Source organism: Providencia sp. UF-183 (genome assembly GCF_058246155.1).
Genome location: NZ_JBSICD010000016.1, coordinates 1 through 57,671, shown reverse-complemented (window position 1 = coordinate 57,671; position 57,671 = coordinate 1). Strand labels below are relative to the sequence as shown.

Annotated in this window: 51 protein-coding genes (1 of these 51 running past the window's edge); 16 read left to right on the top strand and 35 right to left on the bottom strand. The window is 42.7% G+C overall.

Going from position 1 to position 57,671, the window contains the following annotated elements; all coding sequences use genetic code 11:
• On the top strand, nt 1-752 hold the end of the coding sequence (locus tag AC4IFT_RS15055; RefSeq protein WP_490751733.1) for a hypothetical protein. The gene continues 835 nt to the left of window position 1, outside the view; the window shows 752 of its 1,587 coding nt (coding positions 836-1,587); the start codon falls outside the window, past its left edge; its stop codon occupies nt 750-752.
• A 41-nt stretch (nt 753-793) separates the two neighbouring features.
• Here AC4IFT_RS15055 and AC4IFT_RS15050 read toward each other — a convergent pair whose 3' ends face one another.
• The 11 genes from AC4IFT_RS15050 to AC4IFT_RS15000 all read right to left on the bottom strand — a co-directional run bounded on the left by AC4IFT_RS15050 (nt 794) and on the right by AC4IFT_RS15000 (nt 13,138).
• Nucleotides 794-1,381, bottom strand: coding sequence for an RBBP9/YdeN family alpha/beta hydrolase (locus AC4IFT_RS15050; protein ID WP_490751732.1), 588 nt, complete (start codon nt 1,379-1,381; stop codon nt 794-796).
• A gap of 59 nt (nt 1,382-1,440) precedes the next feature.
• The gene (locus tag AC4IFT_RS15045; protein ID WP_490751730.1) at nt 1,441-1,728 is read right to left on the bottom strand and encodes a barstar family protein; all 288 of its coding nucleotides are present in this window, start codon (nt 1,726-1,728) and stop codon (nt 1,441-1,443) included.
• 13 nt (nt 1,729-1,741) lie between these two features.
• Nucleotides 1,742-2,227 (bottom strand): ribonuclease domain-containing protein, encoded by a 486-nt coding sequence (locus tag AC4IFT_RS15040; RefSeq protein WP_490733462.1) that lies wholly within the window; start codon nt 2,225-2,227, stop codon nt 1,742-1,744.
• Between the two features lie 86 nt (nt 2,228-2,313).
• On the bottom strand, nt 2,314-3,759 hold the full coding sequence (gene tldD / locus AC4IFT_RS15035) for a metalloprotease TldD (protein ID WP_490733464.1): 1,446 nt from the start codon (nt 3,757-3,759) through the stop codon (nt 2,314-2,316).
• Nucleotides 3,760-3,764: 5 nt separating this feature from the next.
• Entirely contained in the window at nt 3,765-4,619 is an 855-nt protein-coding gene (gene nit1 / locus AC4IFT_RS15030; RefSeq protein ID WP_490733466.1) for a deaminated glutathione amidase, read from the bottom strand.
• Nucleotides 4,619-8,401, bottom strand: coding sequence for an AsmA2 domain-containing protein YhdP (yhdP, locus tag AC4IFT_RS15025; RefSeq protein WP_490751729.1), 3,783 nt, complete (start codon nt 8,399-8,401; stop codon nt 4,619-4,621). The genes nit1 and yhdP overlap by 1 nt, the downstream gene beginning before the upstream one ends.
• 23 nt (nt 8,402-8,424) lie before the next feature.
• On the bottom strand, nt 8,425-9,894 hold the full coding sequence (gene rng, locus AC4IFT_RS15020; protein ID WP_353243674.1) for a ribonuclease G: 1,470 nt from the start codon (nt 9,892-9,894) through the stop codon (nt 8,425-8,427).
• Nucleotides 9,891-10,478: a Maf family protein gene (locus AC4IFT_RS15015; protein ID WP_490733470.1), complete on the bottom strand. Its 588-nt coding sequence runs from the start codon at nt 10,476-10,478 to the stop codon at nt 9,891-9,893. Before AC4IFT_RS15015 ends, rng begins: the two co-directional genes overlap by 4 nt.
• Nucleotides 10,479-10,514: 36 nt before the next feature.
• Nucleotides 10,515-11,003 carry a rod shape-determining protein MreD gene (mreD, locus tag AC4IFT_RS15010; protein ID WP_219244591.1) on the bottom strand — a complete coding sequence of 163 codons (489 nt, stop codon included), beginning with the start codon at nt 11,001-11,003 and terminating at the stop codon, nt 10,515-10,517.
• A gap of 45 nt (nt 11,004-11,048) precedes the next feature.
• On the bottom strand, nt 11,049-12,011 hold the full coding sequence (mreC, locus tag AC4IFT_RS15005) for a rod shape-determining protein MreC (RefSeq protein WP_490733473.1): 963 nt from the start codon (nt 12,009-12,011) through the stop codon (nt 11,049-11,051).
• An 83-nt stretch (nt 12,012-12,094) separates the two neighbouring features.
• Nucleotides 12,095-13,138: a rod shape-determining protein gene (locus AC4IFT_RS15000; RefSeq protein ID WP_047756254.1), complete on the bottom strand. Its 1,044-nt coding sequence runs from the start codon at nt 13,136-13,138 to the stop codon at nt 12,095-12,097.
• Nucleotides 13,139-13,745: 607 nt separating this feature from the next.
• Between AC4IFT_RS15000 and acuI the strand changes: the two genes are divergently transcribed.
• The 9 genes from acuI (at nt 13,746) to fis (ending at nt 21,725) form a co-directional block, all read left to right on the top strand.
• On the top strand, nt 13,746-14,729 hold the full coding sequence (gene acuI, locus AC4IFT_RS14995; RefSeq protein ID WP_490751727.1) for an acrylyl-CoA reductase (NADPH): 984 nt from the start codon (nt 13,746-13,748) through the stop codon (nt 14,727-14,729).
• A gap of 231 nt (nt 14,730-14,960) precedes the next feature.
• Nucleotides 14,961-15,425 carry a type II 3-dehydroquinate dehydratase gene (aroQ, locus tag AC4IFT_RS14990; RefSeq protein ID WP_219244594.1) on the top strand — a complete coding sequence of 155 codons (465 nt, stop codon included), beginning with the start codon at nt 14,961-14,963 and terminating at the stop codon, nt 15,423-15,425.
• 18 nt (nt 15,426-15,443) lie between these two features.
• Complete coding sequence (gene accB / locus AC4IFT_RS14985) at nt 15,444-15,914, top strand: acetyl-CoA carboxylase biotin carboxyl carrier protein (protein ID WP_273802911.1); 471 nt, start codon at nt 15,444-15,446, stop codon at nt 15,912-15,914.
• A 12-nt stretch (nt 15,915-15,926) separates the two neighbouring features.
• A complete protein-coding gene (accC, locus tag AC4IFT_RS14980) occupies nt 15,927-17,273 on the top strand; it encodes an acetyl-CoA carboxylase biotin carboxylase subunit (RefSeq protein WP_490733478.1) in 1,347 nt (448 codons plus the stop codon).
• Nucleotides 17,274-17,448: 175 nt separating this feature from the next.
• Nucleotides 17,449-17,691: a YhdT family protein gene (locus tag AC4IFT_RS14975; RefSeq protein ID WP_225818540.1), complete on the top strand. Its 243-nt coding sequence runs from the start codon at nt 17,449-17,451 to the stop codon at nt 17,689-17,691.
• Entirely contained in the window at nt 17,681-19,120 is a 1,440-nt protein-coding gene (gene panF / locus AC4IFT_RS14970; protein ID WP_490733480.1) for a sodium/pantothenate symporter, read from the top strand. The genes AC4IFT_RS14975 and panF overlap by 11 nt, the downstream gene beginning before the upstream one ends.
• A gap of 116 nt (nt 19,121-19,236) precedes the next feature.
• Nucleotides 19,237-20,121 carry a 50S ribosomal protein L11 methyltransferase gene (prmA, locus tag AC4IFT_RS14965; RefSeq protein ID WP_490751726.1) on the top strand — a complete coding sequence of 295 codons (885 nt, stop codon included), beginning with the start codon at nt 19,237-19,239 and terminating at the stop codon, nt 20,119-20,121.
• A 316-nt stretch (nt 20,122-20,437) separates the two neighbouring features.
• Nucleotides 20,438-21,421, top strand: coding sequence for a tRNA dihydrouridine synthase DusB (dusB, locus tag AC4IFT_RS14960; RefSeq protein WP_490733484.1), 984 nt, complete (start codon nt 20,438-20,440; stop codon nt 21,419-21,421).
• Nucleotides 21,422-21,428: 7 nt separating this feature from the next.
• Nucleotides 21,429-21,725 (top strand): DNA-binding transcriptional regulator Fis, encoded by a 297-nt coding sequence (fis, locus tag AC4IFT_RS14955; protein ID WP_004258438.1) that lies wholly within the window; start codon nt 21,429-21,431, stop codon nt 21,723-21,725.
• Nucleotides 21,726-21,805: 80 nt separating this feature from the next.
• On the opposite strand, the gene AC4IFT_RS14950 is transcribed toward fis, so the two are convergent.
• Complete coding sequence (locus AC4IFT_RS14950; RefSeq protein ID WP_490751724.1) at nt 21,806-23,362, bottom strand: methyl-accepting chemotaxis protein; 1,557 nt, start codon at nt 23,360-23,362, stop codon at nt 21,806-21,808.
• Nucleotides 23,363-23,838: 476 nt separating this feature from the next.
• Here AC4IFT_RS14950 and AC4IFT_RS14945 point away from each other — a divergent pair, with 476 nt between their 5' ends.
• Both AC4IFT_RS14945 and AC4IFT_RS14940 read left to right on the top strand, forming a co-directional pair.
• Nucleotides 23,839-26,004: a TonB-dependent receptor gene (locus AC4IFT_RS14945; RefSeq protein ID WP_490736892.1), complete on the top strand. Its 2,166-nt coding sequence runs from the start codon at nt 23,839-23,841 to the stop codon at nt 26,002-26,004.
• A gap of 20 nt (nt 26,005-26,024) precedes the next feature.
• Nucleotides 26,025-26,975, top strand: a complete 951-nt coding sequence (locus tag AC4IFT_RS14940) for an energy transducer TonB (RefSeq protein WP_272539221.1) — start codon at nt 26,025-26,027, stop codon at nt 26,973-26,975.
• Between the two features lie 76 nt (nt 26,976-27,051).
• Here AC4IFT_RS14940 and AC4IFT_RS14935 read toward each other — a convergent pair whose 3' ends face one another.
• The 5 genes from AC4IFT_RS14935 to AC4IFT_RS14915 form a co-directional block, all read right to left on the bottom strand.
• Complete coding sequence (locus AC4IFT_RS14935) at nt 27,052-28,299, bottom strand: aromatic amino acid transporter (protein ID WP_490736941.1); 1,248 nt, start codon at nt 28,297-28,299, stop codon at nt 27,052-27,054.
• Between the two features lie 67 nt (nt 28,300-28,366).
• Entirely contained in the window at nt 28,367-29,770 is a 1,404-nt protein-coding gene (locus tag AC4IFT_RS14930; RefSeq protein WP_490736896.1) for a tryptophanase, read from the bottom strand.
• Between the two features lie 534 nt (nt 29,771-30,304).
• Entirely contained in the window at nt 30,305-30,961 is a 657-nt protein-coding gene (locus AC4IFT_RS14925) for a DUF799 domain-containing protein (protein ID WP_490736898.1), read from the bottom strand.
• On the bottom strand, nt 30,958-31,314 hold the full coding sequence (locus tag AC4IFT_RS14920) for a DUF4810 domain-containing protein (protein WP_490751722.1): 357 nt from the start codon (nt 31,312-31,314) through the stop codon (nt 30,958-30,960). The genes AC4IFT_RS14925 and AC4IFT_RS14920 overlap by 4 nt, the downstream gene beginning before the upstream one ends.
• Nucleotides 31,315-31,320: 6 nt before the next feature.
• The gene (locus tag AC4IFT_RS14915) at nt 31,321-31,995 is read right to left on the bottom strand and encodes a CsgG/HfaB family protein (RefSeq protein WP_490751721.1); all 675 of its coding nucleotides are present in this window, start codon (nt 31,993-31,995) and stop codon (nt 31,321-31,323) included.
• Nucleotides 31,996-32,699: 704 nt separating this feature from the next.
• Here AC4IFT_RS14915 and AC4IFT_RS14910 point away from each other — a divergent pair.
• Nucleotides 32,700-33,995 (top strand): MFS transporter, encoded by a 1,296-nt coding sequence (locus AC4IFT_RS14910; RefSeq protein ID WP_490751719.1) that lies wholly within the window; start codon nt 32,700-32,702, stop codon nt 33,993-33,995.
• Nucleotides 33,996-34,045: 50 nt separating this feature from the next.
• On the opposite strand, the gene AC4IFT_RS14905 is transcribed toward AC4IFT_RS14910, so the two are convergent.
• Together AC4IFT_RS14905 and AC4IFT_RS14900 are read right to left on the bottom strand one after the other, a co-directional pair.
• A complete protein-coding gene (locus tag AC4IFT_RS14905) occupies nt 34,046-35,176 on the bottom strand; it encodes a hypothetical protein (protein ID WP_490736904.1) in 1,131 nt (376 codons plus the stop codon).
• Nucleotides 35,173-36,426 carry a hypothetical protein gene (locus AC4IFT_RS14900; RefSeq protein WP_490751718.1) on the bottom strand — a complete coding sequence of 418 codons (1,254 nt, stop codon included), beginning with the start codon at nt 36,424-36,426 and terminating at the stop codon, nt 35,173-35,175. Before AC4IFT_RS14900 ends, AC4IFT_RS14905 begins: the two co-directional genes overlap by 4 nt.
• Before the next feature lie 277 nt (nt 36,427-36,703).
• On the opposite strand from AC4IFT_RS14900, the gene hutC reads away from it, so the two are divergent.
• Complete coding sequence (gene hutC, locus AC4IFT_RS14895; RefSeq protein ID WP_490736908.1) at nt 36,704-37,417, top strand: histidine utilization transcriptional repressor HutC; 714 nt, start codon at nt 36,704-36,706, stop codon at nt 37,415-37,417.
• A 92-nt stretch (nt 37,418-37,509) separates the two neighbouring features.
• Here the strand turns inward: hutC and AC4IFT_RS14890 are convergent, their stop codons facing one another.
• The 12 genes from AC4IFT_RS14890 to AC4IFT_RS14835 all read right to left on the bottom strand — a co-directional run bounded on the left by AC4IFT_RS14890 (nt 37,510) and on the right by AC4IFT_RS14835 (nt 52,315).
• Complete coding sequence (locus AC4IFT_RS14890; RefSeq protein ID WP_490736910.1) at nt 37,510-39,192, bottom strand: electron transfer flavoprotein-ubiquinone oxidoreductase; 1,683 nt, start codon at nt 39,190-39,192, stop codon at nt 37,510-37,512.
• Nucleotides 39,193-39,201: 9 nt separating this feature from the next.
• Nucleotides 39,202-40,152 (bottom strand): electron transfer flavoprotein subunit alpha/FixB family protein, encoded by a 951-nt coding sequence (locus tag AC4IFT_RS14885; protein WP_490751717.1) that lies wholly within the window; start codon nt 40,150-40,152, stop codon nt 39,202-39,204.
• 15 nt (nt 40,153-40,167) lie between these two features.
• The gene (locus tag AC4IFT_RS14880; RefSeq protein WP_490736914.1) at nt 40,168-40,923 is read right to left on the bottom strand and encodes an electron transfer flavoprotein subunit beta/FixA family protein; all 756 of its coding nucleotides are present in this window, start codon (nt 40,921-40,923) and stop codon (nt 40,168-40,170) included.
• A 152-nt stretch (nt 40,924-41,075) separates the two neighbouring features.
• A complete protein-coding gene (locus tag AC4IFT_RS14875; RefSeq protein WP_219244611.1) occupies nt 41,076-42,515 on the bottom strand; it encodes a purine-cytosine permease family protein in 1,440 nt (479 codons plus the stop codon).
• Nucleotides 42,516-42,798: 283 nt separating this feature from the next.
• Nucleotides 42,799-43,938, bottom strand: a complete 1,140-nt coding sequence (locus AC4IFT_RS14870) for an acyl-CoA dehydrogenase family protein (RefSeq protein ID WP_225818557.1) — start codon at nt 43,936-43,938, stop codon at nt 42,799-42,801.
• On the bottom strand, nt 43,935-45,119 hold the full coding sequence (locus AC4IFT_RS14865) for a CaiB/BaiF CoA transferase family protein (protein ID WP_490751716.1): 1,185 nt from the start codon (nt 45,117-45,119) through the stop codon (nt 43,935-43,937). Before AC4IFT_RS14865 ends, AC4IFT_RS14870 begins: the two co-directional genes overlap by 4 nt.
• Nucleotides 45,120-45,170: 51 nt before the next feature.
• On the bottom strand, nt 45,171-46,838 hold the full coding sequence (hutU, locus tag AC4IFT_RS14860; RefSeq protein ID WP_490736919.1) for a urocanate hydratase: 1,668 nt from the start codon (nt 46,836-46,838) through the stop codon (nt 45,171-45,173).
• Between the two features lie 593 nt (nt 46,839-47,431).
• On the bottom strand, nt 47,432-48,133 hold the full coding sequence (livF, locus tag AC4IFT_RS14855) for a high-affinity branched-chain amino acid ABC transporter ATP-binding protein LivF (RefSeq protein ID WP_353243709.1): 702 nt from the start codon (nt 48,131-48,133) through the stop codon (nt 47,432-47,434).
• The gene (livG, locus tag AC4IFT_RS14850; protein ID WP_490736923.1) at nt 48,133-48,912 is read right to left on the bottom strand and encodes a high-affinity branched-chain amino acid ABC transporter ATP-binding protein LivG; all 780 of its coding nucleotides are present in this window, start codon (nt 48,910-48,912) and stop codon (nt 48,133-48,135) included. Before livG ends, livF begins: the two co-directional genes overlap by 1 nt.
• Nucleotides 48,909-50,180 carry a high-affinity branched-chain amino acid ABC transporter permease LivM gene (locus tag AC4IFT_RS14845; protein WP_219244617.1) on the bottom strand — a complete coding sequence of 424 codons (1,272 nt, stop codon included), beginning with the start codon at nt 50,178-50,180 and terminating at the stop codon, nt 48,909-48,911. Before AC4IFT_RS14845 ends, livG begins: the two co-directional genes overlap by 4 nt.
• Nucleotides 50,177-51,103, bottom strand: a complete 927-nt coding sequence (gene livH / locus AC4IFT_RS14840) for a high-affinity branched-chain amino acid ABC transporter permease LivH (RefSeq protein ID WP_219244618.1) — start codon at nt 51,101-51,103, stop codon at nt 50,177-50,179. Before livH ends, AC4IFT_RS14845 begins: the two co-directional genes overlap by 4 nt.
• A 102-nt stretch (nt 51,104-51,205) precedes the next feature.
• Nucleotides 51,206-52,315, bottom strand: a complete 1,110-nt coding sequence (locus AC4IFT_RS14835; RefSeq protein WP_219244619.1) for a branched-chain amino acid ABC transporter substrate-binding protein — start codon at nt 52,313-52,315, stop codon at nt 51,206-51,208.
• 379 nt (nt 52,316-52,694) lie between these two features.
• Here AC4IFT_RS14835 and panM point away from each other — a divergent pair, with 379 nt between their 5' ends.
• Together panM and AC4IFT_RS14825 are read left to right on the top strand one after the other, a co-directional pair.
• Nucleotides 52,695-53,120 (top strand): aspartate 1-decarboxylase autocleavage activator PanM, encoded by a 426-nt coding sequence (panM, locus tag AC4IFT_RS14830; protein WP_490751714.1) that lies wholly within the window; start codon nt 52,695-52,697, stop codon nt 53,118-53,120.
• Entirely contained in the window at nt 53,107-53,496 is a 390-nt protein-coding gene (locus tag AC4IFT_RS14825) for a VOC family protein (protein ID WP_490751713.1), read from the top strand. Before panM ends, AC4IFT_RS14825 begins: the two co-directional genes overlap by 14 nt.
• Before the next feature lie 102 nt (nt 53,497-53,598).
• Here the strand turns inward: AC4IFT_RS14825 and rpoH are convergent, their stop codons facing one another.
• From rpoH to ftsY, 4 genes are all read right to left on the bottom strand, one after another.
• Nucleotides 53,599-54,474, bottom strand: a complete 876-nt coding sequence (gene rpoH, locus AC4IFT_RS14820; protein ID WP_219244622.1) for an RNA polymerase sigma factor RpoH — start codon at nt 54,472-54,474, stop codon at nt 53,599-53,601.
• A gap of 271 nt (nt 54,475-54,745) precedes the next feature.
• On the bottom strand, nt 54,746-55,723 hold the full coding sequence (ftsX, locus tag AC4IFT_RS14815) for a permease-like cell division protein FtsX (RefSeq protein ID WP_490751712.1): 978 nt from the start codon (nt 55,721-55,723) through the stop codon (nt 54,746-54,748).
• Nucleotides 55,716-56,381 carry a cell division ATP-binding protein FtsE gene (gene ftsE / locus AC4IFT_RS14810; RefSeq protein ID WP_206083498.1) on the bottom strand — a complete coding sequence of 222 codons (666 nt, stop codon included), beginning with the start codon at nt 56,379-56,381 and terminating at the stop codon, nt 55,716-55,718. The genes ftsX and ftsE overlap by 8 nt, the downstream gene beginning before the upstream one ends.
• Before the next feature lie 6 nt (nt 56,382-56,387).
• The coding region (ftsY, locus tag AC4IFT_RS14805) for a signal recognition particle-docking protein FtsY (protein ID WP_490751711.1) at nt 56,388-57,671 on the bottom strand (1,284 nt) is incomplete at its 5' end.

Genomic DNA, 57,671 nt, shown 5'->3' with positions numbered 1-57,671 from the left:
CACTGCTAAATGGAGGTCCTGCACGTGATATTCATGACTACGAGGATGCATCTCGTTGCTGCTTTAACTATTTGAAGCAAGTATCGCAGCACGACTATTTATTAGCTTATTACTTTACTGTGCAGCATATACATGAGTTTTTCAGCGAAAACCAAGAACACTATGATAATAGTAATGAGATTATTGCATTGTCTAAATCTATTCTCGATAGTCCCGATTGGAAAAACCTCATCAAACAAGGCCTAGATAGCTCAGATTGTGCCGTTTTTAGCGAAGCTATTTATGTTGCGAAATCACGAGGGCAAGAGGTGTTTTCATTTCTCTATGAAAAACAATTAGCCAATGTAGAAAGTGATTTATGGTTTGAGTTGATGAAGACCGAGGATAACGAGCAAGCCGAGCGAGTCATTAAACTTGCTGAACAGCAATTAGATTTAAATAAAATATCATCTGGTCCAGAAGATATTCTTGGTATTGGTCCTAAGTATCAACAACATGGCAAACTGGATTTTCTACTCCAAGAATTACACCGATTCCCCGGACAAGGCTTACCACTCATTCAATGTGCATTGCAAAGCCCTGTTGTACGTAACCGTAATATGGCACTAAAAGCACTATTTAGCTGGGAACGAAAGACTTGGCCTATTGATTTAGAAGCATTTTTAACTTGTTGCCACGATAATGAGCCGAATAAGGAAACTAAACAATTATTCGATTCATTATTAAAAGGCCAACCATTCGATAATAATTAATGAGATAATTGGGCAGGCGTCCCCAACCTGCCCTCACATCCTTAACCAAACTGCTGTTTAATTACCTCAAGCAAGGTGGGAAACGCCGTATAGCCTTCTCTGTCGAGGAAATGCCCTGCATTCTCTTCTAAAATAACCTGCGTATTTAACGCTTCTGCCAGCGCTTTTGATGACGATGGTGAGACAATCTCATCATTGGTGGATATGATTGAAATACGCTTATCGGCGATGTCAATTAATGCAGTATGGTCGAGTGGACTTAAGGTATGACTACGCAGCTCAGGTAGCGTCTGTTGCTCTTCATCAAAACCAGACACTAAAATATACCCCTTAACAGCTTGCTGCTTATTTTGTAAAAAACGCAATGCGGTAACGCAGCCAAGACTATGACCAATCAGAACGGACTCTTCATCAATATCAAAAGGAAGCTGTTGCAAGCGCTGCTGCCATTTTTCTGGATCTGGGGATAAAGCATCTGGCATTTCTGGCACGTCCACTTGCGCACCAAGGGCTTCAAGCTGGCTTTTTAGCCACGGAAACCAGTTTTTTTCGGGAGAAGCTGTATAGCCATGGATAATAACGAATTTTTGATTTTTTAGTGGCTGTAACGCCGAAGTGAAGTGGCTCATCCTAGAATTCCTATCAACTCAGTTGTCTTGCTTAGACTGTACCATGAGTGATAGGGTGATCAGTTAGAGCTTTTTGTTATATCTAACGCAAAAACAAATTCTTCTTCCCACATGTCTTGTGCATCATTCATCACATCAATAACATCGGCAAATTCGATGCGTTGTTCTGCACTCATATGGCTAAAAATAATGGTTACGGGAAGCTCAATGCCTGCGGAAACCATGTCCCACAAAGCATCGAGATTATGGCCAAACCAATCTGGAAGCGAAAATTGCTGAGCAAATTGCTGATAAAAATCATTCAATGTGTTTATCTGGCGAAAATCAAAGATCACCTGTTTGCTCATCGCTACGTTTCCTTTAATTGACTTGTTTAAAGCTCTTATAATGGTCGTGAGTTACAAAAATCATCCCATCTGAAGAGTATAGCAAACGATCGGCCCCACGGTGCCCACAACGGTAGTTGATATCCGCTTCAAACCATTGGCGATTATCTGCGATAGGCAACGATTTTTCACGATTCGAAAAACGATCGCCCCCAATAGCCCGCTTTGGTAACACATCGCAAAGGTTGCCTTTTTTGGCATCCCAACCGGCTTGCCTCGCCTCTTTTTTCGTTATGTAAAATGCAGGAAGTTTTTGGTATTTCTGCATATAACTAACGACATTCTGTTGCTCAGTCAGTTGGTCAATGGTTTTTGACTGGGCATTTTCTTGAGTGATTGTTTGTTCAGAAGCCGCAGGTTTGTCTGCCTGTGGTTTATCTTGAACATCGCCACCGCGAAAATACAGGCTCAGCACAATCAAAATAGCCATCAATACTAGTGATATGACTCTTTTATTCATTTAGTACCTTCATTATGACAATAACGGCAACCCATGCTTTCGCAAAGGCTGCCGTTTAACTCGCTATTGCGTGGAAGATCGCAAAATTATGCAGTACCGCCTACCGTCATTTTGTCCAATTTCAACGTTGGCTGACCAACGCCTACAGGCACGCTTTGGCCTTCTTTACCACATACACCCACGCCTTTGTCTAATGCAAGGTCATTACCCACCATGGAAATTTGCTGCATCGCCTCAACACCAGAGCCAATCAGTGTTGCCCCTTTCACTGGCGATGTGATTTTCCCATTTTCAATCAAGTAGGCTTCAGAGGTTGAAAATACAAATTTACCCGAGGTGATATCAACCTGACCACCACCAAAGTTTGGTGCGTAAATGCCTTTATCGACGCTAGCAATGATTTCTTCTGGTGTTGAAGAGCCTGCAAGCATGTAAGTGTTCGTCATACGCGGCATTGGCAGGTGCGCATAAGATTCACGACGTGCATTACCTGTCGGGGAAACTCCCATCAGGCGTGCATTCAGTTTATCTTGAATATAATTACGCAAAATACCATTTTCTATTAGAACGTTATATTGCCCCGGTACCCCTTCATCATCGACAGCAAGGGAGCCACGACGACCTGCGATCGTCCCATCATCCACCACGGTACACAGTGGTGAAGCTACCTGCTCGCCCATTTGCCCAGAGAATACAGATGTACCACGGCGGTTGAAATCACCTTCAAGGCCATGACCAACGGCTTCGTGCAACAATACGCCCGGCCAACCCGCACCTAATACTACAGGCATCATACCCGCAGGGGCAGCAATGGCAGATAAATTCACCAGCGCCATACGTACAGCTTCGCGGGCATACTGCTCAGCCACGATTTGACCTTGGTGAATTTCTAAGAAATATTCATAACCATAACGACCACCGCCGCCACTGGCACCGCGTTCACGTTTGCCGTCATGTTCAACTAATACACTCACGGAAAGGCGTACTAACGGGCGAATATCTGCTGCTAATGTGCCGTCGGTTGCAGCAACTAGCACTTGCTCGTAAACCCCCGTTAAACTTGCGTTCACTTCGATAACACGCGGGTCTTCGGCGCGCGCGACTTGGTCGACACGGTGCAATAAATCAATTTTTTGTTCGCGAGATAAGCTCTGTAACGGGTCGGCTACAGAATACAATTTTTTGTACTCAACATTGCTTAAGACACGTGATTTACCAGAGCCTTGTTCGTTCACAATGCTTCGTGCTGCGGTCGCGCTTTGCACTAGCGCTTGCAGTGAAATTTGGTCTGCATAAGCAAACCCTGTTTTTTCACCACATACCGCTCTTACACCAACACCTTGGTCAATATTGTAAGAGCCATCTTTGATTATTCTATCTTCAAGCACCCAAGATTCATGGAAACTTGATTGGAAAAACAGATCCGCGTAATCCAGATGGCGCTCAGATAATAACCCTAAAATGTCATACAGATTTTCTTGCCCAAGGCGGTTGGCGGCCAGCAAATGTTCGCTGACAGAAGCTAAACTCATATTCGTTACTCTTTGGTTGCGTCTTTTTTAATCAGAGAGGTCAGTTGCGGTCTGAAGCGGTTATGTTTTACCACTCGAATTTGCTCACGCATGACACTCAAGCTGTCTGTTTTGATATTCAATACTGTCGATGCCACTGCATCCACATTCTTTTTCATCACTTTACCCCAGCCATCAACAGCAAGGCTATGGCCCCACGTGCGGCGGGTTCCATGCACACCCACTTGAGCAGGTGCCAAAATATAGCATTGGTTTTCAATCGCACGGGCACGCAGTAATGGCTCCCAGTGCGCCTGACCAGTGTAGCGGGTAAATGCGGCTGGAACAGAGATAATTTCTGCGCCTTGTTCTCTCAGTGCTTGGAATAAGCCAGGAAAACGCAAATCATAGCAAATCGTCATCCCTAAGCGACCAACTGGGGTATCCACCACAGTGATATGTTCACCACGTTGATAAATGACTGATTCGTTATAATTTCCTTGCTCGTCTTCAATATTCACATCAAACATATGAATTTTATCATAGCGAGCTTTGATATTACCTTCGGAATCAAATAATAAGCTGCTGCTTGTAATACGTTCAGGATCTTCACGGCTGATCATCGGCATCGACCCAACGAGGATCCACACATTATACCGTTTCGCCATAGCGCTAATAGCGTCTTGCAGAGGGCCTTTCCCTTGGGTCTCAGCTTGTTTACGGTAAGTCGCCGCATCGGCAAAGAGCAATGCATTTTCAGGTGTCAAAACTAACTGAACAGTCTCTGGCAACTGTTTGATTTGCTGCTCTATTTGCGCCAAATTGTGCTTAGTATTATTTCCGCTACATAACTGCAAAAGTGCAACGTTACCATTTTTCATTACTCTTGAGTCTCCTTTAGTTGACGTAATACTTCATCAATTTTTGGCTCGTCCAAGCTACCTGTTACGCGATAACGAATCACAGAAACTTTACTCCATAATGGACCGAGCACTTTTGTTGCCGCGAATACCGCAGCACCAGCAAATGGGTTGACGACAAACGCGGTTGCTACTCCTACTGTAGCAGAAATTTCAGGTGTAATGACCGCTTCTAAGTTAATTTGACGTTTAACAAGGTCAACCTCACCATTTAAAGCAATATCCGCAACTAAGCCGTCCACAACCGTGTTTTTAGATGTCATCACACCGTTATGCAAAGTCGCATCACCTTTAATTGAGTCAAAATCGAAATCGTTGTTAAATGTATCGCGAAAATCGAACTGTAGCTTACGCAACAAGGCATCGAAACTGACTAAGCGCAGGATCTGCCCTGCACGCCCACCGCCCATTTTTGCGATGGCCCCTTTACCCAGTTTCGCCGATAGCTTGCCGTTTAATGAAGCAATGTCTGGTGACCAAGGTAGATTGGCCCAGTCTAAATTAAATTCTATCGTATACGGGGACTCAATAATGGGCACCAACATACCGAAATAAGCCGCGCTTTCATCGAAAGCTTCCCCCGTTAAGGAACCCGCCACTTCAGTTTTATTGCCGTTACCACTGTGCCAGATAGCATCCAATTTTAGCTGCATGGCACTATTGTTTAACGTGCCGTCGATCAGTTGCAGTGAGTCGCCTTTCGGAATGATATTTGCGCTAATCTCACCCAGTTTTTGTCCTGCAATCCAACACTCTTTACAGGTTATATTTAATTGCGGCCATTGGCTGAAGTCAACGCGCTCAGAGCCTGTTGTGCTGTCCGCCGTTGAACTTGGGTTGTAATACAAGTAATCAACCGCCACTTTCCAAGGCTGTTTTGCATAGATTTGTAGCGAGCCTTTTAGGTTTTCGCTATCCACACTAACCACTTGCTCATCACGTTGTAAATCATAGGAAAAGTTTAAATCTTTCCAGTACTGCCCGCCCAAATAAATGGAGGCGAGTTTAACCTCAAGCACTTCAGGAAGGCGAATATTGGCTCCACCTTGGCGGCTATTTGATGAAACGAGCAACCCTGCGAGTTTGTCCCAATCCATGGCCTTAACGGGAGGAAGTGAAACAACCATCGCGGCATTTTTCGGTAATTCTGGAACTTGATTTTGCCATGGGGCAACATGCGCTTTAAGTAACCTTAATGGTTTATCGCTTAAGTTCCATTGGGTATTAAAGCCAAGGCGCTTGCCAATATCACCACCGATAGTCAGTTGCTCAGTATCGCCTTTCGCTTGAACGTTAATTTGCCCCAACTCTGCTAACAATTCACTGTTTAGGGCTGGTAACTGGCTTTTTAGCTGCTTAAGGCCTGCGGTAACATCAATTTGTAAGCCCACTTTTGCTTTCGCTGAGTCAGGTAAGTTAATCGAGACATGGCCTTTCCAATCACTGGTACCCGATACTTTCTGTTTGATTTCATCGGGGAGCATCGCCAGTTTATTCAGCGCCCAATTTCCTGCGATATTCACATCAACCTGATAATCTTTCGAACCAGTCAGCGTCGTAAAATCAACCGAGATAGGTTGCCCAAACCACTGCCCCTGTAACTTATCACCGACCAAGTCGCCATTATTAAAGCTAAAACTGCCCGTTAAAGACGAGATAGTGCTATCAATTGGCTGAATGAATAAATCATTTTTATTAAGGTTAACCTTCCCTTTTGCGACAACATCTTTCCCCGCACTTAACGGAATAGATAAACCAAGCTGCCCATTCACGGTGCCGCCAATTTGTAGCTCTTCCAAGGTGTCACCGATGGAATGCTTCATCGGTGTGTGTACAAAATATTGCTGAATTTGCTTTCCTGTGCCACTAATATCCGCATCGATATACAGCATCTCCTCGGTGTAATCACGGATAATCGCATCAAGGTTGGTTGCCGTGGCATCAGCCAGTTTGACCATTGGTGCATGCATGTACAGGCCTGCCCGCCGAAAATCTAAATCCATGTCCAAGTTGAGTAACGCCGGCCATTCGCTGTCATATTCGAAAGTGGCATCTTGCAGTGGCACATACACTTGGAATTGGCCATCATTATGGTCATACGGGAAATTGGCAGGGTCGCCTTTATACACCAATGTAGCGTTGTCAACTTTCCCTGCAATAATCGCTTTTGTCAGGTAGTCAGCAACATCTTGGCCCATTAATTTTTGCGGAAAATAACGCCATGCATCCCCGGCATCATCCAGTCGAATACCTGCCAAAATGGCTAAATCGGCATAGTTGCCTTTTTTGGCTTTGGCATAGCGAAATTCACCGTTCGCCCATAGAGATGTGGCTTGCACATCTAAGGCAGGGCTCCAAAGTTTAAATTCACTGTCGTTATCCGCCCAATACAGCTGCCCTTTTGCAGTGGAAATATTAAACGGCGCTTTAAATTCATCACGATAGTCAACTTTGCTGTCTTGCAGGTTGAAAGAGATACCACCACTTTGCATTCCCCCAATTAATACACCAGAGAAATGATCCACAGAAGGAAGCTCCTTCCATTTTTGCCAACTGACATCTTGCCAATCGACGCTAACTTGGAGAGATTCAGGCTTATTTTGTGTCGCATCTAGGGCAAATTCACTCACCACACCCGTGGGCTTGCGATGCTGCCAATCTTGCACCATATCTGGCGTAAGAAATGAAAATGTCGGCAAGACTTCACTTAAGCGCTCAAGCTCGATATTTTTTGCTCGAACACGCCAATGGTCGTTATCTTGGTATTTTTTCGATGCAGGCAGATACAGCACCGATACACTACCTTGCGGCCAAATAAATTCATTGGTTTTTAATGTATCAAGTTCAGGAATATTAAATAGCCAGCCATTTCCCTGCCTTTTCATGCGTAGCAGTAAATCATTAACTTGCAGATTTTGGGTTAGCTCGCCCTCCCCCCAGTTAGCTTCCCCTTGGCGCAACTGGATCAACCCACTTTCAATACGATTGTCTTTTAAACTGATCCATGAGGACAAACTAAAGTTAGCATCACGCAATGAGGTATTGTCACGTAGCCAGCGGCTTAGCCAAGGCTGCATATCAATATTGTCCGCTTGAAGGTAAAAAATACCATCACTCAGCACACCATTTTTATCTGACACATCCAGTTTAACTTGCAGATAGCCATGCTGTTTATTGATGGTTTCAAGGCTAACAAAGCCTTGCGCACGGTGACGTTCATTTTCATTTAGCCAAGAAAGTTCTGGCAGAATTAACGTGGTTTTTTGCTCTGAGGGGGTAAGGAAAGTCAGTTGACTATCTTTTAACGTAAAATGGTCAAATTGACGTAAAAACAAATCTTCAACGCCATCTAATGACTCACCTTCGCCAGAGCCTTCAAACGAGAAAGGGACTTTGTAATCAACATTCAGCTGGTAGAAAGTCAGGTCGCGAAAGCGCCAGCGTAGGGAAAACAATGAGTTCCAGATATCGAGTTCAAGATGAATTTGCTTAGCGCTAACATCCGTTGTGTCACTTTGCAACGTGACATCGGATAGCGTAAGAACGGGGCCAAAATAGCGCCATGCCCCTTCCATCTCGCCTATCTGAACCGAAACATCTGCCTTTTTTTCGATATAAGCAATAAGATCGGGGCGATAGCTATCAATATTCGGTAGAAGGAAACGCAGCCCTGTCAGCACCAGCGCGCACAGCAATAAAATAACCGCAGTGGTCACCAGTACTACACGTGGCAGTCGTTTCACTCACTTCTCCTTTAAGCAAACAGCTACATCATCACAACATCAAAGCGTTCTTGACTGTATAACGGCTCAGTCTGAACTTTCACTTGCTTCCCAACGAAGATTTCCACTTCCGCCAGTGCATGTGATTCATCCCCTTTAAGCACATCTACCACGGCTTGGGATGCGTACACCAAGAAGCGATCAGCGTCGATCGTGCGGTGAACCCTCACGATTTCACGTAAAATTTCATAACATACCGTTTCCACTGATTTCACCGTACCACGGCCTTGGCAAGTTGGGCAGTCATCACACAGTACGTGTTCAAGGCTTTCCCTTGTCCGCTTACGGGTCATTTCCACTAAGCCAAGCTGTGAAAAACCATTAATCGTGGTTTTGACTTTATCTTTGCTAAGTGCTTGTTCCAATGAGGCTAATACACGGCGACGGTGCTCAGCATCAGTCATATCAATAAAGTCGATGATGATGATCCCGCCTAAATTGCGCAAACGTAGCTGGCGTGCAATCGCTTGAGTTGCTTCAATATTGGTATTGAAAATAGTTTCTTCTAGATTACGATGGCCAACAAACGCCCCCGTATTGATGTCGATGGTGGTCATGGCTTCAGTTTGGTCGATAATCAGGTAGCCACCTGATTTTAATTCAACTTTTCTGTCCATCGCCCGTTGAATTTCATTTTCAACATCAAATAAATCAAAAATGGGCTGATTGCCTTGGTATAACTCCAGTTTTGCCGTCATTTCCGGCACATACTCTTCGATAAATTCTTGTAATTGAGTATAGGTCAAACGGGAATCAACGCGAATTCTGTCGAGATGAGCGCCTGCAAAATCACGGATAATGCGAAAAGCGAGCGCTAATTCACCATAAATTTTAGTGCGAGTCACATTACGTTTTTTCCGTTCAATGACTTTCGCCCAAAGACGTTTTAAGAAAGCAGCATCTTGCTTAACGTCATCTTCACCCACACCTTCCGCTGCGGTACGAATAATAAAGCCACCGTTTTCGTCACAATATTGGGCAACACACTGTTTTAAGCGTTCACGTTCTTCTTCACTTTCAATACGTTGAGAAACTCCGACATGGGAAGCCCCCGGCATGAAAACTAAATAACGTGAAGGTAGCGTAATGTCTGTCGTCAAACGAGCACCTTTGGTGCCCAGCGGGTCTTTCACCACTTGCACAATCAGGTCTTGACCCTGTTTAACCAGCTCAGCAATGTCCCTAACGTGGAAATTTTTTTGCTCATCACCCGCAATGCATTCGGTGTGCGGCATGATATCTGATGCATGCAAAAAAGCGGCTTTATCCAGACCAATATCAACAAAGGCCGCCTGCATTCCGGGTAGAACGCGGCTCACGCGGCCTTTGTAAATATTCCCTACGAGTCCTCTTTTTGCTTCTCGCTCAACATGTATTTCTTGTAAGATCCCACCATCAATATAAGCTACGCGCGTTTCAGATGGTGTAATGTTCACTAATAGTTCCGCTGTCATGACTTCCCCTTACCATCACCTAACGCTAAAAATCGTTGAATTAATTCATTTGTTTCGACCAAAGGCAAACCCACTACGCCGTGGTAACTGCCATTAATTTTCCGAATAAAACGCCCACCAAGACCTTGAATTGCATAGGCACCTGCTTTATCCATGGGTTCACCTGACTGTATATAATCCTGTATTTCAAGTAAAGATAACCCGCTGAATGTCACATCTGTCACAATCAATTCGTGTAATGTCTGTTGGCGATTAGAAAGGGCAATAGCAGTCATCACTTGATGAGTTTTACCCGCTAGCGCACTGAGCATCTCTTGGGCATGTTGATTATCACGGGGTTTTTCAAGGATCCGCCCTTCCAGAACGACAATCGTATCCGCCCCTAAGACAGGCTTATCTTCGGGTGCCATGGCAACACCAGCTAAGGATTTATCACGCGCAAGACGCTGCACATAGCCTTCAGGCGTCTCACCCGGTTGCCACTGTTCCTCTACCTCTGGACGTAAAATTTCAAAAGAGTAGTCAAGATATTGCACCAATTCGCGTCGACGAGGTGAGCCTGATGCCAGATAGATTAAATTCATAAAACATATTTCCCGTCAGAAACGACAGCTAAACCCTTAACACACTGAAAACTGTCGACGAATTTTTCGTAAAAGCAAAAATAACCATGGCCACAGGATACCATTGACGAGGCTATTCCAGAATACTTGCGGATGGAATAATACCTGAGATGATAAAAATTCAGCCCAGAATACCGCCAAATCTTGAATAACGGTCAATAACATAATCACCAGCGCTTGCTGCCATAGCGCCATATTACGTAATAATTGGTGTTTATAGGCGACGAGATAACAAATAATACTGAAAGAAAGAGCATGAACGCCCAGAGCTGAGCCTTGAATGGAATCAACAATAATACCTAAAATAAAGCTGGTGCCGACGCTCACGCGATGTGGCAGCGCCATCACCCAATACGCTAAAATCAGCAGCAGCCATGATGGCCGATAAAAGTTAAGCTGTTCCGGCCACGGCATGACTTGCAAAATCAGCGCAATAATAAAGGACAGCCAAATAATCGCTCGCCCATTACCACGGTATTCATCCATTTAATTCATTCCTCCTACCCATAACCATAATAACGTTTCCTTTACCTATGGTTGCGGTGCCATTGATGGTGGCAGTGGTGGCCCTTGAATTTCACTTGGATTCGGTAAAACTTGCGGGAGCACTTTCATTAAGCGTTCATTCGCTGCACGGTAGACTTCTGAAGGCTGTAATGGTGTTTTCGGATCGCTATCATTACCCCACAAAAGAAGCAGATAACGTAAACGTTGCAGCTCCGCGCTTGGTCTCGCACTGATAATGGTATACGCACGCTGTGTATCATGTTTAACCGCTGAGACGACCCCAACAGGGTAACCTTCAGGGAAGCGTCCACCGAGGCCAGAGGTAACGAGCACATCTCCAACACGGATATCCGTATTTTCAGGCAATGGTTCAAGCTGTAAATCATCCGCACACCCTGAGCCGGCAGCAATAACACGCACATCATTGCGCAGCACCTGTACAGGAAGGGCATGTGTGGTATCGCAAATTAATAACACACGGCTATTAAAGTTGCTCACACCCACCACTTGACCGACAACGCCTTTATCACTAATAACGGGTTGCCCTTCATAAACACCTTCGTTACTGCCTTTATCAATCACAACTTGGTCACGATAAGGCGTGTTCGCACCAGAGATAACTTGCGTCACCATCATGTGTTCATCTTGGCGTAACGGAGAGCCGAGCAGTTCCCTTAAGCGTGCATTTTCTTGCTTAAGCTGCTCCAGTAACAGGTTATCGGCTTTTTTCAGTAACAACTCTTGGCGCAATGCTTTGTTTTCAAATTGCAGCTGTTCCCGAGAAGAGAAACTTTCTGAAATGTTATCCAGAAACTGGCGTGGACCATTAGCTAAAAAATAGAATGGGCTTACCGCCGTGTCTAAATAGTTACGGATTTTATTGAAGGGCTCGAATCGATGGTCAATCACCACCAGCACAAGTGCAATGATTACCGCAAAAAAGATGCGTAACTGTAGGGATGGACCTCGCCTAAAAATGGGCTTCATGTGCGGCTATGTTTCGCTAATGTCAGAGGATCAAAAATAGTCAAAGCAGCTAGGTATCGACCTAACTGCTTATAGTTGGCCATTTAGTCTTCGCTAAACAGGTCACCACCGTGCATATCAATCATTTCTAACGCTTTACCGCCACCACGGGCGACGCAGGTTAGTGGATCTTCTGCAACGATAACTGGAATACCAGTCTCTTCCATTAATAAGCGATCTAAATTACGAAGAAGTGCACCACCACCCGTTAAGACCATTCCGCGTTCTGAAATGTCAGACGCTAATTCAGGCGGACACTGTTCCAGCGCAAGCATAACCGCGCTAACGATACCCGTTAACGGCTCTTGTAATGCTTCTAAGATTTCATTGGAATTCATTTTGAAACCACGTGGAACCCCTTCAGCAAGGTTACGACCACGGACTTCAATTTCAAACACTTCATCAGTAGGGAATGCAGAACCAATACCGTGTTTAATACGCTCAGCCGTTGCTTCACCAATCAGTGAACCATAATTACGACGAACATAGTTAATGATGGATTCATCAAAACGGTCACCACCGATACGAACAGAGGATGAATACACGACACCGTTTAATGAGATAACAGCAACTTCAGTTGTACCACCACCGATATCAACCACCATCGAACCGGTTGCTTCAGATACAGGGAGGCCTGCACCGATAGCGGCAGCCATAGGCTCTTCAATTAAGAAGACTTCACGCGCACCTGCACTTAAGGCAGATTCACGAATGGCTTTACGTTCAACTTGCGTTGCACCGACTGGCACACAAACCAACACACGCGGGCTTGGACGCAAGAAGCTGTTGCTATGAACTTGTTTAATGAAGTGTTGTAACATTTTTTCAGTCAAGAAAAAGTCAGCGATTACGCCGTCTTTCATTGGTCTGATTGCAGAAATATTACCTGGTGTACGTCCCAGCATCTGTTTAGCTTCACCACCGACTGCTGCCACGCTTTTCGGCGAACCTGCGCGGTCTTGACGGATGGCTACTACAGAGGGTTCATTTAATTTGACGCCCTGTCCTTTGACATAAATGAGGGTATTGGCCGTACCCAAGTCAATAGACAAGTCATTAGAAAACATGCCACGAAATTTTTTAAACATAACGAAAGAGTTATCCTGCAAGCTGGGGACGAATGTAAACCCGTCTACTCTACCAACCACTTGAAGCGGTCTCAAGACGTTAATGAGCTGCTTCTATAAATATGGTCAATTCATCTATTTTTCACGTACCGTACTGTACATGCTTCTTATCTAAACGAAGCAGATAAAAACCTCAAAAATAGATATTAATTTCACTTTTTCCATCACTAGATAGAATTACGTAAAAATAACCCCTACTCTTTGGCTGTTATATACTCCATTGTTTGTATTCCCAGTGTGACAAGTAATTGTGACTACAAGTTCAAATAATATTTATATCTTTTTATTATTGCTACGCACTGGTTATTTTCACTACAAATCAGATGAATTTCACGAGTGTTCGCTCTACTATCTACCAAAAATGAGGCAAATTTGTATTAGTACGCAAAATGAATTCGTCGCGATGCGTTATTTTGCATGATAAAAGCCTATTTATGCCAGAAAAAAATGATTTTTTACAAAATAATTACATTATTAATAGCTTAAGAACCCTCATTACGTCAATGAAATACCCTTAATTTTTCGGCATTTTAAATGACATATTTAATCATTTCACTAGGAGTGAACGATGAAAGCTCTCGTCCTAAACAAATCCGATGAAAAAATCACCGCTGATATCCAATCTCTGACAACGGAAATGCTACCTGCCGGGGATATTATAGTCGATATTCACTGGTCCACACTAAATTATAAAGATGCCCTCGCCATCAACGGAAAAGCGGGTGTTGTCAGACAATATCCGATGGTTCCAGGGATTGATTTTTCTGGGGTTATTCACCACAGTGAAGACCCGCGTTTTCAAGTTGGGCAACATGTATTATTGACGGGATGGGGGGTTGGTGAAACCCATTGGGGCGGCTTAGCATCCCAAGCCCGTGTTCCCGCGAATTATTTAACCCCACTTCCTGAACAACTCTCTTTAAAACAGGCGATGGTTATCGGCACGGCAGGTTTTACCGCCATGCTCTGTGTGAATGCTTTAGAGGATGCAGGTATTACGCCTGATAAAGGTGAAATTGTTGTCAGCGGAGCAAGTGGTGGTGTCGGAAGTACCGCGGTTCAATTGCTATCTATATTAGGCTATGACGTAGTCGCGATTTCGGGTCGCGAAGAAAATAACGCCTATTTGCAGAAGTTAGGCGCAAAACGCGTCCTACCGCGCAGTGATTTTACTCATCCGGCAAAACCTTTAGACAAACAGCTTTGGGCAGGTGCTATCGATACCGTTGGCGGGGAGTTGCTCGCAAACTTGCTGGCACAAACTCATTATAACGGCGCTGTCGCCGCGTGCGGATTAGCGGGTGGCTTTAACCTACCGGCCAGTGTGATGCCATTCATTTTGCGTAATGTGCGCCTACAAGGGGTCGACTCTGTCTATTTCCCTGCAGCAAAACGCGCAAAAGTGTGGGAACGCCTTGCACAATTGCTGCCAGCGTCTTTCTATGAGCAAGTGTGCTCTGAAATTAAATTGGAAGATGCCGCTGAATATGCAAGAAAACTATTAAAAAATGAGGTCACTGGGCGTACCCTAGTTAATCTTTGCGAAAAATAACCGAATATGTGCGGCCATCTGTTAAAAATACGGATTACCGCACATTTCACAAAATAAATTCGGGTAATTTCTCTGATAAGACCAGTATTTTGCTGCTATATGCCACGAAATAATTATAATAGCGTCCTTTGTCAGTAGAAATTCCATTTATTTTTATGATAAAAGATGACAAACGCGCAACATCGCGTTATGTTGTCGGACTATTGATATATCGTCGGAGTTAGCAGCATAATGGCAGAAGATATTCACATTTTACTCTTGAACGGGCCGAACCTAAACCTGCTAGGTACACGGGAGCCAGACAAGTACGGCAACCAAACTCTTGCTGATATCGTCGCTAAATTAGGCGTTGAAGCAGGCCAGTTAGGTGTAAAATTGAGTCATTTTCAATCAAATGCGGAACATGAACTCATCGATAGAATTCATGCTGCACGCCATGATGTTGATTTTATTCTCATTAATCCGGCTGCATTCACACATACTAGCGTAGCTCTACGTGATGCATTACTGGCTGTGTGTCTCCCGTTTATCGAGATCCACCTGTCGAATGTGCATGCGAGAGAACCATTTCGCCAACATTCTTATTTCTCCGATATGGCTGTCGGTGTAATTTGTGGTCTAGGCGCTGACGGCTACAGCTTTGCTTTACAAGCTGCAGTTAACCGTGTGCGTCTAATTAATTCAATCCAAATATAAGAGTACGGAATCATATCCATGGATATTCGTAAAATTAAAAAGTTGATCGAGCTAGTCGAAGAGTCTGGCATTTCTGAACTGGAAATTTCTGAAGGTGAAGAGTCAGTACGTATTAGCCGTGTCGCTCCTGCTTCTCAGGTTATGGCTGCACCTCAACAATTTTACTCAGCACCTGTTGCACAACAACCTGCACTGGCAAACGCTGTTGCACCATCTGAAGCGATGGCTACACCAGCGGCTCCTGCAACCGTTGCAGGGCACCAAGTTCGCTCACCAATGGTAGGAACCTTCTACCGCGCACCAAGCCCAGAAGCGAAATCATTCGTTGAAGTTGGCCAAACTGTTAGCGTTGGTGACCCACTTTGCATCGTTGAAGCGATGAAAATGATGAACCAAATCGAAGCAGACAAAGCAGGCGTTGTTAAAGCCATTCTGTTGCAAAACGGTGATGCAGTAGAATTTGACGAGCCATTAGTTGTCATCGAATAACGAGGCGTCTCCATGCTGGAAAAAATTGTCATCGCAAACCGCGGAGAAATCGCACTACGTATCTTGCGTGCCTGTAAAGAATTAGGCATTAAAGCTGTAGCGGTTCACTCCACGGCTGATAGCGATCTAAAACACGTGTTGCTGGCTGATGAAACCATTTGTATCGGCCCAGCAGCCTCTGCAAAAAGCTACTTAAATATCCCTGCGATTATCTCCGCAGCAGAAATTTCAGGCGCACAAGCGATTCACCCAGGATATGGTTTCTTGGCTGAAAACGCTGATTTTGCAGAACAAGTTGAAAACTCAGGCTTTATTTTTATCGGTCCAAAAGCTGAAACCATCCGCCTAATGGGTGACAAGGTTTCTGCGATTAGTGCGATGAAAAAAGCGGGAGTTCCGTGCGTTCCGGGTTCTGATGGCCCATTAGGTAACGACACTGAAAAAAATAAAACCATCGCAAAACGTATCGGTTTCCCTGTGATCATCAAAGCCTCTGGTGGTGGCGGTGGTCGTGGTATGCGTGTGGTTCGCAACGAAAAAGATTTGGAATCTTCCATTAATCTGACGCGTGCAGAAGCGAAAGCGGCTTTCAATAACGATATGGTTTACATGGAGAAATACCTTGAAAACCCACGTCATATTGAAATCCAAGTCATGGCTGATGGCCAAGGCAACGCGGTTTATTTAGCAGAACGTGACTGTTCAATGCAACGTCGCCACCAAAAAGTGGTTGAAGAAGCACCAGCACCGGGGATCACCCCTGAAATTCGCCGTAACATCGGTGAACGCTGTGCCAATGCCTGTATTGAAATCGGTTACCGTGGTGCGGGTACCTTTGAATTCCTGTTCGAAAACGGTGAATTCTACTTTATCGAAATGAATACCCGTATTCAGGTTGAGCACCCAGTGACTGAAATGATCACCGGTGTTGACTTAATCAAAGAGCAATTACGCATTGCCTCTGGTTTACCATTATCTGTGAAACAGGAAGATATCGTGGTTCACGGTCACGCTGTTGAGTGTCGTATCAACGCAGAAGACCCGAAAACCTTTATTCCTAGCCCAGGTAAAATCACACGTTTCCACTCTCCAGGTGGCTTCGGTGTGCGTTGGGAATCTCATATCTACGCAGGCTACACTGTACCTCCGTACTATGACTCAATGATTGGTAAGCTGATCACCTATGGTGAAACTCGTGAAATTGCGATCTCTCGTATGAAAAACGCATTGAATGAGTTAATCGTTGATGGCATCAAAACCAACATCGAGCTGCACCAAATGATCATGAACGATGAAAACTTCCAAAAAGGTGGAACCAACATCCACTATTTAGAGAAAAAATTGGGCATTTCTGAGTAGTCTTGAAATTGTCTGTTTGACTCATCGTCAATAAATGCCGCAACGCCCTGCTTTGCGGCATTTTTTTGTACTAAACACCTTTTCTCTCACTTTTCTTATGCCTTTTCTTACACTCTACCTACGGATTATCGTACAATCCCTGATTATTTTTTATGTGAGTGAGGAGGAATAACGGATGGACAAACGTTTTCTTCAATCCAATAAGGAAGCGCGCTGGTCTCTCTATTTGACCATCGCATACATGATAGGCTGGATAATTAGTGCCTATCTACCTGATAATACGCGAGGTATCACTGGCCTACCATTATGGTTTGAGTGGTCATGCCTTATTGTACCCGTCATCTTTATTTTGCTCTGCATTATGATGGTTAAAATCATTTTTAAAGATATTCCTCTGGAGGAGAAGGATGCAGATTGAAGTTCTTCTACCTTTAATTGGTTACCTAGCGCTGGTTTTTCTGTTATCCGTCTACGCATACAAGAAACGGACGAAAGGGGAATTCCTCAATGAATACTTTTTAGGTAACCGTTCAATGGGCGGGTTCGTCCTTGCCATGACCATTACTGCAACCTACATCAGTGCAAGTTCATTTATTGGTGGGCCCGGTGCTGCATATAAATATGGCCTAGGCTGGGTGCTACTTGCCATGATCCAGCTGCCTGCTATTTGGCTGTCTCTGGGAGTATTAGGCAAAAAATTCGCTATCTTGGCGCGCCGTTATAATGCGGTGACCCTCAACGATATGCTGTATGCTCGCTACCAGAGTCGGTTTTTAGTGTGGTTCGCCAGTGTTAGCCTACTTATCGCCTTCTTTGGCGCGATGACCGTGCAATTCATTGGCGGGGCAAGACTGCTCGAAACCGCTGCGGGTATACCCTATACGTATGGGCTAATTATCTTCGGTGTCTCCATCGCACTGTATACCGCAATTGGCGGGTTTAGAGCGAGTGTCCTAAACGATGCCTTGCAAGGGCTGGTCATGCTGCTAGGAACAGTGATTTTACTCGTTGCCATTATTTATCACGCCGGTGGTTTACCCACTGCAATTGAAAAAATGCAGGCCATTGACCCGAAATTAGTCTCCCCTGAAGGCGCTGACGATATCCTAAGTGGGCCATTCTTAGCCTCATTCTGGATTTTGGTCTGTTTTGGTGTGATTGGTTTACCGCACACTGCGGTACGTTGTATTTCCTACAAAGACAGTAAAGCAGTTCACCGCGGTATCATTTTAGGCACCATCGTGATGGCTGTATTGATGTTTGGAATGCATTTCGCAGGCGCATTGGGCCGAGCAATCTTACCTGACCTAACCATCCCTGACCAAGTTATCCCTACCTTGATGGTACAAGTGCTACCGCCTTTTGCCGCTGGCATTTTCTTGGCGGCACCTATGGCAGCAATTATGTCCACTATCAATGCTCAGTTACTGCAATCTTCAGCGACCATCGTCAAAGATATTTACCTGAATGCGGCACCTGAACAAATAAAAAATGAGAAGAAGCTCGCACGAATTTCTAGCTTTTCTACCCTGATCCTAGGTGCATTACTTCTTATTGCCGCGTGGAACCCGCCACAAATGATCATCTGGCTAAATCTACTCGCCTTCGGAGGATTAGAAGCGGTTTTCTTGTGGCCATTAGTACTTGGTCTGTACTGGGAAAAAGCCAATGGAACGGGCGCGATAAGTGGCATGGTTGTCGGGGGAGTTTGCTATGCAATCTTAGCAAGCTTCAAAATCGAAATTATGGATTTCCACGCCATCGTGCCATCACTGATTTTTAGCTTAATTGCGTTTCTTGTTGGTAATCTTTTTGGCAAAAATCCAGTACAATTGGCGACAAATTAATTTAGAGACCTATTTTTTGGTATGTCTCGCAACATGACATTCATGCTCTGAATAACTTGGGTTATCTGCCCCTACAATGGGATAACCCAAACTATAACGAGCATTTAAGGAACACTATGCCTTGGATCCAAATCAAAATTAACTCCACAGCTCAACACGCAGAAGCACTGGGTGATGAATTGATCGAAACGGGTGCTGTCTCTGTGACATTTCAAGACAGCCACGATACCCCTGTTTTCGAGCCCTTACCGGGGGAAACACGCCTGTGGGGTGATACCGATGTGATTGGCTTATTTGACGCAGAAACGGAGATGAAATTCGTTGTTGCTCAATTAGAAAATAGCCCTCTGCTGGGTGCTGGTTTTGCCCATAAAATCGAACAGTTAGAAGATAAGGATTGGGAAAGAGAGTGGATGGATAACTTCCATCCAATGCGCTTTGGTGAGCGCCTATGGATCTGCCCAAGCTGGCGAGATGTTCCCGATCCAACTGCGGTTAACGTGATGCTGGATCCGGGCTTAGCATTTGGGACGGGTACACACCCAACGACGTCACTGTGCTTACAATGGCTTGATAGCCTTGATTTAGAAGGTAAAACCGTGATCGACTTTGGTTGTGGATCTGGGATTTTAGCGATCGCCGCTCTCAAGCTCGGTGCCGCTCATGCCATTGGGATCGATATTGATCCTCAAGCGATTACGGCAAGCCGCGATAATGCAGAGCGTAACGGGGTTTCAGAGCGTTTATCTCTCTACTTATCGAAAGACCAACCTCAAGACCTCCAAGCCGATGTGGTTGTTGCTAACATCCTTGCTGGGCCATTGCGTGAATTAGCGCCAATGATTAGCGTACTGCCACGTGCAGGTGGATTACTCGGACTTTCAGGTGTTCTCGCAACACAAGCAGAAGGTGTCGCTGATGCTTACCGCGAATCCTTTGAAATCGACCCAGTTGCTGAGAAAGAAGAATGGTGCCGCATCACAGGTGTCAAGCATTTTTAGCAGAAATATTATAAAAATCAGAGAATAATTTCTTTGAAAATAACGCCAGAATAGATTATCTTATAGCTCAAATATTGCTCAATTGCTGGCGATAATCTGTTCTGCACGAGATTTGAACAGTGCAACAGTTATTTTAATAAATAGTTACGTAACCACTTTAACTATTTGTTAAATATAACTAATTTTAAAATTGCAAAAATGCAAGATAAAAAAATTAGTGATAAATAACCGTTTGCTCAAAGTTTGTCCTTTCATATCTCGTAAAAAATGCGTAATATACGCGCCCTTGCAGTCACAGTATGGCCCCCATTTAGATATGCGAATCGGACAATATCAGTTGAGAAACTGTCTTATTGCTGCCCCCATGGCAGGCATTACAGATAAACCGTTTAGGTCGCTCTGTTATGACATGGGTGCTGGAATGACAGTATCGGAGATGCTTTCTTCTAATCCTCAAGTTTGGAAGACTGACAAATCTAGACTCAGAATGGTTCATCGCGATGAACTTGGGGTTCGTTCTGTTCAAATAGCTGGCAATGATCCCGATGAAATGGCTGCCGCGGCTCAAATCAACGTTGAGAGTGGCGCTCAAATCATCGATATCAACATGGGCTGTCCAGCTAAAAAAGTGAATCGTAAGCTTGCAGGTTCGGCACTGTTACGTTATCCAGACATCGTGAAATCGATTCTTGAAGGCGTTGTTAAAGCAGTGGATGTTCCCGTTACTCTTAAGATCCGCACAGGCTGGTCACCTGAAGAGCGAAACTGCATAGAGATTGCCAAATTGGCCGAAGATTGTGGCATTCAAGCCCTCACTATTCACGGCAGAACTAGAGCCTGTCTGTTTAATGGGGAAGCTGAATATGACAACATTCGGGCAGTTAAGCAGACTGTTACCATTCCGGTTATTGCCAATGGCGACATTACTGACCCGCTTAAAGCCAGAGCAGTTCTAGACTACACAGGGGCGGATGCCTTGATGGTAGGCAGAGCGGCTCAGGGAAGACCCTGGATCTTTCGGGAAATCCAGCATTATCTGGACACAGGTGAGATTTTGCCACCAATGCCTATGGCAGAGGTACAACGCATTATGCTCGCGCACGTACAGGAATTGCACGACTTTTATGGTCAAGGCAAAGGAGCCCGTATCGCGCGCAAACATGTTTCTTGGTACTTAAAAGAACATGCACCTGATGACCAGTTTCGGCGCTCATTCAACGCCATTGAGGATGCCAGCGAACAGCTGGAGGTGTTGGAAGCATTTTTTGAAAATTTTTGCGTAAATAAAGATAAGAGCTGACAGAACTATGTTCGAACAACGCGTAAATTCTGACGTACTAACCGTTGCTACTGTAAATTCACAAGATCAAGTAACTCAAAAACCGTTACGTGACTCAGTTAAGCAAGCACTGAAGAACTATTTTGCTCAATTAAACAATCAAGATGTTAATGATTTATATGAGCTGGTATTGGCTGAAGTAGAACAGCCTTTGTTGGACATGGTTATGCAATATACCCGTGGAAACCAGACCCGTGCTGCCCTGATGATGGGTATCAACCGCGGAACTCTGCGTAAGAAACTGAAAAAATACGGCATGAACTAATCCTAGTCGGTTAATGCAGTGTTTTTGTGAGCCCTCGCTGTGAGCAGTGAGGGCTTTTTATTGTCTTAGATTTCGTAAAATTAAGCCATTTGTGGATTTAAATTAAACTGCTGAACCGCCTGCTGCAACTCCTGCGTTTGCTCTGCTAATGAGCTGGCAGCGGTTGCCACTTGTTCAACTAAAGAAGCATTTTGCTGTGTGACACTGTCCATCTGTGTAATCGCTACACCAACCTGTGCAATGCCTTTGCTTTGTTCCTCAGAAGCCACCGTTATCTGCTTCATAATCGCAGTCACTTCATTGATGCCTTGCAGGATGTTTTCCATGGTTTTACCCATTTCATTGACTAACCCTGTCCCTTTTTTAACACAGTCCCCTGAATCAGCAATCAAACGTTCGATTTCCATTGCGGCATCCGCACTGTGACTCGCTAACTTACGAACTTCAGCCGCTACGACCATAAAACCACGGCCATGCACACCCGCCCTTGCTGCCTCAATTGAGGCATTTAGCGCTAATATATTAGTTTGAAAACTAATATCGTTAATCATATTGATAATATCTGCGATTTTTTGTGAGCTTTGGGATATCTCATTCATTGTCACCACAACGGAATCAACGAGAGTATTTCCTTTATTTGCCACGACAAACGCTTCACTCGCTAATTGGTTCGCTTGAAGGGTATTTTCCATATTCAGCTGCACCGCAGCGGTAATTTGTTCCATACTTGCCGCCGTTTCTTCTAATGCCGCCGCTTGCTCCTCCGTTCTCGATGAAAGGTCGCTGTTACCATTGGATATTTCGCTCGCACCAAGATAAATATTTTCACTGCCCTGCCGTATCATGCTAACTGACCCACGTAAGCTTGTCTGCATCTCTTCAAGCAACGGAAATAACTTACCAACACAATTATTTCCAAAAGGTTGAATCGTTTGGCTAAGGTCGCCTTTCGCTATCCGCGAAAAGGATTGCCTTAATAAATCCAAGGGCTTTTGCATCATCGCAGCAAGGTAGCGATCGGTGAAAATCAACGTTAGAACACCGAGTACTGTCGCGACAATCATCACGACACGCGTAATATCCATTTGGTTGTCGACATGACTGCGTGTTGCACTGATCATCTCTTCTGCTTCTTGATTAAACTTTTGGATTGATGCCCCAAATGTTCTGCTCAATGCGGGAGTCACGTTATGCGCATGAGTAAGGTATTCCTGTGAGTTATCTCCCATCCCAAAAACTAACTGTGGCTTAACGCCCTCATCCAGTAGTGCTTGCCAGCTACCAATTACTTGCTCAGAAATTTCAGTGTTCATTGGCCCCGGCGAAATCGCTTTCATCTGCTCGAGATAGCTTGCCATGTTCTCCAACGCATCCTTAACAGGCGCATAATCAATGGCTTTTCCCTCATTTTTACTTTCCATTACTCGCGTTAACCGAGTCACAAAACGAAAATATTGGTCATTACCTTGGCTCAGTATCGTCATTTGTTTGACAAGTTGCCGGTCAATATCATTACCATCTGCGATACGGGATAGTGACCAACCGCTGTATAAACTGGTTCCCCCTAAGATCACACATAAAATACCTAGCAATACGAGCATGACAGCACGAATTGAGTAGTTTCGAAGTTTCTGCATACAATTTCTCTTTTGGTGGGATAAAATGACGATATTTAACTTTATCGGCGATAAAGAGAAAAAAATTAGCCACTGAAACGGCTTAGTTAATAGACAAAAAGCAATTAAACAAGTAAAAACACTTATAATTCAACAGGGTTATTATTTAGTTTTAAGATAATTAATTTTACATACGGTATAAATTAATTTTATAAATTTGATAAAGATCGCTAAATACAGTTTCTTAACCCTAAGCTTATGCACCAGCTTTTATCTTTGCCCAATACTGTTCTTATACTCAATTCCCGCTACATAATCGATTTCATCATTAATCATGTCGATATCAATTCACAGTTTATTCTCACTTAAATCAAATAATTATCTATCTCATAAATTGACTTAAATATATTGATCTTGAAATTACTTTTAATATAATAATATTGATTATCATTTGCATTATCATTTGCATTATCATTACAAAAGGCAAGCCTACTCCAATGAAAACTATCTCCCCCGTTGGAAACAATAGGGTTAAACTTAAGCCAAATATTATTTGTTTTACTATTTTATCTATTCTTTCTTTTACAACTTATGCAGCCAACACAGAACCCAAATCGTCACAACCCCAAGGTGATGATGATACGATTGAGCTACAAGATAGCTACGCTCGGCCAGATTATGTTGAAATTGAACGTTTGCGAGATACCAAGCAAATTATTGTTATTACAAAAGAAGATATTCAGGGAAAAGGGAACCGCACCATTTCTGATGTGCTTAAATCCGTTCCTGGTATTAGCGTAGATACCTCTGGGCAAGGAAATATTGACCTGCGTGGACAAGGCGCAGAAACCTCACAGCGTAATCTGCAAGTGTTACTTGATGGCGCCCCGATTACGACCCTTGCGAATCATCCTTATACTACTAACTACGATATCATCCCTGTTGAACAGCTTGAGCGGATTGAAATTATTCCGGGAGGTGGAAGCGTTATTTATGGTTCAGGCACTGCGGGTGGCGTTATTAACATTACCTCTAACTTAAGAAGTATGGCCGATCCTAAAACCAGCGTTTTATCTGAATGGAACTCAGAAGGATACCGCTTAAATGCCAACTTAGGTGCTCGGGTTAATGATAAATTCTCCTTGTTGGGGACAGCCAGTAAACTCAACCGTGACCTCTACTATAAAGATACTTACCGTAACTCAGAATATTACTCGTTAGGTGGGAGATGGGATCTCACGCCAGATCAAAGTCTTATGTTACGTGGAAGCCATCTCACGGAAAGCTCACAGTACGTTAAAACGCTGACTTCACGTAATATCAAAAAATACGGTAAAGACTACGTTCCACCAGATAAAACCGTCACTGTAGGTATTGATGAAAATGGTCAGTTGATTAAAAAAACCATTAGTGGTTATTTAATTGGCGACCGCGAGGTCGATAGCTATAACCTTAGCTATCAAAATGCATTTACCGATAAGCTAAATTTTGCCACTGATGTTTTCTATACCGATGGTTTTTATACCAATAATGCCAATTGGGAACAAAAAGTTGATCAAAAAAGCTACGGCACAAAAATAAAATTAGATATTGGTTATCTTGATAATAGCAATTTACTTCTTGGTGTTGATTATTCGCAACAAAAAGCCTCAATTCATTATATTGGTAGCTATAAAAAAGATAAGAAAGGCCGCTATTATGGAGTTCCTCATAATTTCGATTACGATAAAACAACAAAAGCCATTTATGCACTTAACAGTTTGAAATCAGAGCAGTTTGTATTTACGCAAGGTTTAAGACGTGAATTGTCTGAATGGTCATTTGATAAAAGTGGTACGGTAAATGGCTCGGGTACCTCAGACCGTTGGAATACCGCGGCGGAGCTCTCCCTTGCTTATCTTTATCGTGATACTGGCCGAGTGTATGGGCGATACGAACGAGGTTACACCCTTCCTGACGGCCTGCAAATCAGCGATCAATCCGTTGTTAATGGTGAAAAAATCTATACCCCAACTAAGGCCGAAGATGAAAAATATGACTTATTTGAGCTTGGCCTTAGAGATAAATTGGCGTTCAGCACAGTCAATGTAACGCTCTGGACATCAAATACCAATAATCAACTAAATCGTATTTATCTTACCAGTGTTAATGACGCGAAAACGATGAACTTACTAAAAACTCGCCGCTGGGGAGCCGATGTCGACTTCCAACAAACTCTCGGCGATTTCACCTTCCAAGAGTCTTATTCATGGCTCAGAGGACGCTCAGATTACAATAATCATGGACGCCAATTTTTGGAGGAAAATGGTAAAAACACCATCGACTACACCAAAAGTGGTTTAACCAAAGTGCCAGAGCATTCCGTTAAACTAAAAATTAAATACGACTTTACCGAGGATTTATCAGGGGATATTCAATACACCTATTACGGTTCGTACAATAATTTTCTCTCTGATGCCAATAAAGAAGAAGATGGCGTAGTGAAATCTCGTGAGCTTATCGACCTCAGTGTTCGTTATGCACCTATTGAACATATTGAATTATATGGTGGTGTTACTAACTTGATGAACAAAACTTACTACGATTACGTCACCTCAGGCTATGGTTCATTAATTCCGGGAAATGAGCGTTCATTCTTTGCGGGTATAAAAGCGACCTATTGATTTAAACAGGAAACGTTTCGGTGACTATACATCCCTCTTTTCGTTATAAACTCGCCTTAACGGTGTCACTCGTCATTCATATCACAGCTATTGTGTTTATCGCCCTACAAACTGGTAGGGCGCTCCCCATAGTGGAAGGTGTAGAAACAATAACGTTATCCCTTGGTGGACCAATGAGCTCTCAAGGGAGCTCAAGTCTAGCAAGTCACCAAGGAGAGCCTCTGAGACAAACAATAGCCTCAGAGCAAATCTCAAAATCAGAGCCTATTTCTCAACAAAAGCCGGCAAATAAAGCTCAAAACCCGCCAAAACGCGACCCTATTTCTGCGAATATACCCATTGATGATACCGTTGAGTCCCCATTACTTACTCAAAAAACAAAAGTGATGAAAAAACCTAAACCCGTTCAGCCCGCACACAAGTCAGAGCAGAACACACCACATCAATTAGTTGCTGATAATCCACCTAAAAAGACGGAGAACCAACTGATTACAAAAGATCCGCATCAAATAACACCATCAAGCTCACAAGACAAAGCGCAGGCGATGACATCCAATGCTCCCGAAAAAAATGGTTCCACCGCAACCCCATTGGCGTCAGAAAACAGCCCAAGTGGCCAAGGGATAAATGCCTTATCCGGTAATAGCCAATTTGCAGCAAATGGGGATGGCAGCTATACCGCACTGGGTTCGAGCGGGATCTCCTACACAATTTTACAGGATGCAAACCCTAAATATCCCAAAGAAGCTCGCTCCTTGGGTTATACAAAAGTGGTTAAAGTGCAAATTCGATTATTAGTAGGGTTAGATGGCCAAGTTGAGTCCGTTGAAATATTAAATAGTAAAATCCCTGATTTAGGTTTTAAAGAAGAAGCCGTGAAGGCAATTAAAAAAATGGCATTTAAACCCATTATTTACCAAGGGCAAAACATTAAAATGTACTTTAAAAAGACAGTGGTTTTTCAGTATTAACCGGGTAATTTAACAAAAAAAAGGTACAGCAAACCCCGCTGTACCTTTACAGTTAGCTTAAAACAAGGTTGAAAAATTAACGGTATATCGGTAACAAATTAAACTGAGCGAGTAACTGGCAAATAATACCAAAAACGCCAAAGGCAATAACGGCATAGATTAGCCCTTTCCCGCCCCACACTTTAAATTTTGAATCTGGGAAACGTTCTCTCACCTTCAATGCCATAATTGCTGGACAGATTATCGCCCAAATACATGCTGCCATACCTGCGTATGCAATTGCGACTAAAAATCCATTTGGGAATAACATGCAAAGAATTAAAGGAGGTAAAAAACAAAGTAATGCTGATTTCATTCGCCCTGAAGGATTATCTTTAAAGTTCAAAGAGGCGAGTATGTAATCAAATAACCCAATAGCAACACCTAAGAATGAGCAGAATACAGCACTAATAGAAAACCAGAGTAAAAATGTCGCAATGTGTTTGCTGTTAAGTACGGCATAGAGTGATTCAATAAATGCGTCTAAGTTACCGCCTTTATTGATTATTGTTAAGAACTCAGCTCTTGGTAAATTGCCCATTGTTCCCATAATCCAAAGGAAATAAAGGACGAGTGCAAGTACACAACCAATCACACAACTCTTAACCACTTTTCTTTCATTTTCATGATATAACTTGTACAAGCTACATACATTACCATGGTAGCCAAACGAGGTAATGGCATAGGGAATAATAATAAAGACGAAAGGCAATAATGCAGTTTGCCCACCTTCAACAGGAGACGTTAATAATAAATCTGTTTTTACGATTAAAAACAATCCAGAAAATGCGAGTATAAATAGAATTATTTTTATAAACAAAAATAATGATGTTAAACGACTCGCTCCGACACCACTCCACCAAATACTCGCACCTAATATTAATGTAAAGGTAATAAATATAAACCTTAAGTTAATATCGTAACCATAAATAGCTGCGGCTTCCTTAATAACAGAGCCCGCTGCAGATATATAGGCATAAATTAATATATATAGCACGAATATTAATGCCATGTTAGCAATATAACAAGCCCATTTAGGTAAAAGTTCTTTCGATATAAAGAAATAGTTCGTCCCTGATCCATATTTGGAAATGCATTCTAAAATATAAATTCCTGAGTGAAACATAAAAAAGCAAACAACTAACAAGATAACTACAGAGTTAATAAACCAAGCTCCTGCCATAATAGTTGGCAAACTAAACATTCCTGCCCCTATCATAGCTCCGCCTAGCACAAAACCCCCTACCATTATGGAGGGTTCTTTCTTGGCTGCCGAATTATTCATGGTGTTCACCTTAAGAATAAGGATAAGGTTCCCGCATTGCACGGGAACCATAAGATATACCTATTTTTTATTTAATAGGTTTTAATCTTGCTGTGAAGTGTCTTAATACTGGTGGCTCATATTCAAAATCCAACCCTTTTAAGGTCGCGAATTTATCTTTTAAGCCAATCAGAGCATCTGCAATATAATCCATATGGTCATTGGTATAAACACGTCTTGCGATAGTTAATCGCATAAACTCCATGTCAGCATGCTTTTGTTTTCCAGTTTCTGGGTCACGCCCTAATAAGAACGACCCAATCTCAACAGCACGAACACCTGACTCTAAATATAACGCATTAATAACCGCTTGTGCTGGGAACTGATCACCTGGAATATGTGGAACCAGTTTTTTACAGTCAACAAATACTGCATGTCCACCTGTAGGGTATTGAATTGAAATTCCCCCTTCACGTAAACGGTCACCTAAATATTTTACTTGGCCAATACGGTAATGCAGGTATTCTTCGCCAGCACCCTCTTCAAGTCCTTGCACCATCGCTGCCATATCACGGCCAGCTAAACCGCCGTAAGTCACGAAGCCTTCCATTGGAACACAACGCTGTCTTGCTAACGTAAAGATTTTTTCGTCATTTTTAATACTGACTAACCCACCAATATTTAATAATGGGTCTTTTTTCGCTGACATGGTTAATGCATCAGCATATTTGTACATATCAAGGATAATTTCTTTAATCGTTGCGTTTTTATATTTTGGATCGCGCTCTTTAATAAAATACGCATTTTCACAGAAACGTGCAGAGTCCATAACAACAAAAATATTATGTTGTTTTGCAATTTCATAAACTTCTTTCAAGTTAGCCATTGAGACAGGCTGACCACCCGCACTATTACACGTTACGGTTGATACAATCGCTACAACGTTTTCTGCGCCATACTCTGCAATATTATTTTTTAATTTTTGAATATCAAAGTTACCTTTCCAATCATCATAGGTATCTGAGTCATAGGCTTTTTCGGTAACAATATTAATCGCTTTACAGCCATTTAATTCAACGTGTGCTGCTGTTGTATCAAAGTGGAAGTTTGAAATAAATACAGGTTTTTTAGCACCGCCTTGTTCCTGTTTTACTTTCAAGAGCACTGGGAACAACATATTTTCAGCGCCACGACCTTGGTGAGCGGGAATAATATAATCGTAATCAAACATCTCTTTAACTTTATCTTTTAAGTCATAATAGTTACGAGATCCTGCATACGCTTCATCACCCGTGATCATTGCTGCCCACTGGTGGTCACTCATGGCATTAGTACCAGAGTCAGTTAATAAGTCGATATACACAGCACTGCTTGGTAATAAAAATGGATTGTATCCCGCTTCTTTTAATGCAGCTTCACGCTCTTCTCTCGATGGAATACGGATGTTTTCTACCATTTTAATACGGAACGGTTCTACGATTCTTTTAGCCATGATAATACCTTTAATTTTTCATTAAATAATAAATATAAGAATTCGAACTTATAAAAAATAAGCTAACGAAAATTTTAACTGCGGAAAAATTGAAAGGTTAATTATTTGGAAAAAAGAAGGCTAAGGAAATATCAATATTGAACCATTTCTTCATATAGAAGAAATACCTTGATATTAGTGACTCGTTTAACAAGAACATACTATGACTCCTATCAACAAGGAATTAGTACAACCATCTGCATTATATATATAACAGTTACATTCTTAAATTAACCCCTATTGTCATGTTATTATACTTATATCACATTATTTAGGCTAAATAGCATAAACCCTTTGAGCTCAGTCACAGTGTTTATTTTATGCAATTTAGGTGTTAAAAAACATTTTAATTAATTAACTTATTCCGGTAGACACGAATAATAAAAGTTAATTTAAGGATTAGAAAGAGTAATTTAACTTAATACGACAATACCTTAATTAAAATTAAATGGATAAAGCCTAACGATAAGGCTTTATCCACCACTTAGCTAATCGTTACTGAGCATCTTTACCATACTTTGGTGATCTTGGACCGTATAAGATCCCATTAGGACTACCTGCAGATAATAACCTAGCACTTGTTATACCTGCTATTGCATAGCTTTTATCTGTCATCGTGTCTGCTATTTGGTTCACAACAGCAGAAACTAGTGCGCCTAAAATACCATTTGAAGATGAGTTGTTTTCCATACTTGATGCACTTGCAGAACCACTCCACAGTAAAGTTCCCGTTCTTGCATCAAGTAATTTAGCACTTGCAGTTACACGTGTATCACTTGCAATCACTTGGTAGCTCGTCCCATATTCCGTAATATCTAAATAAAGAACAGCGTCAGCGCCAAAAATTTCATGTAGCTTAGCTGGTGGGACAGCTTGAATATCTCCCGCGTTTATCATGCCATTTTGTTTAAAGGTTTCTTCAACAACAGCAACTGGGAAAACATAATAACCTGCTTCAGCTAATGGAAGCGCAGTTTGTGATAATAAGCCATGACTTGCTTGAACTTCTGGTGAGCTATTTTGTGGCAACAGCACTAAAATGCTTTTAGGCTTACTTTGATGAAATGCAGTGTAATCAACTTTGGCTGGCTGCGCACATCCCGTTAATAACCAAGCAACCACGAAACTACTGAGTATTAATAGGCGTCTCATTTAATTTTCCCTTTATTCTTCATTAGAAAGTCCATATAAGCTGCTGACTCTGGATACAACGCCTTTTCAGTGTTGAACTCCGTCATTGCTAAGTCAATTGAACCTACTGTTGAATAGAGCAACCCTAAATGAGCATGTAAGCCAGGAGGAGTGGCAAGGTTTTTTGCTTTACTCATTTCTAGATTTTTTTTCAGCGCTTCAATTTGATCTTGGGGACTCGTTTCTGTTTGCTGATAATATTGATAAACCGTAGTTTGATAACCATCCCAGTTATATAATGGCTTAGGTTCATTTACACAGCCTGTTAATAAAACAGCACCTGCAAGAAGTAACAATAATTTAAATTTCATCATATTCCCTTATTTCGCTGGCTGCCATGCGCCGTTTTCAATCCCTGAAACTAAATTATTTACAGCCTCTCTAATAGCCAGATCTAATACTTTTCCATTTAATGTTGAGTCATAACTTGCTGTGCCACCAAAACCAATCACTTCGCGGTTTGATAATTCGTATTCACCCGCACCTTGCGAAGAGAATACCACTTCAGAAGTTTGAACATTGACTACATTTAAATTAACTTTAGCGTAAGCGACTTGTGTTTTACCACGGCCTAAAATGCCGAATAATTGACGATCGCCCACTTCTTTTCTACCAAATTCCGTTACATCACCTGTGATAACGTAAGTCGCACCTTTTAATTGTTGAGTTTGGCCTTTAATTCCCGCCTCTTCTTTTAATTCCTGCATATTTGCACGGTCTAATACATTAAATCTCCCTGTTTGCTGAAGGTGGGTCATTAAAATAGTTTTTGATTGATTCCCTAAACGATCAACACCATCAGAGAAAATACCATTCATATAACTCGAACGGTTATCAAATTTACCTATTGATATTGGACTTTTTGGACCTGCATAATTTGTATTATATGTTGCAACTTTTTCGACTTCTAATGAGCGTGAGGATTCTTTTGCACAACCACTAAGTACTGCACTAGCAATAACAATGGAGGCAATGCTGAGTTTAGATATATTCATTTAGCTGTCTCAATTAAATTTAATTAGAATTAATTTTTGCAACTCTATTTTGCATCAATTATGGAATAGGATCTAGTTATTATTACCTAGTCATTGCTATTCATAATTCAATATCAATTGAATGGTTATTTAAAATTTATAAACCATAGATTTATTGTGCTAATTATTAAGTAGCCATTATTTATATAATTAAATCAACCTATTAATTGAATTTCAAACTGATATTAAAAGATAATTAAACCTCTGCAGTCATCATTAATGAGATATCATTAAACTCAATTTTAACATTAAATATACATTTATATAGCTGTAATAAAATAAATGGGATAACAACAATAAGTAATAAAATTATTATCTAAAATAAAATCAACTATTTTATTTTTATCTAAACAATAACCATTTGCTTATATTTTATATTATTTTTGATTTATATATAACCTATTACTTATTGTTTATAGCTATAGATAACCAATAGAACCCATGAGATACAACCTATAGAATTTATGTCTATCCTACATATGGATAAAACTCTCAAATGAGATTTTCTGCATATTATATCCATATCCTGCATCATTTTAACCTTTTCTTAACATTAGTGATTGTGCTTTCTCTCAGAAACAGTGAGTGTAGGGAGGACACGCTGTGACCATAAAAATAAGCCTGCTACTAAAAATTATTAAACCCTCATGATAAGAGAGTTAATTATGACGATGCAAACAATCGCTGTGAAATCATTTGGTTCCACAAAAACAACATCAAAAGTTTTGCTGATTTGCTGGATGAGTATTTTATTTGAAGGATACGATGTCGGTGTAATGGGGGCTGTGCTCCCGACGCTTGCTGAATATAAGCAATGGAATTTATCTCCTCTTGAGCTAGGGGCACTAAGTAGTTATGCACTCGTTGGTATGTTTTTTGGCGCCTTTATTATCGGGACATTAAGTGAGCTATATGGCAGGCGCCGCATGTTATTAGCCTGTGTAACACTATTTTCACTCACCATGTTAGGCGCTGCATTTGCCCCAACACCTTGGGTTTTTGGTGTTATGCGTTTTATTGGTGGAATTGGTTTAGGTGGTGTCATTCCTGTTGCAGCGGCCTTAACCATTGAATACTCTCCCAGTGAAAAACGTTCTTTTAATTATGGCATTATGTATTCTGGTTATTCATTAGGGATTTTAAGTGCCGCTCTCGTCGCAATGTGGTTACTCGAACAATTCGGCTGGCGAAGCGTGATTGCTTTTGGTGCCTTACCGTTATTGCTTATCTGGCCAATGGCACGCATTCTTCCTGAATCACTCGAATATTTAACGCATAAAGGCCTACACTCTGAAGCCAAAGCATTAGCTAAAAAATTGGATATTGATTACCAATCAACATCAGAACATGTGCAACATAAACCACAACGTATTAAGGAGATTGTGGCCGTTGTATTTGCTTGGCGTCACCTACGTGCCACCGTCTGTTTTTGGATAGCCTTATTTTGTGGCATGCTATTAGTCTATGGCTTAAATACTTGGCTGCCTTCTATTATGCGCAAAGAAGGATATAACCTAGGCTCTAGTTTGACATTTTTAATTGTATTTAGCTTAGCTTCTGCGTTGGGTGGATTATTCTTAGGAAAAATTGCAGATAGATATGGCGTTCGAAATTCTGTGGCCTTTTTCTTTTTGCTTGGTGCTATTGGTGTAGGTTGCCTAATCTTTAAACAAAATATTTATATGAATTACGTTCTTGTTGCCTTTGCGGGAGTCGGTAGTATTTCCGCCGCACTAATACTGACAGGCTATATTGCCAATTATTACCCCTCCAATGCACGCGCATCTGCAACAGGCTGGGCGCTGAGTTTTTCACGAATTGGCGCAATGACTGGCCCAATGTTTGGTGCTTATATTGCAAGTCTTGGTATCGCCACCAGCTGGAACTTTATCGCTTTTGCTGTCGTTGCGGTTATTGCTGCTACCGCAGTAATTTTACTACCGAAAAAACGTACTGAGTAATTGACCAAAAGGATAGGGAATAAACCCTATCCTTTTATTTTAAATATAGATTAATGCATAGATTGGTAAGAAACTGGGGAACCTTCCGTAATATCAATATCCTCTGAGTACATACTCTCTAATTCAATAAAGGACTTATCGACACCATTAAATACAGTTTTATACATCGGTAGATCAGAACGATGTGAAATTTCATTTGTCTGTAAGTCCATCGTTAAAAACTGCCTTGATCCCCTAACTGATTCTGTCACTGCCAGCCCTTGCTTACCCACTTTTAAACTTGATAAATAGTTATAGCCTGTTTCTGCCAATAAGTTAAAACCGCCATTGGTTTCATATTGCATTAAAGAAAATAATTTACGAGACGGTTCTTGAGCTATAACAAAGATATCACCATTCAGGTTTTGTGCTGCTTCATTAATACGCACGGGTAGCCATTTACTACTAACCACTTGTTTAGTCGGAATATCCATAACTACTTCCAACGATCCCATTTGATGACCATAGCTATACCACATAACGACTTTGTCCCTGTATGTGGCAAAAGCAAATTCAGAGCGACTCTCTATTTCCTCAGGGTACAGTGACTTAGCGAGCTCCCGAACATCCATAAAATGTTCCCATGTCATACCTTTATCTTGGCTAACAAAAATTTTTTCATTATTTGCCACAACATAAGCAGGATAATTTTTAGATTGATAAATTTTACCTGTTATCAACCCTGCAAATTGAACGCCAGATTTATCTTCCCATGGCATAATGTTACTGGCTGATAGTGTTGTTAAATCGATAGTTTGGTAGCCATCTCTGAGAAATAGTAAACACTGTTTTTTATCACAGACCGCATTATAGAAACTCTTGTCACCACGAGTGATAAAACGGACACCTTGATTATCTGCAAACAATACTTGGTAGTCATACACCCTAGAGGCATACGCGTATGAGTTATACGATGAATAATAATTTGAGCTCTGGCTTTTTTGCGTAACAATTAAAATACCACTCTCTGTTTGGAAAGTGCTTGCCCAATCATAATAGGCAACTGCAGAACCATTTTCTTGGTGATTTTCTATTTTCCAAGCAACTGCACCACCACGCACGAAAATAAAAAAAGTGGATAATAGACTTATCACAAAAATCACGGTTAATAAGAGAAAGCGCTTACTCAAGAATGGATTCATGAGCGCACCTCCGTTACATAGTCTGTTTGGCCATGTTGGCGACGCAGGTGCTTCAAGGCATACTGAGCATGATAATAAGCGTTCCCACGTCGGGAAATTTGATAATATATCGCGACGCTCAAACCAATTAAAAAGCTGATTCCCAATAAAATAGTCACTGTAAAGCTAATATACATCCCTCCAGTGTCCAATATATTGACCCAATCCCAATAGTCCCAATAACCGCCTTTTTCTATTGTTTCTGAAAAAGACATCCCACTAGCAATGAGGGCAAAGAAAATAGCAAGAAAGCCAATAAAGCCCCATAAACCAAAATAAAAACCACGTTCTTGAGGTGCCCCTCTGCCAATTAAGCTATAGGCAAGTCCATCTTGATGGTTATAGATACCAAATATTGCCTGTTCATTTGAGTGATCTTGGATATTTTTATGGAAAACTTCGAGCTCATCACCTTGCGCAATAAATAAGTTGTGGTTATTAAACAAAGGCTCATTGGCTGAAACTAAAACCTCCATATGGCTTTTATTAATTTGTAAGCTGATAAGGTTTAGCGCTTGCTCTGTATCCCCTGCCTTAATGGTCAAACTTCGATTATCTGTAATATTCACCTTACCGCGAGTAACCGATAATGAGGTTTTATCAATGCTAATATCTTTAGCCTTACGTAAATTACTGGCCTTAGATTTAGGGTTTTTAATACCGTCAATTTCAATCAATGGGCTTTGTTCGTTAATTTTGAATCGCCCCTCGATAATAAGGTCTAATACTTTTAAAATTTGTTTTCGTTTAGGACTAATAATGCGCTTCGTTTGTGCAAGAGCTAGGCCAAATAAAACGATGCCACAAAAAGCGGCACAACCTAAAATTGCCACCAGCGCTATCATTAAAAAGCTATCTTCCGCAGCCATAAAGCAATAATACACCACAGGGATCAAGGCCATTAATACCAGCGAAATGATATATTGTTTGCCCAGAGAGCGAGTAAAACGCACATTTCTATCGGGTTCTAATCGCCCATGCTTCTCGTGATAAACCCATTCAAGCCAATAACTACCATCATTCAGTTCTTCTGCAAAAATAACCAAAGAGTCACCTTCTTGTAAGCGCTCTAGAAATATTTGGCTATTTTTGAAGTCATCTTGATTAAAGAAAAAAACTTTCCCTGATGCTATCAGCCTTGCCATACCAATTGGACTGACATTGAGATAATCACACTGAGTAAGATTGACATGGAAATATTGAACTCGCATGAATAATGCCTATTTCGCTAAGTAAATTTAACATTATGATAATAAATAAAGGCATATAGCCCTAGCGGAACTTATCTTATAATAAAATAATTCAGACAATGACGAGCACCTATATCCGCCTGTTTTTCGATGTTTTATACTCTGAAATGCGCGCTATATACTAGTAAAGCCAATAATTACTGATAAACTTGCAATCACCAAAAAGTCTATACATTAACTGTAGCAATAAAACTGTTTTACTCTGGCCTTTCTCTAACGACAATTTTGAATAAAAGCGATGACATCACAACCTGCTTATAAGCAAATTCAGTCTTACATTTTACGCAGTATTGATTTGGGTATTTTTAAACCCGAAACACAAATTCCCACAGAGCTTGAGCTATGTGCGCAGTTTAATGTCAGCCGTATGACAGTAAACAAAGCCATTTCTGAATTAAGCCAAAAAGGGATTTTGAATCGAATTGCAGGGAAAGGCACTTTTGTCGCAACGCAAAAACACGAACTTCCAGTGACAAAAGCATTTGATATATTTGATGAAATATCTCTAAGTGGCAATAAATACAGCGGGCACCAACTACAATTAAAAATCATCCCTGCTTCTGCTGAAATAGCCCTACAACTTGGAATTAGCGAAGGAAATGAAGTCGGTTATTGCAAAGTGCTGCATTTTGAAAATGATATTCCACTCATGCTGGAAGAACGCTACGTTAACCACTCTATCGTTCCCGAATTTGTTAAGCAAAAATATGGGGATACAGAAACACCCAGTGGCTATTTACAACGCCATTTTCCTGTAAGTGAAATGGAACATACCATCGAAGCTGCATTAGCCACAAAATCCATCGCACAATCATTATCGATTAAAGAAAACTCACCTTGCCTGCAACTTAGGCGCCGAACGTGGACTGGAAATACACTGATTAGCTACGTTAATATGGTCACGGCAGGTTCTCGATACAAATTAAAATTACATTCACGTATTGAGAATTAATGCAAAGATAAAAAAATGGGGCAAAATTGCCCCAAAGCGACTGATAAATATAAAAAGACATCAAGCACATCTACATCACAACAAATTCGTTTTTACATCCCCTGATAGATTGGCCCTTCTCCCCCTTGAGGTGCAGTCCAAGTAATATTTTGCAGTGGGTCTTTAATATCGCAGGCCTTACAATGCAGGCAGTTTTGCCCATTAATCTGTAATTTCTCTTGGTGTTGCTCGCCAATAATTTCATATACCCCAGCTGGGCAATAGCGTGTTTCTGGCGCAGCGTATTTCGTTAAATTAATTTGAATTGGTACTGTTATATCTGCCAATTTAAGATGACAAGGTTGCTCTTCTTCATGGTTGGTATTCGATAAAAATACGGAAGAAGACCGGTCAAAGGTCAATTTTCCATCAGGCTTAGGGTAAGTTATTGGTTTAAAGTTTTTAGCTTCTTTCAACCCTTCGTGATCCGCTTGTTTAAGCTTTAATGTCCATGGGCTACGGCCTTTTAACAACAATTGCTCTGCGCCAAATAGCATTGAGCCCATCACTAACCCTTTTTTCATATAAGGTTTAAAGTTACGCGTCTGGTAAAGCTCTTGATATAACCAGCTCTGTTCAAATTTTTGGCGATATTGCAAAGTAAATTCAGCAAAATCAATCGATTGATTTTTAAAGCACGAGAAAAAAGCTTCCGCAGCCAATGCCCCACTTTTCACCGCACAATGCGTTCCTTTAATCCTTGCACCATTGAGAAAACCAGCGTCATCACCAATTAGTGCCCCCCCCGGAAAGCTCAATTCAGGAAGTGCCGATAACCCCCCTGCTACCATGGTTCTTGCACCGTAACTAAGCCGTTCTCCTCCGGATAAAAAGGCACTAAAAGCCGGATGGGTCTTTAAGCGTTGAAACTCTTCAAACGGTGACAAATATGGGTTTTCATAATTCAGACCGACAACTAAACCTACCGCAACTAAATTCTCACCATAGTGATAGGCAAAGCCACCACCGTAAGTTTGGTTATCTAATGGCCAACCTACAGAGTGGATAACTAACCCTTCTTCGTGTTGCTCTTTTGGAATTTGCCAAATTTCTTTGATCCCTAAACCGTAGCTTTGCTTGCTACTGTTGGAGTCCAAATCAAAGTGTTTTATCAGCTGCTTACCTAATTGACCACGGCAGCCTTCAGCAAAAAAGGTCATTTTAGCCAACAGGTTCATACCGGGTTGGTACATCGCCGTTGGGTTACCCAATTTATCTAACCCCATATCACCCGTTGTTACACCGATGACTTGGCCTGCATCATCAAAAAGTACCTGTGTTGCGGCAAAACCAGAAAAAATATCAACGCCCAAAGCCTCAGCTTCAGCAGCTAAAGCCGCGCTTACCTGCCCTAGGCTACCAATTAAATTCCCTTTATTTTTTAAACAACTCGGTAATAGTGGTAACGGTAATTGGGTTGAGCCATTTTCTTTTAACCATAAAAAGCTATCCTGACTGACGGGGGTTAACGGCGCTGACATTTTTTCTTGCCAATCGGGTAGTAATTCATTCAATGCCCGCGGATCTATCACTGCACCTGATAAAATATGAGCCCCGATTTCTGCACCTTTATCTATCAAGCAAATGGATAGTTCCGTGCCTTGCTCAATCGAAAGTTGCTTTAAACGAATCGCTGTTGATAACCCCGCAGGACCGCCACCGACAATCAGGACATCAAATTCCATCGATTCCCGCTTGGGAGCCTCGTTTATATTTTCAATATTGTCGATAGCCATATGCACCTCTTACGCAAGCGCCTTATCAAATTCAGGTAAGATCTCAAACAGATCGCCGACAATGCCGTAATCTGCCACTTGGAAGATCGGCGCTTCAGGATCGCTATTAATGGCAACGATCACCTTGCTCTCTTTCATGCCTGCAATATGTTGTATTGCACCAGAAATCCCGACAGCAATGTATAAATCTGGTGCGACAATTTTCCCTGTTTGCCCTACCTGATAATCATTAGGAACATACCCTGCATCTACCGCCGCACGAGATGCACCAACTGCGGCACCCAGTTTGTCTGCAATGGTTTCTAACAACGCAAAGTTTTCCCCCGAACTTAGCCCTCTTCCTCCTGAAATCACAACTTTTGCTGAACTCAATTCGGCGCGGCTAACTTGTGTCAGTGACTGGCTTTTCAGTTGAGCTCGCTGAACCAGTTCATTTGGTGTGATGTGTTCAATTTCTGCATTATTTTGTATCTCACTCGCACAGCTAAATGCCGAACTGCGTACGGTGATCACCACTTGATGTCCGTTATTTTGTACCGTTGCCAATGCATTCCCCGCATAGATAGGTCGAATAAAATTCTGTGCATCAATGACTTGTGTGATGTCAGAAATTTGTGCGACACCTAGTTTTGCAGCAACACGCGGGGCAATATTCTTACCAAAGGTCGTCGCTGGGAACAGCAAATGGCTGTAATTTTGTGCAACAGACATAACGGCGCTGGTCATGGGTTCAGCCAACTGGGCTTTCAGAGCATCTGATTGAATCGTTAATACTTTACTCACACCTTTTAATCTTGCCGCTTGTTCCACCACGTTTTCAGCATTATCACCCGCAACCAGCAAATGCAGTTGACCACCCGCAGACAGAATATCCAGCGCAGCCGTAATACTATGAAAAATTGATGATTTTATGGTTTGATTATCATGCTCAACAATAACTAAAACTAATGATTGGCTCATTGTCATTCCCCTTGGTTAAATCACTTCTTTTGCTTGTAAAGTGCTCACTAATGCCGCTGCATCATTGAGTAAAGTGCATTGTCCTGCCCGTTTTTTCGGTTCAGACACTTTGATAGTTTTGGTTTGCCCCAAAGGAGAGAAATTCATGTCAGAAATATCGATAATATCTAGCGGTTTTTTCTTTGCTTTCATGATGTTCGGCAAAGTTGCATAACGGGGTTCGTTGAGACGTAAATCGGTTGTCACAACCGCAGGGAGCGCCATCTCCAGTGTTTCCAGACCACCATCAATCTCACGAGTGACTTGCAATGCGTTGCCTTCAACAACAATTTGTGATGCAAATGTCGCTTGCCCACAGTCTAATAATGCTGACAACATTTGCCCTGTTTGGTTACAGTCATCATCAATCGCTTGTTTGCCTAATAAAATTAAATCGGGTTGCTCATTTGCCACCACTTGCTGTAATAGACGCGCAATATCGAGTGATTCTAAAACTAACTCCGTTGGGCGTTGAATTAAAATGGCACGGTCTGCCCCAATCGCCATCGCACTACGCAAAGTTTCTTGATAGCTAATATCACCAATAGAAACGGCAACAACTTCAGTCGCTTTGCCTGCTTCTTTTAAGCGTACAGCCTCCTCAACCGCAATTTCATCAAAGGGGTTCATCGCCATTTTGACGTTAGTGAGCTCAACCCCCGAGCCATCGGCTTTTACGCGTACTTTAACGTTATGGTCAATCACTCGCTTCACTGCGACTAAAATTTTCATAGCAACTCCTATCCCAATTCTATTAACGATTGGCTTTTATTAAGGTGGTTTGAATCGTTTTTAGGTTGAGGGAAGCCTTAGCAGTGAAAGCTTCACTGCTATTGGCTCGCTCAATGTATTCTTTTATTAATTAAATCAAATGGTTCATTTGGTTATTTCGTGGTTGGTAATATCAGCCTATCAGCAACAGACATTGGCCATTTTTTAATCGCAATATAATAAATAATGCTGGTCGCAACTAAGCCCACTATCCATGAAACATCGACGCCACCAAGGTGTTCAACTAATGGGCCAGTATAGAAACCTGTTGAAATAAAGGGTAATTGGATCAATACGCCAATGATGTAAGTGAAGATACCCACTTTATTCCAGCGGCCATAGCGACCATTTGGGTTTGCCAGTTCAGGGACATCGTAACGACCTTTGGTCACCCAATAGTAATCAACAAGATTGATTGCGCTCCATGGTGTAAAGAAGGCGAGTAAAAACAGTAAGAAAGCGGAGAATAATTTTAAGAACGAGTGTTGGCCTGCTAATCCTAATAAGGTTGAAAAGCTCACCATTAATATAATAAAGAACAATCGCTGCCCTCTCGTAATGGTGTTTTTCCCTCTAAACCCACAAACAATTGCCGCCATCGACATAAAGCTACCGTATGCATTTAACGCCGTGATGGTCACTTTCCCAAAGAAAATTGTGATATATAACAGTGCAGCAATGAGGCCTGTACTTCCCAATCCCACAATGTAGGAAACTTCGTTGCCTGCAAATTTATTCCCCGCTAAGGCCGCTGCAAACACCCCTAAAATCATTGACGCTTGAGTACCAATGACCGTCCCTGAACCCACCGCCAGAAAGGCTTTAATAGTTGGTGTTTTAGTTGGTAAATAACGCGAGTAGTCAGCAACATAAGGGCCAAAAGCAATTTGCCAAGATGCTGAGAGTGACATGGCTAATAAGAAATGTGTCCAATCAAAATGGCGATTTTCCATTAATACGGAGACATCATTCATGTAAAACAGGCGGAAGAATAGATAAAAGAATGCAATAACGCCAACAACACTCGCGACCTTACCTAAAATATGAATGATCCGATAACCACAGATAGTGATCCCGATAATCACCGCACCAAAAATTAAGATCCCGACCCAATCAGTCACATGGAGTAATTGCCCAACAGCTTGGCCTGCTAATACCGTTCCACTGGCTGAAAACCCAACATACATCATACAAACCAATAGAATAGGAATGACCGCACCATAAACGCCAAACTGCACACGGCTTGAAATCATTTGCGGTAGTCCCAGTTTTGGCCCTTGCACCGCATGCAATGCCATCACTGCCCCACCTAATAACTGACCAATAAATAAGCCAATCAGTGACCAAAATACATCGCCCCCTAACACAACCGCGAGCGCCCCAGTAACGATGGCCGTAATTTGTAAGTTAGCACCAAACCAAAGTGTAAACTGGCTAGATAAGGTGCCATGGCGTTCAGATTCAGGAATGTAATCGATAGAACGCGCTTCGATAAGCGGGACATTGTCCTGTCGACCTTTTTGCCCTGTTGCGATGTCGTTTGAAACTGTCATGGTAAATCCTCTTTAAGCAGGCTGGCTTAAAGAATGAACCAATTAACTGTAATGAATTCGTAAAAACCGTAATGGTGAGTACAGTAATTACACATTACATTGGGTGATGTTTTATCTGTTATCCACCCATAATCTATAATTGAAATACATTCTTAAACCTGATTGTTGTTGTGTTTTTAATTCCATGATCCTGTTGTCAGGTAGTGCTTCCTATGTTGCTTGACTCGCGAGTAGCCGCCTGTCCCGTCTACCCGCTTCTGGTAAAAATAATGATTTGAATAAATTACACTGCATCCAATACAGCACGTGAAATAATAATTTTTTGAACTTCTGACGTGCCTTCAAAGATACGCAAAATACGTGCATCACGAACATACCGCTCAAGGGGTAAATCACGAATATACCCATACCCCCCATGAAGTTGCAGTGCAGCATCAGTGACAAAACCAGCACACTCCGCTGCAAACAGTTTTGCTGTCGCCGATTGCAAACTAAAACGTTCACCTGAATCACGCAGTTCCGCGGCACGCCAAGTCAACATACGAGCGGCTTCAAGCTGTGTATGCATATCCGCAAGACGCCATTGTGTTCCTTGGTAAGCTGCTAGTGGTTTTTTGCCAATTTGGCGCTCTTTCACCCAGCCCAGCGTGCTTTCCATCGCCGCACGGGCAATGCCCAGTGACGTTGCCGCGACTTCAACACGGCCTTTGTCTAAAACTTCCATTGCAGTGTGGAAACCTTTGTTTTCTTCACCGAGTAAAGCAGATTCAGGTAACCAGCAGTTCAGTGCTAACTCATAAATAGTACTGCCGCGTAACCCCATGGTTTTTTCTGGCTGAGAAAATGCCACACCTTCAGTGCCTTTTGGGATCATAAATGCACTAATGCCGCGAGCCCCTGCCTCAACATCTGTTTTGGCATATAACACAATAAAATCAGCTTCTTTGGCGTTAGTAATATAGTGCTTATTCCCCCGAATACGCCAGCCACCATTTTCACGCGTCGCAACAGTGCGCATATCCGCAGGGTTCGAACCCGCCGCGGGTTCCGTTAAACCGAAAGCCCCCAATAACTCACCGGATGCAGCTTTCGGCAACCAATAGGCTTTTTGTTCTTCGGTTCCACCAATCAAAATGGAGTCAGTGGCTAAAAAGTGAGCGGTTAAGGAGGAGGATGTCGAGGCGCAAGCTGCTGCGACGGCTTCAACAATCATACTCATCGCAATACTACCAAGGCCGAAGCCGCCATATTGCTCAGGCAAGTTAATTCCCCATGCCCCCATTTCACCTAATGCCGTTAAACTTTCTGCACAAAATGTTTCCGTTTCATCGTAACGCTGTGCGTTGGGCTGCAAAATATCGCGGCACACTTTTTCAATTGCATCCACAATGGCTTGTTCTGTTTCATTAATTTCAAAACTCATTGTACGGCCTCCCTATTTTTGCTTGTTGTTTTTGCCGATTTATACAGTGCATTTGCTTCCCCCAAGATAGGGGCTCTTCGTGTTGAATGAGGCTTTTTGCCATTAAAAAAAACGGGCTGAGAAATCAATGGAGTACCACCATCATTTAGGTGTATGAGAACCTGCCGAACTTGAGCATGTTCACTTTGTGTCGCTTGTTGTAGGTTATGAATTGGCGAGGCTGGAACCCCAGCATTTAGTAACAAGTCACAAACTTCATCCACCGTTTTTTGCGCTGTCCAACCTTCAATTTCAGCCCTTAACTCCCCGTGATGACGTGTACGGCTTGGGTCATCTTGAAAACGTGAGTCTTGGCATAAATGCATTTTACCCATACATTCACAAAAACGTTGAAACAGCTTTTCACTCGCAATAGCGATAACCACTAAGCCATCTTTGGCTTGGTAAGTATCAAACGGTGTAGATACAGGGTGACGATTACCCACTAAGCTCGGTGCTTTATCATGTGCAAACAGATTAGAAAGACCGGTTAGTTGCATGCTAAGCAGGACATCCACCATCGCAACATCAATATATTGTGCCGCTTCGTTATGGCGTTCTCTGGCAAATAACGCACTACTAATCGCCCAAGATGCAAACATCCCCGCGCACACATCACCAATAGATTCACCACTGCGCGTTGGGCCAGTTTCAGGAAAACCTGTCACGCTCATCAGCCCTGACATGGCTTGTGCCACAATGTCGTAAGCGGGGTAGCTTGCTAATGGGCTATTTTGCCCAAAACCGGAAATGCTTGCGTAAATCAGTGCTGGGTTGTGCTGCTTTAAACTGTCAAAATCAATACCAAGGCGTTTAGTCACACCAGGGCGGAAGTTTTCAACCACCACATCACTTTCTTTAACCAGCTGAAATAAAATAGCGCGATCTTCCTCTGCTTTGAGATCCAGCTCGATGCTGCGTTTCCCTCTATTGATCAAGCCGTAATAAACACTTTCGCCCTCAATAAAAGGCCCTAAGTGGCGGCTGTCATCCCCATGATCTGGCACTTCAATTTTGATCACTTCTGCACCGAGATCAGCCATCATTCCCGTGCAATAAGGCCCTGCTAAAACACGGCTTAAATCAATGACTTTGATCCCAGCCAGTGGCCCTTGTCTTTTCTGAGTTGACGCAGCATTCATACTGAATTCCTTATTTTCCAGAAAGTTGCCAGCCTAAGCCGGCAAACGACATTACTTCACCATTGGCAAATTCAAACCTTGCTCTTTCGCGCAATTGATGGCGATGCCATACCCTGCATCCGCATGGCGCATTACACCTGTCGCAGGGTCATTATGCAGAACACGCGCTAAGCGTTTATCCGCAGCATCAGTGCCATCACACACAATCACAACACCTGAGTGTTGAGAGAAGCCCATGCCAACGCCGCCGCCGTGGTGCAAACTCACCCATGTCGCGCCACCTGCGGTATTTAATAGCGCATTCAGTAATGGCCAGTCGGAAACTGCATCAGAGCCGTCTTTCATGGATTCTGTTTCACGGTGAGGACTGGCAACTGAGCCTGAATCTAGGTGATCACGGCCAATCACGATAGGGCCTTTTAGTTCGCCACTTTTCACCATCTCATTGAAAGCACGCCCTAATCTTTCACGGTCTTTTAAGCCAACCCAACAAATACGCGCAGGCAGGCCTTGGAATGCAATTCGCTCACGCGCCATGTCGAGCCAGTTATGCAAGTGCTTATCATCAGGCAGTAATTCTTTGACCTTTTGGTCTGTTTTGTAGATATCTTCAGGATCGCCAGATAAAGCTACCCAACGGAATGGGCCGATCCCTTCACAGAATAGAGGGCGAATATAAGCAGGAACAAAACCTGGGAAATCAAAGGCATTTACAACACCTTCGTCTTTTGCCATTTGGCGAATGTTATTACCGTAATCAAACGCTGCCGAACCACGTTTTTGCATGGTTAACATGGCATCTACTTGCACGGCCATGCTTTTTTTCGCCGCGCTGGTCACTTCGGCTGGTGCAGTCTCTTGTTTTTCACGCCATTGGCTTAATGTCCAACCTTGCGGTAAATAGCCGTGTACAGGGTCGTGAGCACTGGTTTGGTCTGTGACTGAGTCAGGTGTGATATTGCGTTTAACTAATTCGCTATACACATCTGCTGCATTACCTAATAGACCGACAGAAACAGGCTTGCCTGAAATTTTTGCTTCTTCAATGTATTGCAGCGCTTCATCAAGGGAAGTCGCTTTTTTATCGACATAGCGTGTTCTTAAGCGGAAATCGATACGGCTTTCATCACACTCGACAGCAATCATGCTAAACCCAGCCATTGTCGCTGCTAATGGCTGCGCGCCGCCCATCCCGCCTAAGCCACCAGTTAAGATCCAACGCCCAGCGGCCTTGCCATTAAAATGTTGTTTTGCCAGTGAAACGAAAGTTTCGTAGGTACCTTGGACGATCCCTTGGGAACCAATGTAAATCCACGATCCCGCCGTCATTTGGCCGTACATCATCAAGCCTTTGCGATCTAGCTCATTGAAGTGATCCCAATTTGCCCAGTGTGGCACGATATTCGAGTTAGCAATTAAAACACGGGGTGCATCAGCATGGGTTGGGAATACACCAACAGGTTTACCTGACTGAACTAACAGCGTTTGGTCGTCTTCCAGTGTTTTCAGCACCTCTAAAATTTTGTCGTAACATTCCCAATCACGGGCTGCACGACCGATACCACCGTACACCACAAGGCTTTGTGGGTGTTCAGCCACTTCAGGGTCGAGGTTGTTTTGGAGCATGCGGTAAACGGCTTCAGTCAACCAGCTTTTACAGGTTTTTTCGCTGCCACGAGGTGCGCGGATCACACGTGTTGAGTCAGTACGGTTTAACATGGTTGTATCCCCTATCATCCATTTTTTAATTAACGCTAAATTAACAACTTTTGGTGATAATAATCTGTGAGGTACTTTGTTAGTGACTGCACACTTTTATTTTAAGTCGATTAATCGATTGAAAATCAATTAATTAATGATTCACCAACTTGCTCAAAGCTATTTATTCACTGAAGCCATTTCTCTTGCTTTTAAATATATATACATTTACTTCACAAAGTATATACATTTAATTTTGAAATTTTATATGAAGAGTGGAGGTCTGAAGGAAAGGGGAGTTATACAACAATAAGTAGCTCTCTGTTTCTAGAGGAAAAGTTGTATATACATTTAATTTTATGTATAGAAACAAGCAAATAATGGATTTGCGAGTCGCTTCACAGAACCTTGTAACAATGTATAGAGACCAAATTTACACCGCCGCCCAAAATGCGGTACATAAAAAAGCAAAAACGGGCTACCTGCATCAACAGATAACCCGTTTAACTAAACGTAGCCAGTTTATAACTTACTGTCATTTTCTAAATCATTCGCGTTGTGGCTAGGCGGCAAGTGAAGCCAACACCGCCACGGCACAAAGGATGACGAAAAGTTTAGCCACCGAGATAAGCGCTGCGCACTGCCTCATTCGCCAGCAACGCTTTTCCGCTATCTTCCAGCACTATGTGCCCATTTTCCAGCACGTATCCTCTATCCGCTAATTTAAGCGCTTGGTTAGCATTTTGCTCCACGAGGAAAATGGTCATTCCCTCTTCACGCAATTGCTGAATAGTATCAAATATTTGCATGATAATAATTGGCGCTAACCCCAATGAAGGCTCATCCAGTAGTAGCAGTGCTGGCTGGCTCATCAGTGCTCGACCAATTGCTAGCATCTGTTGCTCACCACCAGACATCGTCCCTGAGCGCTGACTGCGGCGTTCATAAAGCCTTGGGAATAACTTATACACACGCTCAATACGTTCTAGATATTGCTGTCGCGTGGCAAAAAAACCGCCCATTGCGAGGTTTTCTTCCACGGTCATGCGGGAGAAAACGCGGCGCCCTTCTGGCACAAGCGCAATATCTTCACGCATAATTTTTGAGGTCGGTAGCTGGGTAATATCCACATCGCGATACAATACTTGCCCCTCGGAAGCTCTTGGGTCGCCGCAAAGCGTACTTAAGAGCGTGGTTTTACCTGCCCCATTTGCCCCAATCAGAGTGACAATCTCACCTTTCTGGATATTTAAGCTAATCTCATGTAATGCTTGAATTTTTCCATAATGAGCAGAAACTTTTTTAAACTCTAACATCAGTAAGCTTCCCCCAAATAGGCTTTAATTACATCAGGATGTTGGCGTATTTCACTTGGCGTGCCGTTCGCCAATGGCGTGCCCTGATTGACGACGTAAATGCGGTCTGAAATCCCCATCACCAACTTCATATCATGTTCAATTAGTAAGATTGAAACATTATGATGAGTACGTAATTCGGCAATCAAATCATCCAAATCATTGGTTTCTTTTGGGTTAAGCCCTGCCGCAGGTTCATCTAACATCAAAATTTCAGGGCGTGTCACCATACAACGTGCAATTTCTAATCGACGTTGTTGGCCATAAGCTAAGTTGCCTGCTTGCCGATTGGCAAATGCCAGTAAGTCCACGCGTTCTAACCACTTCACCGCATTGTCTAAAGCTTCAGATTCTGCGCGGCGAAACGCTGGCGTTTTCAAAAGCCCTGAAAAAATGCCACTTTTTAAATGTTGATGCTGCGCGACCAACAAGTTTTCAATAACGGTCATTTCCTTAAATAACCGCACATGTTGGAATGTTCGGATCACACCAAGGCGCGCAATATCTTGTCCTGTTAAACCTTCAAGGTGCTTTTCACGGTATAGAATCGTCCCGCTTGTCGGTTTATAAAAACCCGTTAAGCAGTTAAAAATCGTTGTTTTTCCTGCACCATTTGGCCCAATCAGAGAAACAATTTCCCCTTGGTTAATGGTGAGCTCGACATTGTTCACCGCAAGTAAACCGCCGAAACGCATGGTTAAGCCACTAACCTGTAGTAAAGGTGTCGTTAATTGGCTCATACCCCCTCCCCTTCAGGTATTTTTTTCACCTGAACTTGACGGCGTTTCATCGGTAGCAAGCCTTGTGGCCGCCAAATCATCATTAACACCATCAATGCACCGAGCAGTAACATGCTATATTGGTTGAGGTCACGCATCATTTCCCTTGATACAACTAAGATAATTGCCGCTAAGATAACGGAGGTTTGTGATCCCATTCCCCCCAGCACCACGATGGCTAAAACAAATGCTGACTCAACAAATGTAAATGATTCAGGGCTGATGAATCCTTGCCTTGCAGCAAATAACGTTCCCGCAAAACCCGCAAATGCAGCACTAATAGTGAATGCAGTGAGTTTGATGCGCGTTGGGCTTAAACCAAGCGATCGGCATGCAATTTCATCTTCACGCAGCGCTTCCCAAGCACGGCCTAGTGGCATCCGCAGCAATCGATTGATCACAAATAATGTTAAAACCACCAATAATAAGGCGACAAAATAAAGAAAAATGATCCGATCGCCTGGGTTGTAATCTAAACCAAAGAAATTATGGAAAGTATCCCAACCCTCTTTTGCGGTTCGACTAAATTCGAGGCCAAAAAATGTCGGTTTTGGCAGTTGGCTGATCCCATTCGGGCCACCTGTAATTTCCGTATTATTCAGTAATAAAATACGAACAATTTCCCCAAAACCTAGCGTCACAATGGCGAGGTAGTCCCCCCTTAACCTTAACACAGGGAACCCGAGTAAAAAGCCCGCCAACGCGGCTGTTAGCCCTGCAATCGGTAAGCTTTCCCAGAAACCAAAGCCATAATAATGGTTGAGTAAACCAAAGGTATAGGCGCCGATGGCATAAAAACCGGCATAGCCTAAAACCAATAAGCCCGATAAGCCCACAACGACGTTTAACCCCAGCCCTAGCATCACATAGATGAGAGTTAACGTAGCAATATCAACGCTTCCACGTGAAACAATAAATGGCCAAATAATGGCAGCGATAATGATAAGAACAGCAAGAATTTTTTGCTTGGTCGTTGAGCCATCAAAATCAGGGATCGACCACGCTTTTTTCGGCATACCTTGCCAAACTTTGCTTAATGTAGGGCGAACCAGTTGATAAACAAAAATGATCGCAATTCCCGCGATGATCCAGTTCCAACGTACAGAATCACCGACAGTGACAACCAGTTTAGTGCCATCCAGAGCAAGCTGTAAGCCCATCATAAACAAAGCTAAAACAAAGAAGGTTGCCGATGCCACAATGGCATTGATCCAATTTTCTTTTCTCATACTTTTTCGACCTCCGGGCGTCCCAGAATGCCGGTTGGCATGATTAACAGCACACCAATTAATAAACCAAATGACACAACGTCTTTGTATTCAGTACTAAAATAAGCAGAAGTCATCGCTTCAGCCACGCCGAGGATCAAGCCACCTAACATGGCGCCTGGAATACTGCCAATCCCCCCTAATACCGCGGCAGTAAAGGCTTTCATACCTGCCATAAAACCGATGTAAGGGTTGATAACACCATAAAATTGCCCCAATAACACCCCTGCGACAGCAGCCATTGCTGCGCCGATCACAAAGGTTAAGGAGATAACGCGATCCGTGTTGATCCCCAATAAACTGGCCATTTTGAGGTCTTCTGCACAAGCGCGGCAAGCACGCCCCATTTTCGAATAGCGAATAAACAAGGTTAATGCCAACATGGCAAGCAGCGTGACCACCCAAATAGTGAGCTGCATTTTTGTTACTGTCGCTTCAAAACCATCGCTTTCCCCTAATACCCACTGACCCGTAATTAAGCTAGGTAATGCAAGGTCACGAGAGCCTTGAGACAGGCTGACATAGTTTTGTAAGAAGATGGACATCCCGATCGCAGAAATTAATGCAATCAGACGTTTAGAATGGCGCACAGGCCGATAAGCGACTCGCTCAATGCTCCAACCATACGCACTGGAAACGATGATCGCCGCAATAAAGGCTGCTGCAACAAGGATCCAACCCACATCGATCCCCAACATCATCAAGCCTGCGATCACGATAAAAGAGACGTAGCTCCCTATCATATACACTTCACCATGGGCGAAGTTAATCATCCCGATGATGCCATATACCATCGTATAACCAATAGCAATTAGCGCATAGGTGCTGCCAAGGGTTAATCCATTAAGAAATTGCTGAATAAAATAAAGAATTTGATCTGACATAAGACTTTCCTTTCGAACTGCTTGTCCTGATAGAGAACAGAAGCCGGAAGCGAGTCAACTCACTTCCGGTTATTGTTCACTACGTTGGAACACTACTAGGTACTATTTTATAGGAGTGGAAGTCCCATCTTTGTGCCATTCAAACACACCAAATTCGAAACCTTTTAGGTCACCATTTGGCTGCCAGCTCAATGTGCCCATTACGGTATCAACAGGATTAGCTTTCAGATCTTTGACTAAATCTTCAGGTTCAATGCTCCCCGTGCGCTCCATTGCGGTGGTTAAACCTTGGATTGCGGCATAAGTTGTCCACACAAACGGGCCCGTAGGGTCTTCTTTTTTCGCTTTGATGGCATCAACAATCGGCTGGTTAGTCGCGACTTGGTCATAACGTTTTGGCAACGTCACTAACATCCCTTCAGATGCATCACCGGCAATGTTAGAAAGTGAAGAGTTACCTACACCTTCAGGCCCCATAAAGCGAATATTCAGTCCAGCTTGTTTTGCTTGGCGTAAAATTTGCCCCATTTCTGGGTAGTAACCGCCAAAGTAAACAAAGTCCACGTTCTCTTTTTTCAGTTTCGCGACTAAGGCAGAGAAATCTTTATCGCCAGCCGTGACGCCTTCAAACATCACTTCTTTCGCGCCTGCTTTATTGAGGCTTTCACGAACTGAACGTGCTAAACCTTCACCATATTGTTGTTTATCGTGAACAACAGCGATACGAGACGGCTTAATTTCTTCAAGGATATATTTTGCCGCTGTAGGGCCTTGGTCAGAGTCCAAACCCGTTGTACGCAACACCATTTGGTAACCACGCGTTGTTAAATCTGCATTGGTTGCCGCTGGCGTGATCATGATAATGCCTTCATCTTCATAGATATCCGATGCAGGCTGTGTGGAAGAAGAGCATAAATGACCAATAACATGACGAATTCCGTCATTGATGACTTTGTTTGCCACTGCAACCGCTTGTTTCGGGTCACATGCATCATCATATTCAACCGCAACTAACGTGTTGCCATTGATCCCACCCTTTGCATTAATATCTGCAATCGCTTGGCGAGCCCCCGTAAACTCCATATCACCGTATTGTGCGACAGGGCCTGACATCGCGCCCACAACCGCTATTTTTATTTCCTTCGCCCATCCCGCTGAGCTGAATGCCATTGCGATACAGCCCGCTAATAATGCTTTATTCATATTCTTCATTTTATCGTCCCCGTCTTCATGGTTCTGAGTGTTTGTGTTTGATTTATAATCGTTTATTATGGTTGACAGGTACAATGCCTGAGATTTCAAAATACAGCGAATAAGGCTATATATTTCATGGTATTAAACAAGATAATTATGCTAAATAGCAAATGGATATGGTAGGTTATTACGTTAGATGCAGAATAAAAAACTGATGCGTTTAAGTAGGTTTTTTGTAAATACCAGTGTTATATTCTAGTTAAATTTAAATTAATCCGAGCGAAACTCGGAAAATACAGCCTGACAAAATTTTTCTCTCTAAAATCAAAAAATCGGTTACAGATCACTCTGGCAGGACGAGTAGCTGCAACCCTTGCAAGGGAACAGATAAAACATCATGAGACTCACTATTATTCCTTTGGTCAATCCTACTGAGCAGCAATATCAGGACTTGGATAAAATCTGGCCAAACCAGAATATCGATAAATGCGTACAATCATTTGATGAAACGCACTTAATTTACGCAGCGCGCTTCAATGATAGATTACTTGCCGCAGCGAAAGTCACCATCAACCAAACACAGGGCCTCATCGCTGATTTTTGTGTGCGCGAAGTTACCCGTAGGCGAGGAGTTGGGCTCTATTTACTGCATGAAATTCTCAGGGCATATCCAGAAGTCTTGGTATGGCAGTTTAATTTTGATGAGTTAGATGAAAACCAAGTTCAAGTCATGCATGCATTTTTAACCACCTGCGGATTTCATGCCACTTCGCAGACTGGTGTATGGGAATTTAAAATAGGCCACTTAAATGAAGTTAAATAAAATTCACCATGTTGCAATTATTGCTTCCAACTATGAAGTCAGTAAGGATTTTTACTGTCGTATTTTAGGGTTGAGTTTACTTAGTGAACATTATCGCCCTCATAATGACTCATGGAAGGCCGACTTAGCGTTTGGTGAACATTATCAAATTGAACTATTCAGCTTTGTTAATCCACCAGCAAGGCCGAGCTACCCAGAAGCCGCAGGGCTTCGCCATTTGGCTTTTAGCGTTGATGAGTTAGATGAGTGGATTGCCTATTTAACAAAACAAGGCATTGCATGTGAAGCGGTGAGGACCGATCCCTATACACAAAAACGCTTTACGTTTTTTGCTGACCCTGATGGCCTGCCATTAGAGCTGTATAGTGATGAATAAGTGGAAAGTATATTTTGGTTAGATACGTAAATTAATGATATGAGTATCTGCATCTATTCCCGCTTAGGGGCAATAAATGCAGATAACTTGAGGCGAAATGGGCTACATTTCGTCGTCGCTTTCTTCCATCGCTAAACGCAATTTTTTCATTGCGTTTTTTTCTAGTTGACGAACACGTTCTGCAGAAACACCGTATTTATCAGCTAATTCCTGCAATGTGGTTTTGTTGTCATCATCTAACCAACGAGCGCGAATGATATCTTGGCTACGCTCATCTAATGAGTCTAGCGCGTCGGCTAAACGGTCAGTGGCATGGCTTTCCCAGTTATCATCTTCAATTGAGCCTGCAAAGTCCGACGATTTATCCTGTAAAAATAACACTGGCGCGACTGGGCCACCAAAATCAGCGCTGTCGTCGTCATCTGACATATCAAATGCCATATCTTGCGCCGCCATGCGTGATTCCATTTCGCGGACATCTTTGGTACTTACCCCAAGTTCTTGAGCGACCATATCCACTTCTTCTTGATTAAACCAACCAAGACGTTTTTTATTTTTTCTGAGATTAAAGAATAATTTGCGCTGTGATTTTGTCGTGGCAACTTTAACAATTCGCCAGTTACGCAGAACATATTCATGAATTTCCGCTTTGATCCAATGCACCGCAAAGGAAACGAGGCGCACCCCCACTTCAGGGTTAAAACGGCGCACTGCTTTCATTAGGCCTATATTGCCTTCTTGAATTAAGTCAGCTTGCGGTAAACCATAACCTGCATAACTACGAGCAACGTGAATAACAAAGCGCAAATGCGATAAGATCAGTTGCTTTGCAGCATCCAGATCGCCGTTATAATGCAGCCGTTCAGCAAGTTCCTTTTCTTCCTCAGCGGTGAGCATTGGGTAAGCATTAGCCGCCCTAACATAGGCTTCAATACTTCCTTGCGGAACAAGCGTTAATGATTGCATGTCTTTGGTCATTCAGATCCTCTATAAATATTAGGAATGAAATTTATTTGATGTTGATAACCGCATAGGTTAACAATGAAAAACGATATGCAGCAAACAAGTAGATAGCTTACCAGTTTCACCGCATTAAATAAATTATATACAAGAATTGTTAACGGTGGGTCAATATAAGACAAAACAATTCAGACTAAGTTCATTTTTAAAGCAAATATCTAATATAATCAAGGGCTATGGTAATATATTCACCGATAGCCCTCATTGAAAATCACAAGAAAACAGGCAGTTACTCAGGTGTAAAATGGCGTAAATGTTGCAGTGTGGCTAACCATGCCGCGATCCAACCAACCATAGCGGATAACAGTAGGATTAATAAAGATTCTTCCCAAAGCAACCCTTCAATATGGAACTGTGTACCAAACACACTGGCAACTTGTGCCACACCACTCCCCAATTGCCAAACCAATAAGAAAGTCATGATCAACGAAATAATCGCCCCGACACCACCAAGCACAATACCGCCGTTTAAGAATGGCCGCATGATAAAGCCATCCGTTGCACCAATCAATTTCATCACATTAATGGTGTCTCGGCGTGCAAAAATATTGAGGCGAACACTATTTCCGATCACTAAGAACAGCGACACAATCATTAGAATACCAATGACTGAAGCAATTTTTCCGACTAAGCCCGTTAATGAAGCAAGTCGCGCAAACCAGCTATCGTCCATGCGCACTTCTTCGATACCATCGACTTGGCCAACTCTGTCCCTTAATGTGGTTAAGACATCCGAACCTTCAAAATCAATTTTTGGTGTAATGATAGCCACCGCAGGTAATGGATTTTCCTCTAACATATCCAATGCGGTACTAAAGCCTGACCAGCTACGAAACTCGCTCATGGCTTGATCTCGTGATAAATAATTCACATGATCAACCCCTTCAAGTGCCTGCAATTGCGTTACGACATTTTGCCCACCTTGTTCATCAAGAGATTTATCTAGATAAACAGTAAGTTGTGGAGTTGGATACCACTGCGCCGCAGCTTGAGAAACGTTTTTCCAAACCACATAACATAAGCTAGGCAAGGTTAATGAAATCGCAATTACCATGATGGTCAAAAAGGTTGCCAAAGGCTGCCGGAGCATATCCGCCAGCGCATTTAACCAAGAATAACGCCATTGTTCGCGCCATCCACCTTTTAGTGCCTTACTTTTGGATTGCATGGTACGCTCTGGCTTGGCTCTTCGGGCATTCTTAGCCATGTTGACCTCCAAGCATCCGGCCTTCACTTAATGTTAAAACACGGTAGTTGCGACGTTCAATCAACGCGACATCATGCGTTGCCATTAAAACCGTCACGCCCACGCGGTTAAATTCTTCAAATAGGCGCATAATTCCTTCCGATAATTCGCCATCAAGGTTACCTGTTGGCTCATCCGCCAAGAGCATTGTCGGCTTATTAACTACCGCGCGAGCAATACCCACACGCTGTTGCTCACCGCCAGATAATTGAATCGGAAAGTTTTTTGCTTTATCTAATAAGCCCACTTTATCCAAGGCCGCAGAAACACGTCGACGAATATCTTCCGTGCTAGCGCCAGAGATAATCAGTGGCATCGCAACGTTGTCATACACTGTGCGGTCAAATAGCAGGTGATGGTCTTGAAAAATCATCCCAATCTGCCGACGCAGAAAAGGGATCTCCCTATTTTTCAACCGGCTAATATCATGACCATTAAACAAGATATGACCCGCACTTGGGCGTTCGATGCCACAAATGAGTTTGAGTAACGTACTTTTACCTGCGCCTGAGTGGCCTGTTAAAAATGCCATCTCCCCGGGTTGTAAATGAAAATCAACCCCTTGGAGAGCTTGGCGGCCACCGCGATAAGCTTTACTAACGTGTTCAAAGCGAATCATCGAAAATTATTCCTCTCGGGCAAATAGGGCCTCGATAAAGTCATCGGCTTTAAATGGACGTAAATCTTCAATCCCTTCACCGATACCAATATAACGAATTGGAATACCAAATTGATCGGCAATAGAGAAGATTACGCCACCTTTTGCTGTGCCATCGAGCTTAGTCAATGTTATACCTGTCAGACCTACCGCTTCGTCAAAAAGTTTCGCCTGACTCACTGCATTTTGTCCTGTGCTCGCATCCAGCGTTAACATAATTTCATGCGGTGCACTTTCATCCAGTTTTTTCATCACTCGGACGATTTTCTTCAATTCTTCCATCAGATGTGATTTGTTTTGTAAGCGGCCAGCGGTATCCGCAATCAATACATCAACACCCTTAGCTTGAGCTGATTGAATAGCATCAAAAATAACCGATGCTGGGTCGGCTCCTGTGTGCTGTGCAACAACAGGGATTTTATTGCGTTCACCCCAAACTTGTAATTGCTCAACCGCAGCAGCACGGAACGTGTCCCCCGCAGCCAACATCACGCTTTTGCCTTCAGATTGATATTGGCGAGCCAATTTACCAATCGTGGTGGTTTTACCCACACCGTTAACCCCAACCATAAGAATAACATAGGGTTTTTTATCTTCGATCACGAGCGGTTTATCAACTTTCGCTAAAATATCAGACATTTCCTCACGCAATTTACCATACAGCGCTTCGGCATCTTTGAGATCTTTACGACTTGCATGAGCCGTGAGGTTGTCGATAATTTTACGTGTTGTCTCAACACCAACGTCCGCAATGAGTAGTTGTTCTTCTAATTCATCGAATAAATCATCGTCAATTTTCTTACCTGTAAATAAGCTAAGAAAACCTGATCCCAGATTTTGGCGAGTTTTTAATAACCCTTTCTTCAGCCTAGCAAAGAAACCCTCTTTTTTCGGTTTTTCTTGCTCTTTTGGTGAATTATTTTTTTCGTCTTCCAAACGAAGACGCTCAGCTTCGGCTTCTTCTTCCGCTAAGCGTGCAGCTTCGGCGGCTTGGCGTTCTTGCTCTGCTTGTTCTTCCGCTAAACGTGCAGCTTCTGCAGCTTGGCGTGCTTGCTCTGCTTGTTCTTCCGCTAAACGTGCTGCTTCAGCAGCTTGGCGCTCTTGCTCTGCTTGTTCTTCGGCTAAACGTGCAGCTTCGGCAGCTTGGCGTACTTGCTCTGCTTGTTCTTCCGCAAAACGTGCGGCTTCCGCAGCTTGACGCTCTTGCTCTGCTTGTTCTTCGGCTAAACGTGCGGCTTCGGCAGCTTGGCG

Excerpts from the sequence above, each read along its gene's own strand:
- AC4IFT_RS14905 (WP_490736904.1), bottom strand. The coding sequence starts at position 35,176 with ATGAATCCATTCTTGAGTAAGCGCTTTCTCTTATTAACCGTGATTTTT.
- AC4IFT_RS14930 (WP_490736896.1), bottom strand. The coding sequence starts at position 29,770 with ATGGCTAAAAGAATCGTAGAACCGTTCCGTATTAAAATGGTAGAAAAC.
- ftsE (WP_206083498.1), bottom strand. The coding sequence starts at position 56,381 with ATGATTCGCTTTGAACACGTTAGTAAAGCTTATCGCGGTGGCCGCCAA.
- AC4IFT_RS14935 (WP_490736941.1), bottom strand. The coding sequence starts at position 28,299 with ATGAATAATTCGGCAGCCAAGAAAGAACCCTCCATAATGGTAGGGGGT.
- panF (WP_490733480.1), top strand. The coding sequence starts at position 17,681 with ATGCAGATTGAAGTTCTTCTACCTTTAATTGGTTACCTAGCGCTGGTT.
- rng (WP_353243674.1), bottom strand. The coding sequence starts at position 9,894 with ATGACAGCGGAACTATTAGTGAACATTACACCATCTGAAACGCGCGTA.
- hutC (WP_490736908.1), top strand. The coding sequence starts at position 36,704 with ATGACATCACAACCTGCTTATAAGCAAATTCAGTCTTACATTTTACGC.
- AC4IFT_RS14900 (WP_490751718.1), bottom strand. The coding sequence starts at position 36,426 with ATGCGAGTTCAATATTTCCATGTCAATCTTACTCAGTGTGATTATCTC.
- ftsX (WP_490751712.1), bottom strand. The coding sequence starts at position 55,723 with ATGGCTAAGAATGCCCGAAGAGCCAAGCCAGAGCGTACCATGCAATCC.
- AC4IFT_RS14825 (WP_490751713.1), top strand. The coding sequence starts at position 53,107 with ATGAAGTTAAATAAAATTCACCATGTTGCAATTATTGCTTCCAACTAT.
- AC4IFT_RS14875 (WP_219244611.1), bottom strand. The coding sequence starts at position 42,515 with ATGACAGTTTCAAACGACATCGCAACAGGGCAAAAAGGTCGACAGGAC.
- AC4IFT_RS14835 (WP_219244619.1), bottom strand. The coding sequence starts at position 52,315 with ATGAAGAATATGAATAAAGCATTATTAGCGGGCTGTATCGCAATGGCA.
- AC4IFT_RS15040 (WP_490733462.1), bottom strand. The coding sequence starts at position 2,227 with ATGAATAAAAGAGTCATATCACTAGTATTGATGGCTATTTTGATTGTG.
- AC4IFT_RS14890 (WP_490736910.1), bottom strand. The coding sequence starts at position 39,192 with ATGGCTATCGACAATATTGAAAATATAAACGAGGCTCCCAAGCGGGAA.
- AC4IFT_RS14945 (WP_490736892.1), top strand. The coding sequence starts at position 23,839 with ATGAAAACTATCTCCCCCGTTGGAAACAATAGGGTTAAACTTAAGCCA.
- panM (WP_490751714.1), top strand. The coding sequence starts at position 52,695 with ATGAGACTCACTATTATTCCTTTGGTCAATCCTACTGAGCAGCAATAT.
- livF (WP_353243709.1), bottom strand. The coding sequence starts at position 48,133 with ATGTTAGAGTTTAAAAAAGTTTCTGCTCATTATGGAAAAATTCAAGCA.
- AC4IFT_RS14865 (WP_490751716.1), bottom strand. The coding sequence starts at position 45,119 with ATGAATGCTGCGTCAACTCAGAAAAGACAAGGGCCACTGGCTGGGATC.
- AC4IFT_RS14950 (WP_490751724.1), bottom strand. The coding sequence starts at position 23,362 with ATGCAGAAACTTCGAAACTACTCAATTCGTGCTGTCATGCTCGTATTG.
- AC4IFT_RS14925 (WP_490736898.1), bottom strand. The coding sequence starts at position 30,961 with ATGAGACGCCTATTAATACTCAGTAGTTTCGTGGTTGCTTGGTTATTA.
- AC4IFT_RS14845 (WP_219244617.1), bottom strand. The coding sequence starts at position 50,180 with ATGAGAAAAGAAAATTGGATCAATGCCATTGTGGCATCGGCAACCTTC.
- AC4IFT_RS15050 (WP_490751732.1), bottom strand. The coding sequence starts at position 1,381 with ATGAGCCACTTCACTTCGGCGTTACAGCCACTAAAAAATCAAAAATTC.
- AC4IFT_RS14885 (WP_490751717.1), bottom strand. The coding sequence starts at position 40,152 with ATGAGCCAATCATTAGTTTTAGTTATTGTTGAGCATGATAATCAAACC.
- AC4IFT_RS14880 (WP_490736914.1), bottom strand. The coding sequence starts at position 40,923 with ATGAAAATTTTAGTCGCAGTGAAGCGAGTGATTGACCATAACGTTAAA.
- AC4IFT_RS14915 (WP_490751721.1), bottom strand. The coding sequence starts at position 31,995 with ATGAATATATCTAAACTCAGCATTGCCTCCATTGTTATTGCTAGTGCA.
- mreC (WP_490733473.1), bottom strand. The coding sequence starts at position 12,011 with ATGAAGCCCATTTTTAGGCGAGGTCCATCCCTACAGTTACGCATCTTT.
- dusB (WP_490733484.1), top strand. The coding sequence starts at position 20,438 with ATGCGAATCGGACAATATCAGTTGAGAAACTGTCTTATTGCTGCCCCC.
- AC4IFT_RS14910 (WP_490751719.1), top strand. The coding sequence starts at position 32,700 with ATGACGATGCAAACAATCGCTGTGAAATCATTTGGTTCCACAAAAACA.
- rpoH (WP_219244622.1), bottom strand. The coding sequence starts at position 54,474 with ATGACCAAAGACATGCAATCATTAACGCTTGTTCCGCAAGGAAGTATT.
- aroQ (WP_219244594.1), top strand. The coding sequence starts at position 14,961 with ATGGCAGAAGATATTCACATTTTACTCTTGAACGGGCCGAACCTAAAC.
- AC4IFT_RS14975 (WP_225818540.1), top strand. The coding sequence starts at position 17,449 with ATGGACAAACGTTTTCTTCAATCCAATAAGGAAGCGCGCTGGTCTCTC.
- AC4IFT_RS15000 (WP_047756254.1), bottom strand. The coding sequence starts at position 13,138 with ATGTTTAAAAAATTTCGTGGCATGTTTTCTAATGACTTGTCTATTGAC.
- mreD (WP_219244591.1), bottom strand. The coding sequence starts at position 11,003 with ATGGATGAATACCGTGGTAATGGGCGAGCGATTATTTGGCTGTCCTTT.
- AC4IFT_RS15045 (WP_490751730.1), bottom strand. The coding sequence starts at position 1,728 with ATGAGCAAACAGGTGATCTTTGATTTTCGCCAGATAAACACATTGAAT.
- livG (WP_490736923.1), bottom strand. The coding sequence starts at position 48,912 with ATGAGCCAATTAACGACACCTTTACTACAGGTTAGTGGCTTAACCATG.
- nit1 (WP_490733466.1), bottom strand. The coding sequence starts at position 4,619 with ATGAAAAATGGTAACGTTGCACTTTTGCAGTTATGTAGCGGAAATAAT.
- livH (WP_219244618.1), bottom strand. The coding sequence starts at position 51,103 with ATGTCAGATCAAATTCTTTATTTTATTCAGCAATTTCTTAATGGATTA.
- AC4IFT_RS14920 (WP_490751722.1), bottom strand. The coding sequence starts at position 31,314 with ATGATGAAATTTAAATTATTGTTACTTCTTGCAGGTGCTGTTTTATTA.
- prmA (WP_490751726.1), top strand. The coding sequence starts at position 19,237 with ATGCCTTGGATCCAAATCAAAATTAACTCCACAGCTCAACACGCAGAA.
- AC4IFT_RS14870 (WP_225818557.1), bottom strand. The coding sequence starts at position 43,938 with ATGAGTTTTGAAATTAATGAAACAGAACAAGCCATTGTGGATGCAATT.
- accC (WP_490733478.1), top strand. The coding sequence starts at position 15,927 with ATGCTGGAAAAAATTGTCATCGCAAACCGCGGAGAAATCGCACTACGT.
- acuI (WP_490751727.1), top strand. The coding sequence starts at position 13,746 with ATGAAAGCTCTCGTCCTAAACAAATCCGATGAAAAAATCACCGCTGAT.
- tldD (WP_490733464.1), bottom strand. The coding sequence starts at position 3,759 with ATGAGTTTAGCTTCTGTCAGCGAACATTTGCTGGCCGCCAACCGCCTT.
- hutU (WP_490736919.1), bottom strand. The coding sequence starts at position 46,838 with ATGTTAAACCGTACTGACTCAACACGTGTGATCCGCGCACCTCGTGGC.
- AC4IFT_RS15015 (WP_490733470.1), bottom strand. The coding sequence starts at position 10,478 with ATGAATTTAATCTATCTGGCATCAGGCTCACCTCGTCGACGCGAATTG.
- accB (WP_273802911.1), top strand. The coding sequence starts at position 15,444 with ATGGATATTCGTAAAATTAAAAAGTTGATCGAGCTAGTCGAAGAGTCT.
- fis (WP_004258438.1), top strand. The coding sequence starts at position 21,429 with ATGTTCGAACAACGCGTAAATTCTGACGTACTAACCGTTGCTACTGTA.